46 protein-coding genes (1 of these 46 cut by a window edge) are annotated in these 57,671 nt (G+C 32.0%); 40 read left to right on the top strand and 6 right to left on the bottom strand.

Going from position 1 to position 57,671, the window contains the following annotated elements; genetic code table 11:
- The first annotated feature begins 1,004 nt into the window (after nt 1-1,004).
- From prfB to murG, 21 genes are all read left to right on the top strand, one after another.
- Nucleotides 1,005-2,130 (top strand): peptide chain release factor 2 gene (gene prfB / locus C4Q29_RS04385; RefSeq protein ID WP_234994044.1). Its coding sequence is split into 2 segments (ribosomal slippage): nt 1,005-1,091 and nt 1,093-2,130, totalling 1,125 coding nucleotides; the frame shifts between segments, so codons are not numbered across the junction.
- A complete protein-coding gene (locus tag C4Q29_RS04380) occupies nt 2,130-4,259 on the top strand; it encodes a Tex family protein (protein ID WP_103981598.1) in 2,130 nt (709 codons plus the stop codon). Before prfB ends, C4Q29_RS04380 begins: the two co-directional genes overlap by 1 nt.
- A complete protein-coding gene (locus tag C4Q29_RS04375) occupies nt 4,259-5,944 on the top strand; it encodes a proline--tRNA ligase (protein ID WP_103981597.1) in 1,686 nt (561 codons plus the stop codon). The genes C4Q29_RS04380 and C4Q29_RS04375 overlap by 1 nt, the downstream gene beginning before the upstream one ends.
- 372 nt (nt 5,945-6,316) lie before the next feature.
- The gene (locus C4Q29_RS04370; protein ID WP_103981596.1) at nt 6,317-8,296 is read left to right on the top strand and encodes a peptide ABC transporter substrate-binding protein; all 1,980 of its coding nucleotides are present in this window, start codon (nt 6,317-6,319) and stop codon (nt 8,294-8,296) included.
- A 193-nt stretch (nt 8,297-8,489) separates the two neighbouring features.
- Nucleotides 8,490-9,983 carry an ABC transporter permease gene (locus C4Q29_RS04365; RefSeq protein ID WP_103981595.1) on the top strand — a complete coding sequence of 498 codons (1,494 nt, stop codon included), beginning with the start codon at nt 8,490-8,492 and terminating at the stop codon, nt 9,981-9,983.
- Nucleotides 9,983-10,933, top strand: a complete 951-nt coding sequence (gene oppC, locus C4Q29_RS04360) for an oligopeptide ABC transporter permease OppC (RefSeq protein WP_103981594.1) — start codon at nt 9,983-9,985, stop codon at nt 10,931-10,933. The genes C4Q29_RS04365 and oppC overlap by 1 nt, the downstream gene beginning before the upstream one ends.
- A 9-nt stretch (nt 10,934-10,942) precedes the next feature.
- Nucleotides 10,943-12,016 (top strand): ABC transporter ATP-binding protein, encoded by a 1,074-nt coding sequence (locus C4Q29_RS04355; RefSeq protein ID WP_200813120.1) that lies wholly within the window; start codon nt 10,943-10,945, stop codon nt 12,014-12,016.
- Nucleotides 12,000-12,941 carry an ATP-binding cassette domain-containing protein gene (locus C4Q29_RS04350; protein WP_103981592.1) on the top strand — a complete coding sequence of 314 codons (942 nt, stop codon included), beginning with the start codon at nt 12,000-12,002 and terminating at the stop codon, nt 12,939-12,941. The genes C4Q29_RS04355 and C4Q29_RS04350 overlap by 17 nt, the downstream gene beginning before the upstream one ends.
- A 229-nt stretch (nt 12,942-13,170) precedes the next feature.
- A complete protein-coding gene (gene ald / locus C4Q29_RS04345; RefSeq protein WP_103981591.1) occupies nt 13,171-14,277 on the top strand; it encodes an alanine dehydrogenase in 1,107 nt (368 codons plus the stop codon).
- A 525-nt stretch (nt 14,278-14,802) separates the two neighbouring features.
- Nucleotides 14,803-16,083, top strand: coding sequence for a C40 family peptidase (locus tag C4Q29_RS04340; RefSeq protein WP_103981590.1), 1,281 nt, complete (start codon nt 14,803-14,805; stop codon nt 16,081-16,083).
- 102 nt (nt 16,084-16,185) lie between these two features.
- Nucleotides 16,186-17,010, top strand: a complete 825-nt coding sequence (locus C4Q29_RS04335) for a purine-nucleoside phosphorylase (RefSeq protein WP_103981589.1) — start codon at nt 16,186-16,188, stop codon at nt 17,008-17,010.
- Nucleotides 17,011-17,066: 56 nt separating this feature from the next.
- The gene (locus tag C4Q29_RS04330) at nt 17,067-19,856 is read left to right on the top strand and encodes an ATP-dependent helicase (protein ID WP_103981588.1); all 2,790 of its coding nucleotides are present in this window, start codon (nt 17,067-17,069) and stop codon (nt 19,854-19,856) included.
- Between the two features lie 44 nt (nt 19,857-19,900).
- A complete protein-coding gene (locus C4Q29_RS04325; RefSeq protein ID WP_103981587.1) occupies nt 19,901-21,874 on the top strand; it encodes a DHH family phosphoesterase in 1,974 nt (657 codons plus the stop codon).
- Complete coding sequence (gene rplI, locus C4Q29_RS04320) at nt 21,874-22,317, top strand: 50S ribosomal protein L9 (protein ID WP_103981586.1); 444 nt, start codon at nt 21,874-21,876, stop codon at nt 22,315-22,317. Before C4Q29_RS04325 ends, rplI begins: the two co-directional genes overlap by 1 nt.
- A gap of 17 nt (nt 22,318-22,334) precedes the next feature.
- Nucleotides 22,335-23,669 (top strand): replicative DNA helicase, encoded by a 1,335-nt coding sequence (gene dnaB / locus C4Q29_RS04315; RefSeq protein WP_103981585.1) that lies wholly within the window; start codon nt 22,335-22,337, stop codon nt 23,667-23,669.
- Nucleotides 23,653-24,237 carry a GNAT family N-acetyltransferase gene (locus C4Q29_RS04310; RefSeq protein ID WP_159459209.1) on the top strand — a complete coding sequence of 195 codons (585 nt, stop codon included), beginning with the start codon at nt 23,653-23,655 and terminating at the stop codon, nt 24,235-24,237. The genes dnaB and C4Q29_RS04310 overlap by 17 nt, the downstream gene beginning before the upstream one ends.
- Nucleotides 24,227-25,054, top strand: coding sequence for a DnaD domain protein (locus tag C4Q29_RS04305; protein WP_103981583.1), 828 nt, complete (start codon nt 24,227-24,229; stop codon nt 25,052-25,054). The genes C4Q29_RS04310 and C4Q29_RS04305 overlap by 11 nt, the downstream gene beginning before the upstream one ends.
- Before the next feature lie 9 nt (nt 25,055-25,063).
- A complete protein-coding gene (locus tag C4Q29_RS04300) occupies nt 25,064-26,014 on the top strand; it encodes an ATP-binding protein (protein WP_103981582.1) in 951 nt (316 codons plus the stop codon).
- Nucleotides 26,011-26,655 carry an NAD(P)H-hydrate epimerase gene (locus tag C4Q29_RS04295; RefSeq protein WP_103981581.1) on the top strand — a complete coding sequence of 215 codons (645 nt, stop codon included), beginning with the start codon at nt 26,011-26,013 and terminating at the stop codon, nt 26,653-26,655. The genes C4Q29_RS04300 and C4Q29_RS04295 overlap by 4 nt, the downstream gene beginning before the upstream one ends.
- A gap of 1 nt (nt 26,656) precedes the next feature.
- Entirely contained in the window at nt 26,657-27,925 is a 1,269-nt protein-coding gene (gene serS, locus C4Q29_RS04290) for a serine--tRNA ligase (protein WP_103981580.1), read from the top strand.
- An 8-nt stretch (nt 27,926-27,933) separates the two neighbouring features.
- The gene (murG, locus tag C4Q29_RS04285) at nt 27,934-29,016 is read left to right on the top strand and encodes an undecaprenyldiphospho-muramoylpentapeptide beta-N-acetylglucosaminyltransferase (protein ID WP_103981579.1); all 1,083 of its coding nucleotides are present in this window, start codon (nt 27,934-27,936) and stop codon (nt 29,014-29,016) included.
- A gap of 67 nt (nt 29,017-29,083) precedes the next feature.
- Here murG and C4Q29_RS04280 read toward each other — a convergent pair whose 3' ends face one another.
- Together C4Q29_RS04280 and C4Q29_RS04275 are read right to left on the bottom strand one after the other, a co-directional pair.
- Entirely contained in the window at nt 29,084-30,457 is a 1,374-nt protein-coding gene (locus C4Q29_RS04280) for a UDP-N-acetylmuramoyl-tripeptide--D-alanyl-D-alanine ligase (protein WP_103981578.1), read from the bottom strand.
- Between the two features lie 2 nt (nt 30,458-30,459).
- On the bottom strand, nt 30,460-31,497 hold the full coding sequence (locus C4Q29_RS04275) for a D-alanine--D-alanine ligase family protein (RefSeq protein WP_103981577.1): 1,038 nt from the start codon (nt 31,495-31,497) through the stop codon (nt 30,460-30,462).
- Nucleotides 31,498-31,685: 188 nt separating this feature from the next.
- Between C4Q29_RS04275 and C4Q29_RS04270 the strand changes: the two genes are divergently transcribed.
- Together C4Q29_RS04270 and C4Q29_RS04265 are read left to right on the top strand one after the other, a co-directional pair.
- Nucleotides 31,686-32,045 (top strand): hypothetical protein, encoded by a 360-nt coding sequence (locus C4Q29_RS04270; RefSeq protein ID WP_103981576.1) that lies wholly within the window; start codon nt 31,686-31,688, stop codon nt 32,043-32,045.
- 21 nt (nt 32,046-32,066) lie between these two features.
- Nucleotides 32,067-32,825 (top strand): PDDEXK family nuclease, encoded by a 759-nt coding sequence (locus C4Q29_RS04265; protein WP_103981575.1) that lies wholly within the window; start codon nt 32,067-32,069, stop codon nt 32,823-32,825.
- A 204-nt stretch (nt 32,826-33,029) separates the two neighbouring features.
- On the opposite strand, the gene C4Q29_RS04260 is transcribed toward C4Q29_RS04265, so the two are convergent.
- Together C4Q29_RS04260 and C4Q29_RS04255 are read right to left on the bottom strand one after the other, a co-directional pair.
- The gene (locus tag C4Q29_RS04260; RefSeq protein WP_103981574.1) at nt 33,030-34,256 is read right to left on the bottom strand and encodes an aminopeptidase; all 1,227 of its coding nucleotides are present in this window, start codon (nt 34,254-34,256) and stop codon (nt 33,030-33,032) included.
- Nucleotides 34,257-34,264: 8 nt separating this feature from the next.
- Nucleotides 34,265-35,488, bottom strand: coding sequence for an aminopeptidase (locus tag C4Q29_RS04255; RefSeq protein ID WP_103981573.1), 1,224 nt, complete (start codon nt 35,486-35,488; stop codon nt 34,265-34,267).
- 144 nt (nt 35,489-35,632) lie between these two features.
- On the opposite strand from C4Q29_RS04255, the gene C4Q29_RS04250 reads away from it, so the two are divergent.
- From C4Q29_RS04250 to C4Q29_RS04195, 12 genes are all read left to right on the top strand, one after another.
- A complete protein-coding gene (locus C4Q29_RS04250) occupies nt 35,633-37,075 on the top strand; it encodes an LCP family protein (RefSeq protein ID WP_103981572.1) in 1,443 nt (480 codons plus the stop codon).
- Between the two features lie 70 nt (nt 37,076-37,145).
- Complete coding sequence (locus C4Q29_RS04245; protein ID WP_103981571.1) at nt 37,146-39,131, top strand: polysaccharide biosynthesis protein; 1,986 nt, start codon at nt 37,146-37,148, stop codon at nt 39,129-39,131.
- Between the two features lie 33 nt (nt 39,132-39,164).
- Complete coding sequence (locus C4Q29_RS04240; RefSeq protein WP_103981570.1) at nt 39,165-40,310, top strand: DegT/DnrJ/EryC1/StrS family aminotransferase; 1,146 nt, start codon at nt 39,165-39,167, stop codon at nt 40,308-40,310.
- A 1-nt stretch (nt 40,311) separates the two neighbouring features.
- Nucleotides 40,312-41,304, top strand: a complete 993-nt coding sequence (locus tag C4Q29_RS04235) for a GNAT family N-acetyltransferase (protein ID WP_103981569.1) — start codon at nt 40,312-40,314, stop codon at nt 41,302-41,304.
- 11 nt (nt 41,305-41,315) lie between these two features.
- A complete protein-coding gene (locus C4Q29_RS04230) occupies nt 41,316-43,547 on the top strand; it encodes an O-antigen ligase family protein (protein ID WP_103981568.1) in 2,232 nt (743 codons plus the stop codon).
- A gap of 8 nt (nt 43,548-43,555) precedes the next feature.
- Entirely contained in the window at nt 43,556-44,185 is a 630-nt protein-coding gene (locus C4Q29_RS04225; RefSeq protein ID WP_103981567.1) for a sugar transferase, read from the top strand.
- Nucleotides 44,182-45,060, top strand: a complete 879-nt coding sequence (locus tag C4Q29_RS04220; protein WP_103981566.1) for an NAD-dependent epimerase/dehydratase family protein — start codon at nt 44,182-44,184, stop codon at nt 45,058-45,060. Before C4Q29_RS04225 ends, C4Q29_RS04220 begins: the two co-directional genes overlap by 4 nt.
- Nucleotides 45,050-46,177, top strand: a complete 1,128-nt coding sequence (locus C4Q29_RS04215) for an ATP-grasp domain-containing protein (protein ID WP_103981565.1) — start codon at nt 45,050-45,052, stop codon at nt 46,175-46,177. Before C4Q29_RS04220 ends, C4Q29_RS04215 begins: the two co-directional genes overlap by 11 nt.
- 2 nt (nt 46,178-46,179) lie before the next feature.
- Nucleotides 46,180-47,715, top strand: a complete 1,536-nt coding sequence (gene murJ, locus C4Q29_RS04210; protein ID WP_103981564.1) for a murein biosynthesis integral membrane protein MurJ — start codon at nt 46,180-46,182, stop codon at nt 47,713-47,715.
- Nucleotides 47,716-47,780: 65 nt separating this feature from the next.
- The gene (locus tag C4Q29_RS04205) at nt 47,781-48,872 is read left to right on the top strand and encodes a sugar-transfer associated ATP-grasp domain-containing protein (RefSeq protein ID WP_103981563.1); all 1,092 of its coding nucleotides are present in this window, start codon (nt 47,781-47,783) and stop codon (nt 48,870-48,872) included.
- Between the two features lie 32 nt (nt 48,873-48,904).
- A complete protein-coding gene (locus C4Q29_RS04200) occupies nt 48,905-50,278 on the top strand; it encodes an MBOAT family O-acyltransferase (RefSeq protein WP_103981562.1) in 1,374 nt (457 codons plus the stop codon).
- An 8-nt stretch (nt 50,279-50,286) separates the two neighbouring features.
- Nucleotides 50,287-51,432, top strand: a complete 1,146-nt coding sequence (locus C4Q29_RS04195) for an alginate O-acetyltransferase AlgX-related protein (protein WP_103981561.1) — start codon at nt 50,287-50,289, stop codon at nt 51,430-51,432.
- 40 nt (nt 51,433-51,472) lie between these two features.
- Here the strand turns inward: C4Q29_RS04195 and C4Q29_RS04190 are convergent, their stop codons facing one another.
- Entirely contained in the window at nt 51,473-52,291 is an 819-nt protein-coding gene (locus tag C4Q29_RS04190) for a hypothetical protein (protein WP_103981560.1), read from the bottom strand.
- A 100-nt stretch (nt 52,292-52,391) separates the two neighbouring features.
- On the opposite strand from C4Q29_RS04190, the gene galE reads away from it, so the two are divergent.
- The 4 genes from galE to ahpF all read left to right on the top strand — a co-directional run bounded on the left by galE (nt 52,392) and on the right by ahpF (nt 55,921).
- Nucleotides 52,392-53,402: a UDP-glucose 4-epimerase GalE gene (galE, locus tag C4Q29_RS04185; RefSeq protein WP_442345818.1), complete on the top strand. Its 1,011-nt coding sequence runs from the start codon at nt 52,392-52,394 to the stop codon at nt 53,400-53,402.
- Between the two features lie 77 nt (nt 53,403-53,479).
- Nucleotides 53,480-53,683 carry a 50S ribosomal protein L31 gene (gene rpmE / locus C4Q29_RS04180; RefSeq protein ID WP_103981558.1) on the top strand — a complete coding sequence of 68 codons (204 nt, stop codon included), beginning with the start codon at nt 53,480-53,482 and terminating at the stop codon, nt 53,681-53,683.
- A gap of 130 nt (nt 53,684-53,813) precedes the next feature.
- Nucleotides 53,814-54,383 carry an alkyl hydroperoxide reductase subunit C gene (ahpC, locus tag C4Q29_RS04175; RefSeq protein WP_103981557.1) on the top strand — a complete coding sequence of 190 codons (570 nt, stop codon included), beginning with the start codon at nt 53,814-53,816 and terminating at the stop codon, nt 54,381-54,383.
- On the top strand, nt 54,383-55,921 hold the full coding sequence (gene ahpF / locus C4Q29_RS04170; RefSeq protein WP_103981556.1) for an alkyl hydroperoxide reductase subunit F: 1,539 nt from the start codon (nt 54,383-54,385) through the stop codon (nt 55,919-55,921). Before ahpC ends, ahpF begins: the two co-directional genes overlap by 1 nt.
- A 58-nt stretch (nt 55,922-55,979) precedes the next feature.
- Here ahpF and C4Q29_RS04165 read toward each other — a convergent pair whose 3' ends face one another.
- Complete coding sequence (locus tag C4Q29_RS04165; RefSeq protein ID WP_103981555.1) at nt 55,980-57,446, bottom strand: FAD/NAD(P)-binding protein; 1,467 nt, start codon at nt 57,444-57,446, stop codon at nt 55,980-55,982.
- Nucleotides 57,447-57,551: 105 nt separating this feature from the next.
- Between C4Q29_RS04165 and C4Q29_RS04160 the strand changes: the two genes are divergently transcribed.
- Nucleotides 57,552-57,671, top strand: partial view of a DUF1385 domain-containing protein gene (locus C4Q29_RS04160; protein WP_200813118.1) — the start only. The gene runs 780 nt beyond the window's last position; only the first 120 of its 900 coding nucleotides appear in the window; its start codon is at nt 57,552-57,554; its stop codon lies off the right edge, out of view.

The raw sequence follows: 57,671 nt of genomic DNA, 5'->3' as shown, positions 1-57,671 counted from the left end.
GTGCAAGATAGTGTGAAAATTTTTATTTAGAGTACTTGTTGGAAGATGAAGTCATGACAGGCTTGGAGAGTTGTGAGATAAAATGAAAAGCTGATGATTGGAATCATGACAGGAAGAGGAAGTTGTGGAATAGTCATGAAAAGCTGAGGGTTGGAATCATGACAGGAAGAGGAAGTTGTGGAATAGTCATGAAAAGCTGAGGGTTGGAATCATGACAGGAAGAGGAAGTTGTGGAATAGTCATGAAAAGCTGAGGGTTGGAATCATGACAGGAAGAGGAAGTTGTGGAATAGTCATGAAAAGCTGAGGGTTGGAATCATGACAGGAAGAGGAAATGGTGGAATAGTCATGAAAAGCTGGTGCTTGGAATCATGACAGGAAGAGGAAATGGTGGAATAGTCATGAAAAGCTGGTGCTTGGAATCATGACAGGAAGAGGAAGTTGTGGGGTAAACATGAAAAGCTGGTGCTTGGAATCATGACAGGTTTGGAGAATTGTGAGATAAACATGAAAAGTTGTGGGTTGGAATCATGACAGGAAGAGGAAATGGTGGAATAGTCATGAAAAGCTGAGGGTTGGAATCATGACAGGAAGAGGAAATGGTGGAATAGTCATGAAAAGCTGAGGGTTGGAATCATGTCAGGGAGAGGAAATGTTGGAATAGTCATGACATCATGCTGGTTTCCACAAAAACGCCAAAACCTACATGACCGCCTAGAGCCAAATGTCATGATGGTTTCCACGAAAACCCCAAAACCCACATGACATTCATCCCAACCAAGTCACGCAGGTTTCCGCAAAAACATCAAAACCCTCATCACATTCAGGCCAAAGTAAAAATGTATAAATCAAAAACCCCAAAACCTACATGGCCAAGCATTCTTAAAACGTAATTTATGGACTCAAACTAACTTTATAGATAAACTAACTTTACAAACAAAACATTTTATTGGATAATAAGTCGCTAAATTGCTATAATTAAGGATGGATTATAATATATTAAAGATGGGAGTGATTGCTATAGAAAGTTTTGAAATATTAAAAGAAATAGAAGAGCTTCAAGATACACTAGAAAAATTAGGGAGGTCTCTTTGACATTCCCCAATTGGAAAAAGACCTAGTAAGGCTTGAAAAAGAAAGTATGCAAGAAGGTTTCTGGGATGATAGTGAGAAGGCTCAAAAAACAATGATTGAGATAAATGATACAAGAGACACTATAGAAGATTATAGGCGAATGGAGGGATCTTTATCATCAATAGCTGAAATAATGGACCTTTTGAGTGTTGAAGAATTCATTGATATGAAAGATGACATCACTAGTGACCTAAATGAAGTTAAAAGCAAAATAAGTAAGTTAAATACAAAAACTTTATTATCAGGACCTTATGATAAAAATAATGTAATATTTTCTATCAATGCTGGATCTGGAGGTCTCGAGGCTACAGACTGGGCTCAAATGCTGATGAGAATGTATACAAGATATTTTGAATCGAAATCATACAAGTATACTGTTACCGAGCTACATAATGAAGATGCAGGAGGAATAAAATCTGTAACCATGATGGTCTCAGGGTCTTATGTGTATGGTCATTTAAAATCAGAAAAAGGAGTCCACAGACTGGTTAGAATATCTCCTTTCGATTCTAATGCTAGAAGGCATACATCATTCGCATCGGTTGATGTTTATCCTGAGCTTGATGATGATACAGATATTGAAATAGAAGAAAAAGATTTGAAGATAGACACCTACAGAGCATCTGGGGCTGGTGGTCAACACGTAAATACTACTGACTCAGCAGTTAGGATTACCCACTTGCCTACAGGAGTTACAGTATCAAGTCAAAATGAGAGGTCTCAAATCCAAAATAGGGCCCAAGCTATGAATATGCTGAAGGCTAAACTTGTTCAAATCAAAGAAGAAGAGCACAAAGAGAAGATAGAGGATATTCAAGGGAAGTATTCTCAAATCACTTGGGGATCTCAAATCAGGTCTTATGTATTCCAACCCTACACCTTAGTCAAGGACCACCGTACAAACTATGAAGTTGGAACAGTGGATAAGGTAATGGATGGCGATTTAGACCAGTTTATAAATAGTTATTTAAATATGAAAGAAGTAGAGAAGGACTAATGGATATAATAAAAAAAATAGCTGAAGAATTAAATATTAGGGAAAGTCAGGTTGAAAAAACCATAGATTTAATAGACGAAGGCAACACCATACCTTTTATTGCTAGGTATAGGAAAGAAGTTACTGGCAATCTGACTGACGAGGTTTTAAGAGACTTGGAAGATAAATTATCCTACTTAAGAAATCTTGAAAGCAGGAAAGAAGAGGTTATTTCTTCTATTGAAAACCAAGATAAGATGACAGATGCTTTAATGAAAGAAATACAAGCAGCAGAAACTCTTAAAGATGTAGAGGATATTTATAGACCTTACAAGCAAAAGAGACAAACCAGGGCAACAAAGGCTAAGGAAAAAGGTTTGGAACCTTTATCAAACTTTATTCTAACCTGGAAAGAAGGAAGTCCAAGTATAACAGAAGAGGCAGAAAAGTACCTAACAGATGAAGTTGAAACTGTAGAGGATGCCGTTAATGGTGCCAAGGATATTTTGGCTGAATTAGTGTCAGATGCTACTGTATTTAGAAATATACTTAGGTCAGACGCTGAAAGAAGAGGAACTATAACTTCTAAGTTGGCTAAAATAGATGAAGATAATCAAGAAGAAATGGAAGTGGCTAATACTTTTGCTCAATATTTTGACTTTGAAGAAAAAATTTCCAAAATTCCTTCTCACAGAGTTTTAGCTATAAATAGGGGTGAAAAACTAGGATATCTAAAGGTGAATGTAAACTTGACAGATGAAGCTAACATTGCCTTTATTACTAGAAGTATCCAAAAGGACAAGGCTGCAGAAAATTACCAATATATATTTGAAGCTGTTGAAGATGGCTACAAACGTTTGTTATTCCCTTCTGTAGAAAATGAAATCAGAGCTGAACTTACAGAAAAAGCAGACCAACAGGCTATAGAAGTTTTTGCTAAAAACTTAAAGCCTTATCTAATGCAAGCTCCTATAAAGGAGACTGTAGTAATGGGTATAGACCCGGCATATAGGACTGGTTGTAAGCTAGTAATTGTTTCAGAATTAGGTGATCTATTATTCGACACAATTATTTATCCAGTTCCTCCAAAAGAAGATGTTGAAGGTTCAATTAAGATAATGCTAGAGCTTATAGATAAATATAAGGTTTCGCTTGTTGCTATAGGTAATGGTACAGCTTCAAGAGAAACAGAAGCGGTAGTAGCAAAGATGTTAAATGAAAATAGCTTTGATAGAGAAGTGTTTTACACAATTGTAAATGAATCAGGTGCCTCAGTTTATTCAGCATCAAAAATTGCTAAGGAAGAATTCCCAGATAAGGATGTTACGGTTAGAGGGGCTGTTTCCATAGCTAGACGTATCCAAGATCCTTTAGCTGAATTGGTAAAGATAGATCCTAAACATATCGGTGTTGGCCAATACCAACATGATGTTAACCAAAAAGCCTTGGAAGAAACTTTAGGAAATGTAGTTGAAGACTCTGTAAATCTAGTTGGTGTAAACTTAAATACGGCATCAGTTTCCTTATTGTCTTATGTATCAGGCTTATCTTCAAAGGTGTCTAAAAATATCTTAGACTACAGGACTGAAAATGGAAGATTTGCAAACAGACAAGAATTAAAGAAGGTAAAAGGTCTAGGACCTAAAACATTTGAACAGGCAGCCGGTTTCTTAAGAATAGCTGATGGTGATAATCCGCTAGATAACACAGGTGTTCACCCAGAATCATATGAAATTGCAAGCAAGGTGAAAGATTTAGACCTTGACAAGATTAATGTGAAAGAATTAGCTGAAGAATTAGAAGTTGGAGAACCTACCTTAAAGGATATCATCCAAGAGTTGAAAAAACCGGGTAGAGACCCAAGAGAAGATATGCCAAAAGCTATATTAAGGTCAGACGTCTTATCCATCGACGACTTACAAGTAGGTATGAAGTTAAAAGGAACTGTTAGAAACGTAGTAGACTTTGGTGCCTTTGTTGATATAGGTATTAAAAATGATGGCTTGGTGCATATTTCTGAGATTTCTGACAAATATATCAAACATCCTTCAGAAGTATTACAAGTATCAGATATAGTAGATGTTGAAATTATAAAAATTGATAAAAATAGAGGGCAGGTTGGCCTAAGTATGAAAGGAATTAAGCAATAATGAGAATGAATAAATTTTATATGCCAACTTTAAAAGAAGATCCACAAGATGCAGAAATTGCATCACATAGACTTCTTTTAAGGGCTGGTATGATAAGAAAATCAGCTTCAGGTATTTATTCCTACCTACCATTAGGATATAGGGTTATAAGAAAGATTGAAAACCTAGTTAGGGAAGGAATGGACAAATTTGATGGACAAGAAGTTTTGATGTCTGCTCTTCAACCACAAGAAATCTGGGTTGAATCCGGTAGATGGGATAAGTTTGGCGAAGAAATGTTTAGGTTAAAAGACAGAAACAACAGAGATTTTTGCCTTGGACCTACAGCAGAAGAATATTTCACAACCCTTGTGAGGGATGAATTAAAATCATACAAGCAATTACCATTAAATATTTACCAAATACAAACCAAATATAGGGATGAAAAAAGACCAAGATTTGGTATAAATAGGGCCAGAGAATTTACCATGAAAGATGCCTATAGTTTTGATAAGGACCAAGCAGGTTTGGAAGCGTCCTACCAAAACATGTGGAAGGCATACGAATATATCTTTGATAGAATGGGCATAGACTACAGGGTTGTAGAAGGTGATTCAGGTCTTATGGGGACAGGAGTTTCCCATGAATTTATAGCCATGGCAGAAACTGGTGAAGGTATCATTGTTTATTCTGACCAATCAGACTATGCAGCAACTGATGAAAAAGCTGCAGTTACTTACCAAATAACTGATAAAGAAGAAGCGAAAGAAATGGAAGAAATCTCTACACCAAATGTAAAGACCATGGAAGAGTTAGAAAACTTCACATCCATTCCTAGAGAAAAAATGGCAAAAGCTATAGCTCTAAAGGCTGAAGACCAATACTTTATTGTTTTAGTTCCTGGAAATAGAGAACTTAATATGAATAAGTTTTTAAACTATGTAGGAATTTCAGAAAACGAAATAGAAATGATGAGCGATCAAGATATAGAAGAAATAACTGGTGGACCAGCTGGTTTTACAGGACCTATCGGTCTTAGCGATAAGGTAAAACTGCTAATAGATTCAAGAATAAGTCAAATGACAAACTTTGTAGTAGGAGCAAACAAGGCTGATGCTCACTATATAAATGTAAATTATGGTAGAGACTTTGAAGCGGAAGTTGTAGAAGACTTATTGATGATAGAAGAAACTGACCTAGGACCAAATGGAGAAAAATTAGAATTTGCCAGAGGTATAGAAGTTGGTAATATCTTCCAATTAGGTGAAAAGTATTCTAAGCCATTACATGCAACATTCTTAGATGAAAATGGTAAGGAAAATTACTTTGTAATGGGTTCATATGGTATAGGTATCACAAGGTCAGTGACTGCTATTGTGGAACAAAACCATGACGAAGATGGTATTATATGGCCAGAAAACCTAGCTCCTTATAGGGTAATTATTACAATCGTAAAGCATAATGATCAAGATCAAGTTGACTTGGCTGAAAAAATCTATCAAGAATTGACTGATAGAGGAGTAGAAGTTCTACTTGATGATAGGAATGAAAGACCTGGGGTTAAATTTAAGGATAGAGATTTAATCGGTATTCCTCATAGGATTACAGTAGGAAGGGATGCTAGCCAAGGCATAGTTGAATACTCAACAAGAAAAGAAAAAGAAAATAAAAATATGGACTATAAAGAAGTTTTAGAACTTCTATAGATCTTGCTTAAAACACTTCATCTATATAGAATAGATGGGGTGTTTTGCGTTTATTGACTTGAAATAGTTAGAAAGGTTAATGTTACAAAAATGACTTATATACATTATTTGTATTTTTATACATATATTGCGAAAATGTAAGTAATATATATTTATAAGACTAATTTATTTAAAATGCTAAAACACTTGAGTTTAGAAGATTACTTTATGCAATCATCTAAATACAATTATGAATATTTAAAATAGTGATGAAAAAAATCAAAAATATTTTCATAAAATAATATATTTTTTTTGACAGACAAATAAAATTTTACTATACTAATTAACAATATAGAAAATTTAGGATTTCTATAAAATACTTAGGAGGATATTATGAGTAGAACAAAAAGAACTCTTTCATTATTATTAGCTCTAGTAATGGTATTTCTAGTAGCTTGTTCCCCAAGTGGTGGCGGAAGCTCAACAGGGAAAAATGTAGAGTATCAAGACGAGCTAACAATGGCTGGTAATAACGCGTTAGCATCAATGGACTACGTTGTTACAAACAAAAACCCAGACCACGCATACAATGCTAACTTTGTAGATGGTTTAATGGAAAATGATAGAGTAGGTAAATTAGTACCAGCTCTAGCAGAATCTGTAGAAGAAAGTGCAGATAAAACAGAATATACTTTCAAACTAAAATCAGGTATTAAATGGGTAACATCTAACCAAGAAGAATATGAAGATGTTAAAGCTCAAGACTTTGTTACAGGTTTAAGACACGCTGCAGAATTTAAATCAGGTGTAAATGAACTTGTTCAAGGTGTTATAAAAGGTTATACAGAATATTTAAACTCAGACTTTTCTGATGAAGCATGGGAAAAAGTTGGTATAAAAGCTGTAGATGATCAAACCTTAGTTTATACATTAGAAAAACCAACACCATTCTTCTTAGACTTTACAACTTACAACATATTAATGCCTATTAACCAAAAATTCTTAGAAGGTCAAGGTACAGGATGTAAATTAGGTGCACCAAACCCAGAAAATTGTAGCTTTGGTTCAACATCACCAGATTCAATCTTATATAATGGTGCATATGTATTAGAATCATTTGACTCAAAATCATCAATCGTTATTATTAAAAACGAACAATATTGGGATGTAGACAATGTATTTATCAAGAAAATTACAGAAATCTACGACAATGGTGAAGATCCATACTCAATCAAGACAGGTTTCGAAAATGGAACATACCCATCAATGGGCCTAAGAGCTAACTGGAAAGACTATAGTCAAGTTAAAGAACAATATAAAGAATATGTAAGAGAATCACAACCAAACGCTTCAGTATTTGGTGTATTGATGAACTATAACAGACAATCATTCAATCTAACAGGATATGCTCAAGACGAAGCTAAGAGAGAAAACACAAGAAATGCTATTCAAAACTTAAACTTTAGAAAAGCATTCCAAGCTGCATTTGATAGAACAGCTTACTTAGCTGTAAATACAGCTGAAGAAGTAGCTAAGGGAACATTAAGAAACGTGAACAACTTCCCAGAAGCTGCTACAACAAAAGATGGTAAACCATACTACGACTTAGTAGAAAAAGAATACAAAGAATTAACAGGTGAAGAAGTAGTACTAGATGACGCACAAGATCCATGGTTAAACAAGGATAAAGCACTAGAATTTTTAGCAGCAGCTGAAAAAGAAGGTATCGAATTCCCAGTACACTTAGACTACCTAGTTTTAGAAACAAGTGACGCTTTAGTAAAACAAGCTAACTCATTAAAACAATCAGTAGAAGCAAATACAGATGGAAAAATCATTGTAGAATTAGTAATGGCTCCAGAAGCAACTGTTTACAACGTTGCCTTCCGTAACGAAGATCCTGCAGCAGTTGATTATGATATCTCAACATTCTCAGGATGGGGCCCAGACTATAACGACCCACAAACATTTGCACAAACATTTTCTACAACAGAAGGTTCATACATGGTAAATATCGGATTGGGTACCGATCCTGACAATGCAGATATTAAAGAAAAAGTAGGATTTACACAATACGAAAAATTATATCAAGAAGCTAAAAATGAAGTAGAAGACTTAGACAAGAGATATGAATTATTTGCTAAGGCAGATGCTTGGTTAATAGCTAATAAATTATACTTACCAGGTCAAATGGCTTCAAGAGGTGAAATTGTATCTAAATTAGAACCACTAGAAGGACCATACTCACAAGTTGGTTTAGCTTCACACAAATACAAGGGAAGAAAATTAAGAACTGAACTTGTAACAACTGAAGAATATCAACAAATCAGAGATGCTTGGGAAAAAGAAAGAGAAAAAGAATTCTCAGAATAAAATAGTTAGATTTTAAGGGGTTGAATACCTATTCAACCTCTTAACTATTTTTATTTTAGATATTGTCTTAATAAAAAATCTAACAATTATTTTGCTGGATTTTTTATTTGGACAATATTTTAATTTGAATAAGAGCTGTATTTATTATATAATTGTTCTTATAATTTATATTATTTAAAGATAGGAGAAAGAGATGAACAGGTATTTATTACTAAGATTCCTAAAAGCTATATTATCGATATTTATAGTAGTAGCTATTGTTATCGTTATGGTATTTACTTTGATGCCGGAAGATAACTTATTTAAAGACGATAAAACTTTCGCTAAATTAAGAGGAAATGAGAAGATAACTTATAGGTTATCTACCCTTGAAAGTTTAGGTTACTTAGAATATGTAAATATAGGACAAATGTGTGCTAGAGCTGAAGATAAGTCCGGTCAATGTACAGTAAATGATTCACCAGAACAAAATGCTGTATTAAAAGAATTTGAAGATAAAGGTTTCGTAATTGGACGTTTCCTAGATGAAGGAAACTTAAAAAATACACCTTATGGATACAGGAAATTTGGCTCACTTGAATTATTGAAAAAATATTTCACAAGACTATTTCATTTTGACACACCAAACCGTATACAAAATGCAAATGATCCAAAATTAGAAACTGATAGAGGCTACCATTTTGGAACTGACCACAATGGTGTACCAGCTTTGACTTGTTATGGTTGTGAAAATAAATATCAAATATACTTTAATGGTAAATTCCCATTTATTCACCAAAACTTCTTAAGTTTTGAATTTGGTAGATCATTCCCAACAAATCCAGGATCATCAACAACAGAGGTTATATCTGAACCACAAGGCTCACAAAAAAGAAGAGAAATAACCTTCCCAACAGGCCATAAGTCTACATCTGCAGAAGACTTACATTCTTTACAATATAAGCATTCAATAGACCACTTAGATGAGCAAAAATATGAAGACCATTATGCATCTGCAAAAATATTGAAAGATGCGCCTTCCATGATAGGGATGTCTTATATTTTCGGTATAATCGCACTAGTATTATCTTATATGTTAGCCTTACCTTGGGGTATTGCAATGGCAAGAAATAAAGGTAAAATGGTTGATAAGTTAGGTATAGCATATATTAACTTATTAATAGCTGTGCCATCATTAGCTTTAATATTCGTATTAAAATATATAGGTTCAATGTTTGGGTTCCCAGATAAGTTCCCACAATTAGGACCACACAATATTAGATCTTATATAATGCCTATAGTAGTTATGGTTATTATAGGTATGCCAGGAATCATGACCTGGATAAGGAGATATATGATAGACCAACAATCAGCAGACTATGTAAAATTTGCTAGAGCAAAAGGTTTATCAAGAAATGAAATTTCAAAGAACCATATATTGAAAAATGCGGTTATTCCTATAGTTAACGGTATTCCATCATCAATAGTTTTACAAATTGTTGGTGCTATTTATACCGAAACTATATTTGCTATACCGGGTATGGGTAAAATGTTGCCAGATGCTATGAAAGCAGGTAATAACAACATGATTATTACTTTAACATTTATCTTTACATCCTTAGCTATATTTGCTCAGTTTGCTGGAGATATATTGATGACTTGGGTAGACCCAAGAATTTCATTAGATAATGGGAAAGGAGAAGTCTAATGTCACAAGAAAAAAACAAAGAACTGGTGTTGACAGATGACATGTTTGAATTTGTTGACATAGATGATAGAGTTTCCGAAAGGATTGCTGCACCAGAATATTCATATTGGGGTTCAGTATTTAAGAAATTCTTTTCCTCAAAGTTTGCTGTATTTATGTTAATCATACTTATAACAGTATTAGCATTCTCATTTATACAACCATTAATATCAGGTTATGACCATTCACAGCAGCAGAACATTAATAACCCTAGTGCTAAATTTTTAAAACCTAGTTTAGAACACCCATTTGGTACTGATGACGTAGGTAGAGATGTGTTTAATATGGTATGGGCAGGTGCTCGTACTTCATTGACTATATCATTTACAGTTACAATCATTACCATGACAATTGGTATCATCGTAGGTATGATATGGGGATTCAATAAGAACTTAGACTTTTATTTACTAGATATATACAATGTTGTATCAAACATTCCTTATACTTTGATAGTTATGATTCTTTCATATGTTTTAGGGGCAGGTATTCCACAGTTGATATTCTCATTATCAGCAACATCATGGATTGGTATGGCTTACTTTATAAGAGTTCAAGTTATGATAATCCGTGATAGGGAATACAACATGGCTTCAAGAGTACTTGGTTCAAGTACATGGAAGATTATTACACACAATATCTTACCTTACCTAATATCAGTTGTTGTTACATCAGCTGCATCAAGATTGCCTGGTTATGTTTCAACAGAGGTATTCTTAGGATTTATAGGTTTAGGTTTAACTGTGAACCAAGCTTCATTAGGTAGGACTATACAACTACACTCACAATACATGCAATCAGCTCCATACCTATTCTTTATACCGGTAGCAGTTTTAGCTGTAATCACAGTTTCCTTCTATCTAGTAGGACAAACACTAGCTGATGCATCAGACCCAAGAAATCACGGAATATAGGAGGTAATTATGGAAAATAACAATACAATATTATCTGTAAAAGACCTTCAAGTTGAATTTACAGTTCGTGACAGAAAATTAAAAGCTATAAGAAATATTTCTATGGACTTAAGAGAAGGAAGGGTTTTAGCCTTAGTAGGTGAATCTGGTTCTGGTAAGTCTGTATTTACAAAAACCTTTACAGGTATGTTAGATGATAATGGTGAAATCACAAATGGTGAAATAATTTTTGAAGGCCAAGATTTAACTAAGTTTAAGACTGACAAAGATTGGTTAGGTGTAAGAGGAAAGAAAATTGCTACAGTTTTCCAAGACCCTATGACATCACTAAACCCTGTAAGAACAATTGGTTACCAAATTTCAGAAGTTATAATTAAACACCAAGAAAAATCAAAAGCAGAAGCTAAAAAGATAGCTATAGAATTGATGAAGAGAGTTGGTATACCTAATCCAGAAAAAAGATATGATGAATATCCTCACATGTACTCTGGTGGTATGAGACAAAGAATAGTTATAGCTATAGCCTTAGCATGTAGACCAAGGATTTTAATTTGTGATGAGCCTACAACAGCTCTAGACGTTACAATCCAAGCTCAAATTATCCAATTGATCAAAGACTTATCAGTTGAGTATGGTTTTACAACTATATACATTACTCACGACTTAGGTGTTGTAGCCAAGGTTGCTGATGATGTTGCGGTTATGTATGCTGGTCAAATAGTAGAATATGGTACATCAGAAGAAATATTCTACGATCCAAGACACCCATACACATGGGGATTACTATCATCCTTACCTCAATTAGAAGAAGAAGATGGTGAATTACATGCTATAAAGGGTACACCACCTTCATTATTTGAAGAAATCAAGGGTGATGCCTTTGCTTTAAGATCAGACTATGCTATGAAAATAGACTTTGAATTAGAACCACCAATGTTTAAGGTATCAGATACACATTATGCAAAAACTTGGTTGTTACATGAAAATGCGCCAAAAGTAGAAAAACCTGCAATTTTAAATAATTTACATGAAAAAATGCAAAGAATAACATCAAAAGGAGGTACTTATGGATCAACAAAATAATAGAGAAGTACTGGTTGATGTTAAAGACTTAGAGATTACATTTAAGAACGGAAAGAAAAAGTTTGTAGCTGTACAAGGTGTAAATTTTCAAATTTTCAAAGGTGAGACTTTTTCTTTAGTAGGTGAATCTGGTTCTGGTAAAACAACTATTGCCAGAGCAATAGTAAGATTAAACCAAACAAGTAAGGGTGACATCTTCTTTAAGGGTAAAAAAATCAATGGTAAATTGCCTAAAAAGGAAGCTCGTGAATTAAAGAAAGATATTCAAATGATCTTCCAAGATCCAGCTGCTTCATTAAACGAAAGAGCAACAATTGATTATATTATCGGAGAAGGAATTGACAACTTTAAGATGTACAATTCTCAAGAAGAAAGAAATCAAATAATTGATAATGCTATTGATGCTGTAGGTTTATTACCAGAACACAAGTCAAGATACCCACATGAGTTCTCAGGTGGACAAAGACAAAGGGTTGGTATAGCAAGATCGATAGTTATGCACCCAGACTTGATCATTGCCGATGAGCCAACATCAGCACTTGACGTGTCTATCCGTGCTCAAGTTCTTAACTTGTTAAATAAATTCAAAAAAGAAGATAATATTACTTATTTATTTATAGCTCACGACTTATCAGTAGTTAGATATTTTTCTGATAGAATTGGAGTTATTACAGAGGGTAGGATTGTAGAAATTGCTGAAACTGAAGAATTATTCAGAAATCCACTACACCCATATACAAAATCATTATTAAATTCTGTACCAATTCCAGACCCTATTATTGAGAAAAACAAGGTGGTTGATCCAACAAATTCAACCTACCATGCAGAATACACAGACCAACACATACTTAGAGAAGTTACTCCAGGCCACTTGGTAATGTGTACTGAAGAAGAGCTAGAATCATACAGAAATGAAATTAAATAAGCCTTATAAGAACTTTTAAGATTAATTCTTAAAGGTTCTTTTTTTATGGGCTACAACAATATAATCCCCAGCTATACCGTAGAACCAGTTATAATATTTTTTTAATAAAAGATATGTTTAAAGTGGTATAATTTGGGTAAATATAAGAATGTACGAAAAGCTAGAATAGATTTATTAATTAACTATAGATTGTCTATTCTTAGATTATAATAATAGAAAAGGAGAATACATGAGAATTGGTATACCAAAAGAAATAAAAAACAGAGAAAACAGAGTTGCGATTACACCAGCTGGTGTTCATGCTTTAGTTAGCGATGGGCATGAAGTTCTTATAGAAAAAAATGCTGGATTAGGTTCTGCAATTACAGATGAAGCTTATATTGAAGAAGGTGCCAAAATTGTAGATACAGCTGAGGAAGCATGGGATGTTGATATGATTATTAAGGTTAAGGAACCTGTAGAATCAGAATACAAATATTTCAAAGAAGGACTTATCATATTTGCTTACTTCCATATGGCAGCAGTTCCAGAATTAGCTCAAGCTCTATTAGATAAAAAAGTTACCGCTATAGCTTATGAAACTGTAGGTACAGGAAATGATAGACCATTATTAAAACCAATGTCACAAGTAGCTGGTAAAATGGCTACCATCATAGGTGCAGAATTCCTACAAAGTCAAAATGGCGGTTCAGGAGTCTTAGTTGGTGGTGTACCAGGTGTTGAAAAAGGTAAAGTTACTATCCTAGGTGGTGGTAATGTTGGTATCAACGCTATAAAAATGGCTGTTGGTTTAGGTGCAAGAGTTACTGTCCTAGACCTATCATTAGAAAAAATGGCTGAATTAGAAAATATTTTTGGAAACACCATAGATACAAAAGCATCAAATCCTAAAAATATCCATGACGCTGTAATAGATTCTGACCTAGTTGTAGGTGCTGTTTTAGTAGGGGGTGGTAGAAAAGCTCCAACCCTAGTTAGAGAAGAGACCGTAAAACAAATGAGACCTGGATCTGTAATAGTTGACGTGGCAGTAGACCAAGGTGGTATCTTTGAAACAATAGACCATAGTACAAGTCATGATGATCCAATCTATGTTAAACATGGGGTAATCCACTATGCTGTAGATAACATACCAGGTGCAGTAGCACAAACATCAACTTATGCACTTACAAATGCAACCCTACCTTATGCCAGAAAGATTGCAAGTGGGGATTTAGGAGATATCTTAAAGACAGATGAGGCTTTAAAAGCTGGAGTAAATACTTACAAGGGTAAATTTACTTCTAAAGATATAGCTGAAGACTTAGGAATTGAGTATTCAGATATTTTAGAATAGAATAAGTTTGAATAATTTAATAGAAGTTTAAAGAACTGATTTCTCGATATGGGGAATCAGTTCTTTTATATTGTATTGGTGGAATGATGTCAGGGTTAATTAATATGAGAATTTTTATATTTTAGTAGGAAAAAAATAATCTGGTAAGGGCGATCCGTCATGACAGGCTCGAGAAATGGTGGGATAGACATGAAAAGTTATGGTCTGGAATCATGCCAGGGAGAAGAAATGTTGGGATAGACATGACATCATGATGGTTTCTACAAAAACGCCAAAACCTGCATGACATTCACACTAATCAAGTCATGATGGTTTCTACGGAATAATCAAAACCATCATGAAATTCACTAAAACAATCGAATCATAAATTGTTCTTAGACCTCATATAAACTAGCCTGTACGAAATATTAATTTTATGTAACAATTACTTAAGAAATTTACAAAAAAGTTACAAAATATTGAAAAATAGTTACAATCTATATATAATATGAATCAGTTACAAAAATATTACAGAAAGAGGATAATATGTTCGAAAATTCTAAAAAGAGATTAGCTGCAAGTGCTCTTACAGTATCACTAGCATCAATCTCATTATTAACACCTGTAGTTCAAGCTGCTAAGGTACAATTAAACGAAGACTCAAAGATATATATGACAGCTGGACAAGCAGAAAAAGATAAAAATTCTGTTGGAGTTTATAAAGCAGGTGAATATTTTGTATATAAAAGATTTGGAAATGCAGTAAATATATCAAAATCAGAAAAATCATCAGGTGCTTGGGTAGATGCAAGTAAATTAGAGAGCACAAGCAACTCATTAGTTGCCAAGCAAGATGAAGATCAAATTTCTAAAGTAGAAGATGTTGTATTCAAGTTTGAAGTTGAAGGCGACAAGGTTATCTTAAATGAAGACGTTGAAGTTTATATAAATTCTGACGATGCTAAAAACAAAGTAAATCCAAAAGGTGTATACCATAAGGGTGAATACTATATATATAAAACAAGTGGAAACACTTACAATATAGCTAGATTCCAAGGTGCACCAGGTGGATGGATAGCTCAAGAAGAAATCCTTAAAAAAGTTGAAGTAGAAGAAGCTGAAGCAGAAAAATATACTCTAAAAAATAAAGTAAGTGGATTCCGTTCAGCAAGTGATGCAAAAAATTCTACAAATCCAGTTACACAAGTAGCTGCTGGTGAGTATTATATTTTCAAAGAATATAATGGAATGATAAATGTATCAAAAAATCCTGATACAGCAGGTGGATGGATAAATCCAGACCACACAAGCCCAGTGAAGGTTGAAAGAAGACAAGAACAAACAAGTTCTGCACCAGCAAGCCAAAACACACAAACAAATACAAGAACTAAGACACAAAATACAAATGTAACAAAAGAAGTTAAACAAGAAACTCCTGCTCCATCAAAGAGCTCAGCATCCGCAAGCTCAATTGTAAATGCTGCAAGTAGTTTTATTGGTTACAGATATGTGTATGGTGGTACAACTCCTGCAGGATTTGATTGTTCAGGTTTTACTTCATACGTATTTAGAAACTATGGAGGAGTATCACTTCCAAGAGTAGCAAGTGCACAAGCTACAGTAGGGGTACCAGTATCACTTAATAATTTACAAGCCGGAGATTTGTTATTCTACAATACTTCAGGTAGAGGTATTTCACACGTAGCAATATATGATGGTAATGGTGGTATAATACATGCTGCAAACCCTAGAAGAGGTGTTGTAAGACAAAGTATGAATTTACAATACTGGACATCAAGATTTGTTACAGCTAGAAGAGTAAAATAATTATCAATATAGACTTGAGTTTTACACTCAGGTCTATTTTTATTTTATCTTTTATTATATAATGAAAAGGTAATACATAATAATTATATAAAGGAGATGAATATGACAGATTTCAAAAAAAGATTAGAAGAAGCTTATGAAGATTTAGCAAGTAAGATTAAATTTAGACCTAAGTTAGCTATTACATTGGGCTCAGGTCTAGGTAGACTAGCTGACCAAGTTGAAATAGAACAAGAGATATCATACAAGGATATCAAATCATTTCCAGTTTCTACAGCTCCAGGTCACAAGGGTAGGTTTGTGTTGACTCATATCCACGGTGTACCAACCATTATCATGCAAGGAAGAGTTCACTTATATGAAGGATATAGTGCTCAAGATACAGTTATGCCTACAAGATTGATGGGATTATTAGGTGCAGAAACTCTTATAGTAACTAATGCTGCTGGTGGAGCAAATAAAGACTTTTCTGTTGGTGATTTAATGATTATCAGAGACCATATTACAGCCTTAGTACCTTCACCATTAAATGGACCAAACTTAGATGATTTAGGACCAAGATTCCCAGATATGACAGAAGTTTATAACAAGGAATTAGGTGATAAATTAGAAAAATTAGCAAAAGAAAAAGGTATTTCAGTACAAAATGGTGTTTATTGCCAATGGCAAGGACCAAACTACGAAACACCTGCAGAAGTAAAAATGGCTACAATTTTAGGTGCTGATGTAGTAGGTATGTCAACAGCTATAGAAGCTATGGCTGCAAGACATATGGGTATGAAGACAGTGGGTATTACCCTAGTTACAAATATGGCAGCAGGTATTTCAGAAGTAGAACTAGACGAGCAAGAAGTTATTGATGCTGGTGAAGCAGCTTCAGGATACTTCATAGATCTAGTAATGGACTTCATTAAAGAGTTAGCATAAGAAATAATACATATCCGAAAGATTTTCTTTCGGATATTATTTTATAAAGGAAAGAAATGACTTATAATTTACAGCAAAAAGAAGCAATACAGACAATTGATGGACCTGTTTTGATAATAGCAGGACCAGGAACAGGTAAAACATTTACCCTTGTAGAAAGAGTGAAGTATATGATAAGGGACAAAAACATTGATCCTTCATCTATACTAATATCAACCTTTACAAACAAGGCTGCCTTTGAATTGAAAGATAGGCTATCATTAAATTTCAAAATAGAAAATATAGACAAGGACATTAACGATATGGTGGTGGGAAACTTCCACTCTATTTGTCGTGATATAAATGAGAAGTACCTTGAATACACTTATTTAAAATCGGGTTATTCTCAAATTGATGATACAGGACAAGCTTATTTAATCCATAGATATTTAAGAAGTTTTCAAAAAATATCTGGTTATTCACAAGTGATTAATGGAGCAGACCATGTAAAAAATATTATGAATTTAGTCAATTCAATAAGGGAAGAAGGGATTCTTGAAAGGATTTCAAAAGATCCAGTTGCAAATGTTGGTCTACAGATTCTTGACCTGTACGAAAAATTACTAGAAAAATACAATCTAATAGACTTCTCAGGTATATTATTCACTACATATAAATTGCTTGTTGAACATGACCATATAGTTAAAGAAATCCATGAAAAAATTAATTACATAATGATTGATGAATACCAAGACACCAATTATGTGCAGGAACAAATTATTTTTAAGATGCTAAATGAAAATAAAAACTTATGCGTAGTGGGTGATGATGACCAGAGTTTATACAGGTTTAGGGGTGCTTCAGTTAGGAATATCTTGGAATTTGATAAAAGAATAGACCAGGTAAAGCTTATAAAGCTGATGCAAAATTATAGGTCGGAAGATTCTATTATTAAATTTTATTCTTCATTTTTAGAAAATCTAAGTATAGAAAATGATGAATATAAAAAATACAGGTATCCAAAATTACTATTTTCAGACAAGTTAAGTGGGGAAAATAGGGTTGTTAAGCTATATTCTCAAAATGAAGAAGAATGGATAGAAAAGACCTGTGCCTACATGAAAGACCTGTATCTCCAAGGAGCCATAAATTCTTACAATGAGATAGCTGTATTATTTTCATCAGTAAATAATGCTTCTGCTCGTAAGTTTATTTCTCATGCAAAAAAACAAGGTATAGGAGTATATATTCCAAAAAGATCAACCCTTTTATCAAGAAAAGAAGTTAAAGAGATGATAGGTGGATTATATACTATTTTTAGAAGGTATATAGATAGGTCAAAGGTGTCGAATCCAATGACTTATGCTTTTTTAGAAAGAGAATATAATTTATTTGATAAATATATACAAAGACATGCTGACCTAAAAAACTTTATTGAAAAAATGTCTGAATATTTAAATGAAGAGGGAAGTCGAATAAGTCTCCATGACATATATTATAGATTATTTGCCTATGAACCCTTCTACAAGTACATGAAAAATGAAGAAAAAGCCAAGGGCCTATCAAGGTATTTAGAGCTGCTGGATATTTTTTCTTTGATCAATCAAATTTATTATGTGGGTAAAGATAATTTAGATAAATTTATATCTACATTTTTCTTTAATTTTATATCTTTTATCAGTAACAGAAATGGTATAGCTGAGTTTGATGAAGATACTAAGATTCCAGATGAAAACTCAATATCAGTTTTAACCATTCATGCTTCAAAAGGAATGGAATATCCAGTAGTTTTCATGGGGTCTCTTTGGGATAAGCCTTTTACAAATAGAAAGTATAAAAATAATATTGAAAGACTTGTGGATATATTGAAGGAAGAATATACACAAATAAATGATTTTGAGCCTATAGAGTTGATGGAAAATCTAGACTTTTATAGAAAGTATTACACAGGTTTTTCCAGGGCCAAAGACCTACTTGTATTAACTGGTTTTGGAAATAGTATTTCTCCATATCTAATCAACTATTTTAATAACTTAAATGAAGTTCCTGTAAAGGACCTAGACTTGGAAAAGGGACCTGTTAAAAACAATAAAGTAAGAAAGAGCTATTCCTACACTGCTGATATAGTGCCTTATAGGGACTCAAGTATTAAGTATTATTATGAAAGAATACTGAAATTTAGACAGCCTAAAACACAGGCTTTATTCTACGGTTCTATAGTCCATGAGTCTATTGAAACTATAAATAAAACTCTTATAAATAATGGAGATATTAAGGGTATTGAGACCTATAAATTAGTCAGGGATATAGGTGCCCAGAAATATAGGCAAGGCGCTATAGACATAAGAAAAGAAGATATAGAAAAGGCCCATGAAGAAGTTAGTCGATATTTAGATAATTTGAAAAATATTGGAAGGCCGTTAAATTCTGAACTAAATATATTTTATTCTACAGATGATTATGCCCTTATAGGTAATGTGGATATGATTTTTGAGAATGATGGAGGGCTTCATATAATGGACTTCAAGACTGGTAGACCGGTTGAAAGTCACGAAGACGACTCTATACTTAAATCATATATAAATCAGATTAACCTATATGCCTACCTCTATGAGCAAACAAAAAATAAAGGGATATCTAGTGTAGCTTTGTATTTTACAGATTTAGCTAATAGTAAAAATATATACACCTATCCTGTAGATAAAGACCTTAATAAAAAAATACTCAAAGGTATAGAAAAAACTATAAAAGATATAGAAAATGAAAAATTTAATTTTAAAAACTATGACCCTAATAAGGCGGGATTATTAAAATTCTTTTTAAATAGATACTATAAAGAAGTCGCAGATATTCAAATTCTAACCTAAATTTGATATAATTATCTTTATAGATTTAATGTAAAGGAAGATGAATGATTAATAAATATTTGACCAAAGAAAATATAAGCATATGGCTAAGTCCTATTGCAAATGTTTCACTTACAATCATACTATTAATTTTGAATGTTTACCTGGGTATAATAGGGATTGTTTTATCAGCCCTATCTCTTTATAACGCCTATGAACTATACACAATAAAGGACAGAGCTTTTAAAGAGTATGCTGACAATCTGGAAGTATACTTTGAAGGTTTCTCGAAAAAGGCCATATTTTCGATGCCTTTTTCCGTTATAGTTTTGGATAAGGACAACCAACTAAATTGGTATAATTCAAGATTTAAAAATATGATTTCAAGAAAAGATTCCTTGGTAGAAGAGGATATCGATGATATTTTACCAGGTATCACAGACTTGTTTGAAAAAGATAATGACAACCAAGTTTTTGATTATGAATATGAACAAAGAAATTATAGCGTGCATTACAGTCTTTTAGAAAGAGAAAATGTAAAACTTCTATACTTTGTTGACCAAACCGAAGCAGTAGACATTGCTATGACTTATGAAAATGAAAAGCTCGTTATTCTAAATATAAAATTAGATAATTTAGATGAGTTGAATCAAAACCTATCTTCAGAAAAGAGACCTATTCTTTATGCTGAAATAGATACCTTGATTACTTCATACTTCCACAAGTATGGATCTTTTATAAAGAAAAGTGAAAATGGTAGATACCACGCGGTTAGTTACAAGGAAAGTCTTGAAGCTATGCTTGAAGAAAAATTTAGCTTTGTTGAAGAAGTAAGAAGAGTTGAAGCTGGAAATACTTTAGCACCTACCTTATCCATAGGTGTAGCCTATGATGACGAAAGTCCTAGACTAATTGAAAAGTCTGCAAATGCAGCCTTAGATATAGCCCTAGGTAGGGGTGGTGACCAAATAGTAATCAAGAGACAAGATGACTTAGAATATATTGGTGGTAATAGCCAGGCAACTACAAAGAGGACCAAGGTAAGAGCAAGAGTCTTGGCCCATGCCTTATCACAGTTGATAGGAAGGTCTACAGAAGTTTTTATTTCTGGCCATGTAAATCCGGATATGGATTCTATCGGATCTTCTATAGGTTTGTGGCATGCAGCAAGAGAAAAAGGCAAAGATGCCTACATTGTTCTATCTAAGGTGACACCAGCCATAGAAAATATTTACAGGTATACAACAGAAAATATTGAAGATTTGGAAGATTATATAATTAGTCCTGATGAAGCTTATAGCAAAATCAAGTCATCATCACTATTTATAATTACAGATAATCACAGAAAAAATTCGACTGAAGAACCTAGATTGTTTGAAAAGACTGACTCAGTTGTTATAATCGACCACCATAGAAGGGGAAGCGATTATATAGAAAATGCGGAATTGACTTATTTAGAGCCATCTTCATCATCAGCATCAGAGCTTGTTACAGAGATGTTGTTATATATGGATGATGGAATTGCTATAAATAAAATTGTGGCAGAGGCCTTACTTGCTGGTATAAGTATGGATACAAAACACTTTACCCAACAAACTTCATCAAGGACCTTTGAAGCAGCATCAGTTCTAAAACAAAATGGGGCAGACTCTGACACTGTAAATGAACTATTTGTTGAAGATTTTGATACCTTAAAGGCTAAATCTCAAATTATTTCAACAGCTGAAATTTATAAAGATATATTTATCATCGGAATATTTGACAAGGAAACTGATGAATCATCCTTGATAGCTTCACAAGCAGCAAATGACCTAGTGCAGATTACAGGTATAGAAGCATCCTTTGTACTTACAAAGCAAAATTCAAAGGTTCATATATCAGCAAGGTCCAACAAAAAAGTGTCAGTACAATTGATTATGGAAAAACTAAATGGTGGTGGACATAGAAATATGGCGGCTACCCAATTAGAAGTAGATATGGAAGAAGCTAAATCCCTTCTTAAGAAGGCTATTAAAGAATACATGGAGGAGAATGAATAATGAAAGTTATATTATTAGAAGATGTTAAAAAATTAGGTAAAAAAGATGAACTAGTTAATGCGAAAACAGGTTATGCAAGAAACTTCCTTATTCCAAATGGTTTAGCTATAGAAGCAACACCTGCAAACAAGAAAAAATGGATGGAAGAACAAGCTAGATTAAAAGAAGAATTCAAACAAAACAAGGCGGAAGCTGAAGATTTGAAAGCAAAACTAGAAGAATTAGAATTAGTTGTTGCAAAAAAATCCGGTGAAGATGGAAAGCTATTCGGCTCAGTAACTTCTCAAGATATAGCAGATGAATTAAAAGAAAAAGGTTTTGAAATAGACAAAAAGAAAGTTGAATTAAGCGAAAACATAAAAACATCAGGAAGATATACAGTTAAGGTAAGAGTATTCCCTGAAATGACCGCAGACCTTAAAGTAGAAGTTAAGGGGCAATAAAAGTAAAAGGAGAAGATATGGAACAATTTAATCCACCTAGTGATTTAAAAACTGAAAAGGCGGTTTTGGGACTAACCATTATACACCCAGATTTGGTGAATCTTCTTCTTGAAAAAATTAATAGTAAAGACTTTTATGATTTAAGAAATGAGATAGTTTTTAGGGCCATAGTCTCATTAAACCAAGACAATATTCCTATTGATTTTACAACCCTGATAAATAAGATAGATTCAATGGGGCAACTAGACAATATTGGTGGAAGTAGCTATCTAACTAGTTTAGTTGATGAGCAGTATTATAGTGCCAACTATGAAGCCTATCTTGACATCATCAAAGAGAAGTCAGTTTTAAGGCAATTACTTTCTTATGGTGATAATATAATCAACGAAGTAAGGACCGGCAAGCATTCTTCAGAAGAATTGATAGGAAACTTTTCTGAAAAGCTATTTAAAATGTCGGAATTTGACAACAAAGATGGTCTTGTAAAGGTTGAAGATATAGTTTCTGAAACCTTTGCCTATATAGCTGAGATTGCCTTAAATGATGGTAGTCTAACAGGAGTTACAACAGGCTTTAGAGACTTGGATACTCAATTATCAGGTTTACAAAATTCTGACTTTATACTTTTGGCGGCTAGACCATCTGTTGGTAAAACTGCCTTAGGTATCCACATGGGATTAAATGCGGCCCTAGCGGGTAAAAAAGTGGCAGTATTCTCTCTGGAAATGTCAAAAAGACAAATTCTTCAAAGGATTATTTCAATCTTATCCAAGGTTGAATTGCAGGATATTATAGCTGGTAATATAGAGGAACAGGACTGGGCCTTGTTGTATAACACAACAGAAACCCTAAACAATCTTGACTTATATATAGATGATACAGCTTCTATTTCACTTACAGAACTTAGAGCCAAGTCCAAGAGATTGAAACTTGAATCAGGCTTAGACTTGATAGTTATAGACTACTTACAGCTTATGACTAGTGAAGTAGGAAGGAATGAAAATAGGCAACAAGAAATTTCAAATATTTCAAGAGGGCTTAAGGCTTTAGCCAAAGAGTTAAACATTCCAGTTCTGGCCTTATCTCAATTATCAAGAAAGTCAGAAGAAAGGACAAATAAGAGACCTATGCTTTCTGACCTGAGAGAATCAGGGGCTATTGAGCAGGACGCTGACGTTGTAATGATGCTTTATAGGGATGACTATTACGACGAAGATGCTGAAGAACAAAATATAATAGAAATAAATGTAGCCAAGCATAGAAATGGTCCAACAGGTACCAGAAAATTATTCTTCAAAAAGGAAAATACAGCCTTCTATGACTTAGGATATGACTATGACCAGCCAGAATAAACTATACTTAGAAAAACTTAATTATGAAGATACTAAGAGGTTTTCTTCATGGAGAGGTTTTGATGAACCTCTTTTTTACGGTTATTCTTATAATGATATGACCCGAGACCAGGCGGATTATTGGTATCTTATAAAGCAAAGAAATAATTTTGCTTCATATTTTTCAATAAATCTGGATGATGAAATGATTGGTTTTATCGGCGTAAAAGAAATAAAACCGTTAATAAAGTCTGGAAAATTAGGTATAGTTATAGATTCAAAATGGACTTCAAAAGGTTATGGTAAAGAAGCCATGAAACTATTTTTAGATCTTTATTTCAAAGAAATGAAAATGCGCACCTTGATTTTAGAAGTCAATGCTTGGAATGATAGGGCCATTAGACTATACAAAGCTTTTAACTTTAAGGTATATAAAGAAAAATATGAAGTTTTTGAAAACCAAGCCTTAGATTTAGAAGATGAAAAATACAAGGATATAAAAAAATATTTTAGAGTAAACAAAGGCAAAATTGAAAGTGAAATTTATTTTATGAGACTTAGCAGAGAGGAGTATATCAATGAAACTTGAGTTACAAAAAGATCAATTAGATTTAGGCGTCACTCCGATAGAAAATATGTTTATTAATACTCTCATGGCTAACGCTAACGAAAGTCAAATAAAAGTTTATCTATATGCCTTATCATTAGCCCATATGGGTGTTGACAATGCTAGCAACGAAAATATTGCAGCGGAGATGAATTTAACGGAGGGGCAAGTCGTAGACGCCTGGTCCTATTGGATAGACAAGGGTGTAGTTGAGAAAAATGGCGATTCATATATTTTCAAATCTATGAGATTACAAATATTGGCACCACAGTTAGCTGATATGCAGATATCTACTGAAAATCCAGTTGCCACTAGTGAAAATGTAAGCTCGGACATTCCTACAGAAGAAGAAAGCCTGGCAGTAAGAGATATGATAAAATCCATTGAAGCCTTTATTTCTCAAAGCTCTGATGTTCAAATAATCCTAAATCCTAGAGAAATAAGAAAAATTGTAGAGCTTATGAATGACTTCAATGCAAGTCCGGACTTTATGTCCTATGCCTACATGATTGCTTCTGGCATCAGGGGAACAAAGTCTGTAGATCCTTTGGTTGCAACTATGAGAAATTGGATGATAGATGGGGCAACAGATATGGAAAAATTAGATACTTATATCGAAGCTAGAAACAAGAGCAAGGAAGAGGCTAAAGCTTCAAAAACAAAAAATACTACAAAAAACAAGCAAAGAAAACAGCAACTTATTGATAATGATGATAGGTTGACAAAAGAAGAGAGAAGAGCTTTTGTAGAAGCGAAATTACAAAAGAAAATTCCTATAAATAAGAAAAATAGAAAATAGAGGAAAGATATGAGACAAGTAGAAGAAATTTTAGAGGCTAGAAGAAGGAATAATGAACTTAGTCTAGAAGCTAGAAAAAATGAAATATTTACTAAATTTCCTCAAATGAAAGATTTAAATAAGGCTATAAAAGAAAATAGTGTAAAAAAATTTAACTACCTAGTTTCCGGCAAAGACACAAGTGAACTCACTAGAAAACTTGACCAATTAAATAAGGAATTTAATCAAATATTGACTTCAAACAACTATCCTGTAGACTACTTGCAAATGCATTATCACTGTGATAAGTGCAAAGATACAGGATCTGTAGGAACAAAGATATGTACATGTAAAAGACAATTGATGACCAACAAGCTTTACCAAGATACAGGAGTCAGCGAGATAATCAAAGAAGAAAACTTCGAAAACTTTGATCTCTCCTTATTTAGAAAAGATAGGCAAGCTAACGAAGTGATAAGTCCATATGAAAATATAAAGGCTATTAAAGATGAACTTTACCAATATGCCAACCACTTTGACGAAGATTCTGTAAACCTATATATATTTGGTAGGGTTGGGACAGGTAAGACTTATTTGTTAAACTCAATTACCAAAGAGGTCTTAGACCAGGGATACTCTGTTCTTTACTTGTCAGAATCAGACCTAGTAAATAAAATTTTATTACACAGATTTTCATATAGTGAAGAAAAGGCTAAATTGCAGTCTGAAATAGATACTATATTTAATTCTGACCTTTTGATTATAGATGACCTAGGGACAAATAATACAAATGATGCAAGCAAGTCAGCTATCTTTGAAGTTATAAATTCAAGGTTAGTAAAAAAGAAACCAGTAGTTATATCTTCAAACCTTAACCCTGAAGAGCTCAGAGAAATCTATGATGCAAGGATTTATTCAAGGATTGTAGGAAAATACTATCAAAAGCGATTATTTGGCAATGATGTAAGGATGCAGCTATGAAAGTGATTGATAGGAAAAGCTTCCAAGACTTAGAGACTTACAATATTGAAAAATTAGGCATAGATCCAAATATATTAGTAGAGCAGGCAGCCCTGAAAACTATCAAACATATAGACCTTGACCTAAGGCATAGCTTTGCTATTATTTGTGGGGTAAATAAAAATGGTAGCTACGGCCTAGCTATTGCAAGAAACCTATTTGCTGAAGGAAAAAAGGTATACATATATATAGTTGATAGCCTAAACTTGGCTAGTGAAGAATTCAAATACCAATATGACATTATAAAAAACTTAGACATAGAAGTCTCATTTTTAGAAACCCTTGGTGACTTGGATGAGTTTCCATCTGAGTTAAACAAGGTAAATACCTTGATAGATGCCATATCGGGTATAGAATTCGAAAGGTCCTTCCAGGGCCCTACCGAATTTGTGATTGACTGTATAAACAAGTCCAGGATATATACTATATCAGTAGATATCCCATCAGGAATGGATTATGATACAGGAGAATGCAATATTGTTTGCGTCCAAGCAGACTTGGTTGTCACATTTTTAGGTCTAAAAAAAGGGCTAACAAAAACAAGTGGAATATATAAACAAGATATAAAAATTGAAAACATAGGAATGATAAAAAGAGGATAAAATGTTAGATATAAAATATATTAGACAAAATAAAGAAGAAGTAATTAATTTATTAAAGAAAAGACATGACGATTTCCCTATAGACGAGATCCTAGCTTTAGATGAAAAAAGAAGAGCTTTGATTACCGAATCAGAAACTAAAAAAGCTGAGCAAAACAAGGTATCAAAGTCTATACCTCAATTGAAAAAAGAAGGCAAGGATGTTACAGAAATCTTTGCTCAAATGAAAGAATTATCAAGCTATGTAAAAAATATAGAAGAAGAAGTAAATGAACTAAATGACAATATTAGAACTAAGCTTTTATATATTCCAAACATGCCAAATCCAGATGTTCCTGAAGGAAAAGATGATTCTGACAATATTGAAATAAGAAAAAATGGTGAGCCTAGAAAATTCGACTTTGAAGCAAAGGCCCACTGGGATTTAGGTGTTGACCTAGATATCTTAGACTTTGAAAGAGCTGCTAAAGTATCCGGTGCTAGATTTTCTATTTTTAAAGGCTTAGGATCAAGACTAGAAAGAGCTATCTATAGCTTTATGCTAGATGTTCATACAAGAGACCATGGCTATACAGAACTAAGTGTACCTTTAATGGTGAACAGATCAGCCATGCTAGGTACAGGACAACTACCTAAGTTTGAAGAAGATGCCTTCCACATTCCTTCAAAAGATTTCTTCTTGGTTCCTACTGCTGAAGTTCCAGTTACAAACTACAGAAAAGATGAAATCTTATCCTATGAAGAGCTACCAGTTAAGTATGTTGCCTACACTCCATGCTTTAGACAAGAAGCGGGTTCTGCAGGTAGGGATACAAGAGGACTTATAAGAAACCACCAATTTGACAAGGTTGAATTAGTTAAACTAACAAGAGCGGAAGATTCTTTTGATGAATTAGAAACATTAACTCAAAATGCAGAAAGAATCCTACAATTATTAGAAATCCCTTATAGGGTAGTAGTATTGTCAACTGGTGACCTAGGTTTTTCATCAGCAAAAACCTATGATATAGAAGTTTGGATGCCATCCTACAACAGATATGTAGAAATATCATCATGCTCAAACTTTGTTGACTACCAAGCAAGAAGAGCAAACCTAAGATATAGGGATGAATACGGAAAAGTTCAATTCTTACACACTCTAAACGGATCTGGCCTTGCTGTTGGTAGGACCTTTGCTGCCATTTTAGAAAACTACCAAAATGAAGATGGATCAATAAGTATTCCAGAAGTATTAAAACCATATATGCTGGTTGATAAAATTGAAAAATAGAGAAGAGTATGAATAAAAAAATTGTACTAACAGGTGGGGGGACTACGGGTCATGTTTCGGTAAACCTAGCCCTCATACCTAGATTAAAAAAAGATGGCTGGGAAATCCATTATTTTGGTTCCAAGGATGGAATTGAAAGAGAATTAATCAGCGGTATAAGTGGAGTCAGCTACCATGCCATTAGTACTGGTAGGTTTAGGAGACGTAAAACTGCAAAGACCATACTAGAAAATGTTAAAGATATATTTAAGGTTATTGCAGGAAGTGTTCAATCCATATATAAAATATTCAAAATAAAACCTAGTATTTGTTTTTCCAAGGGTGGATTTGTTTCGGTACCGGTTATTTTCGGTGCCTGGGTCAACCGTATTCCAACTCTGGCCCACGAATCGGATTTTACACCAGGATTAGCCAATAAATTAGTTCAGCCATTTGTAAAGACTATTTTTACAACTTTTAGAGAAACTAATGACTACATCAAAGATGGAAAATCTACCTATGTAGGGCCTGTCATTAGAGAAGATTTGAAAAATGGTGATAAAGACAAGGCTAAAAAAGACTTAGGATTAAAAGATGATAAACCAGTCCTATTAGTAATGGGTGGATCTCAAGGATCAGCCTATATAAATCAAACTATTCGTGAAAATCTTTCGCATATTTTAGAAAAATACACAGTGATTCATTCTGCAGGAAAGGGCAACCTTGATCCTGATGTAAACTTAGCAGGGTATTATCAGTATGAATACATGACAAGTAATTTAAAGGACGTATTAGCCTTATCCGACCTTGTAATTTCAAGATCAGGAGCAAATGCTATCTTTGAATTTTTATATTACAAGATACCTATGATTCTTATTCCATTGGTAAAAGGATCTAGGGGAGACCAAGTTGTAAATGCTAAGTCTTTTGAGAAAGATGGCTTTGCCATGATTATTAATGAGGAAGAAGCTAAAAAAGCTGATTTATTAGCGGCTATAGATGATATGTATCAAAACTTGGATCAGTATAAATCAAAAATGGAAGCCTTTGACTTTAAGGATGGTTTGGATTTTATTTATAAGAAAATAAATGAATATGCTAAAAAGAGTTGATATATAGCTAAAATGCTATTATCAACTCTTTTTTTTGTGATAAGTTTATTATATTAGAAAATATTTTCTATAGGGTTAGATTTCCTAGAGATTCTATTATTTCTTCTAAATGCATAGACCTAGAAGCCTTTACCAATACGATATCACCTCTTTTGATAATGTATTTGGCCTTATCTACAAGTTTGTCCTTGTTATCAAAGTAAAATACTCTATTTTTGCTCATAACTTTTACTGCTTCCTCATAGATGTATTTGGATAGGGGTCCAAATAAGAGTAGATAATCAAGATTATTAGGATCTATTTGTCTACCAATATTCCTATGAAGTTCTTCTTCATTTTCTCCAAGTTCTAACATGTCTCCTAAGATTGCTATCTTATTTCTATAACCATCTAATATACTTAGGGTATCTAGGGCTGTTAGCAAAGATTGAGGGTTAGATTTGTATGAGTCGTTTAAGATGTCAAAACCATTCATATTCATCAACTCAGTTCTCATAGAACTTGCTTCATTTTCTAATAGGGCATGCTTGATTTTGTCTTCTTCGATTCCCATTTCTTCGGCCACAGCTATTGCAACACTGGCATTATATACTTGGTGTTTTCCGATTAGAGTTAGATTGTAAAAATCATCATTTAGAGTAAATAGTGATCCTTTATTGTTGGATTCGATTATATTTAACCTATAGTCAGCTTTTGGATCTTTACCAAAGCTTATATCTCTAATATTTTTATTTAATTTTTTATACTCACTAGTTAATATTGGATCATCTAAATTATAGTAAAATACACCATCTTCAGCTAAATAGTCAATAATATGTAATTTTTCTTTAGCTATATTTTCTTTGGTTTTTAATTCTTCTAGATGAGAGTCTCCAATATTAGTAATGATTGCTATGTCTGGTCTAGCGATTTTTGATAAAACTTCTATTTGACCAAAGCCGTCTGTACCCATTTCAACTACACCGATATTTGTGTCTTTGTTGAACTTGAGAAGGGTGAGTGGCAGACCAATGTGGTTATTAAGATTTCCAATTGTTTTAGAAACTACGTATTTTTCTTCTAAGATTTTGCTTATCAAATCTTTTGTTGAAGTCTTACCATTTGAACCGGTTATAGCTATGATTTTTATATCTAGACTTTGTCTGTACTTGCTAGAAAAATCTTGTAGGGCTTCAGTTGTATCATTTACATAGATGATAGGAAAATCATCCTTTACAAATTTTCCTTGTTCAGAGAAAATTGCCTTGGCGCCCTTCATGATAGCTGAATCGATAAACTTATGGCCGTCAAAATTTTCACCTATAATTGGGATGTACAAGTCATCCTGGTTCAGAGTTCTAGTGTCTATTGAAACGTCGTTGATCACTAAATCTTCAAATTTTTCATTATTAAGTTCTCCGCCTGCTAATTGAGTGATTTCTTTAAGTGTTAGATTAAGCATTCTTATGACCTTTCATTAGCTAAATCGATCAATATATCTAAAAATTCGCTATAACTTGTGCCGTCAGTAGCCCTCCATAAATCTGTAGACAGTGATGTTGGAGTCATTCCAGGGAAGGTGTTAATTTCATTTACAAAGAAGTTATTATCTTTGTCCATAAATATATCAACCCTAGCAAAACCACGGCAACCTGTTGCAATATAGCTGTCTATAGCTAGTTGTCTAACTTGGTCACTTAGGTCCTTACTCAATTCATGAGGAACATTTCTGATAGTTTTTGTATCATGATATTTTGCTGTATAGTCAAAAACTTCTCTTTCAGTAGAGTATGAACCTGGTAAAGAAGCTTTTGGATTGTCGTTACCAACTACAGAAATTTCAAGCTCTTCACCAATGATTTCTTCTTCTATCAAGACTTTATCATCATATTTGAAAGCTTCTTCTATAGCTTCCTTTAGGTTGTTTCTGCCAGCCTTTGAAACACCAACAGAAGATCCGTTGTTTGAAGGTTTTACAAAAACATTTTCTCCAAGTTTTTCAATTATTTCATCAAATAATTCTTCCTTGTCTTCGCAAGTATCATAAGTGAATTTATTTATAGAATAATACTTTGCTTGAGGAATACCATTCAATTCAAAAATGTCGTTAGTTAGAGCTTTGTCAAAACAAAGAGCTGATGATAATAAATCATTTCCAACATACCTTAATTGTAGGGTCTTTAGGAATCCTTGAATCTGCCCATCTTCACCTGTAGAACCGTGTATTGCAGGTATTATTAAAGGGTTATCTAATTTATTGATAAAAGCTACAAAATTTTCCAAAGATTCTAAAACTGTTAAATCGCATTCTTCCTCTAAATTTTCAGGATTTTCAATGTCGGCCTCATAAAAACCTACCGGCATAAACTTGCCATCTCTTGTAATATATGTATATGAAACTCTGTACTTATCTTTATTTAATTTATTAATGATGGACCTAGCAGATCTCAAAGAGATTTCATGTTCAGTACTTTGTCCACCACATAAAATATGAATATCCATTTTTCCTCCAAAAAGTAAAACTTACATTAGTATCTATTTTACCACATTTTACCTAGCTTGAATAAAAAACTGTCATTATTGTTAAGTTAATTTCACATATGATAAATCTGGGGGTTTTGATGGTATGATTGGAGGTGTGGGGGTATAGTTTGGACTTGTTTATGTAGTGTACTATAAATGAGTCAGTATTGAAGAAAAATGAGGAAAGGTACTCAGGGAGTGAGTCAGTATTGAAGAAAAATGAGGAAAGGTACTCAGGGAATGAGTCCGTATTGAAGAAAAATGAGGAAAGGTACTCAGGGAGTGAGTCAGTATTGAAGAAAAATGAGGAAAGGTACTCAGGGAGTGAGTCAGTATTGAAGAAAAATGAGGAAAGGTACTCAGGGAATGAGTCCGTATTGAAGAAAAATGTAGAAAGGTACTCAATAAATGAGTCCGTATTGAAGAAAAATGAGGAAAGGTACTCAGGGAGTGAGTCCGTATTATCAAAAATTACAGAAAGGTACTCAAAAATCGAGTCTGCCATTCCAACATCATCCAAAGAATAAAATATTAAAAAGGAGAGTTTTATGATTTCAATAAAACAGGAACTTATAAAATATGAAAAAGATTTAGAATCTATAATTAGAAAATTAAAAGACAGACCAAAGTTTAACCTTGATGGTCATATAAAAATAGACAAGTCTAGAAAGAAGGTCGCCTATAAACATGTTAAAAACAACAAATACATAAAAACCTTATCTTCAGACGATCAATCCACCATCAAATCTTACTTCCAATCAAATTATGAAAACAAAGTCTACAAAAAAGCCAAAAAACTTCTCCCTCTCATCAAAAGACTAAACAAGATTTACCAAGACGACTCAATCGATTCGATCTATGACAACCTTGATCCTATCAAAAAAAGCATTGTCAAACCTATCCGAAAAACTAAAAAGCAAATAGCTGAAGAATGGATGACCGAAGGCTTCAAAACGCTAGCAATGCCAAAAGAAGAATTCAGGTCCAAGTCAGAATACATAATTGCCAGCAAACTAAAAAACAAGAGTATCCCATTCAAATATGAAAAAGAGCTATTTTTACACAATTACGGCAGGGTATATCCAGACTTTACTATTTTTGATCCAAATACAAATAAAGAAATTTATTGGGAACATTTTGGAATGATGGATGACATAGAATACAGAGACAAAACCTATAGAAAAATCCAGGCTTATTTGGATAATGGCTATTTACCTGGAATAAACTTTATAATGACTTTTGAAAGCAACAGCAAACCGTTGAATTATAAACTAGTTGACAAGATGATATCCGAATATTTTGGTTAATAATTTAAGACTATAAAACTTATCAAACATCGTGCATCCAGATCTTTACACATAACCCAAACAATTTAAAGTAACTAAAAACTACCTAAACAATACAAAAATCAAAACAAAAAAGCCACGAAACACGTTCGTGACTTTCTCTAATATATTTGTTTATCTGTGTGCTCTTTGCGTGCTGGGAGATAATCCCAAAACTACAAAATCCTAAGCCCAGTTTCCGTCCTTAAATACTTGAACCTTGCTTCCATCTTTCTTAATACCAACAATATCTAAATCCTTGGTACCAACCATAAAGTCAGCATGTACCTTAGATTGGTTTACGTGGTGTTCTTCTAATTCTTCCTCTGACATGTTTTCTCCACCTTCAATTGTAGTTGGATATGCAGCACCTACAGCCAAGTGGCATGATGCATTTTCATCGAATAAAGTGTTGAAGAATAGAATGTTTGAGTTTGAAATTGGACTATCATGTGGCACTAAAGCAACTTCACCAAGTCTCTTTGAATTATCTCCATCTCTATCTAATAAAGATTTCAAGGCTTCTTTTCCAACTTTTGCATCAAAATCAACTACCTTACCATCTTTGAATTCTAACCAGAAATCATCTATTACATTACCAGCGTTCGCTAATGGCTTAGCTGAGTAAACTCTACCATTTACATCATATTTGTCTGCTAATGTGTAAACTTCTTCAGTTGGCATATTTGGTACGAATGCTTCACCCTTGATATTTTGTGTGGATGCAGCCCTCCAAATGTGGCCTTCTTGTAAACCGATTGTTAAGTCAGTGCCTTTTGAATTTGTGTAGTGTAAGTGGCTGAAGTTTTGCTCATTCATCCATTTTGCTTTTTCAACCAATAAGTTGATATTGTCATTCCATGATTTAACTGGATCTTCTTTATTTACTCTTGTAGTTTCAAAAATTGCTTCCCATAAGTCAGCAACTGGATCTTCACTATCAGGGAATACTTTTTTAGCCCATCCTTCCGATGGAGCTGAGATGATTGTCCATGAAGTTATATCGTTCATCCTATATTTCATTAATGAATGTAATTTTTCTGACCTAGCTTGAGTAACAGCTTGGATTTTTTCTGGATCGATTGATTTTAATAATTCTGGATCAGTACTTTTTACAAAGATTTGCTTAACCCCAGATTTTAGTAAAGTTTCATTTTTATCATATTCAAATTGGTGAACTTCTGACATAACTTCGGTTGGTGAATAGGTATAATCTAACAAGTTTTTGAAATCATCATACCAAGTAATTATTACCTTGTGGGCACCAGCCTTGTAAGCTTCAGCTGTAAGTTCTCTTGCTAAGTCAGCTCTTTCAACAGGTACATTAACTTCTACAGTGTCACCTGGTGATACATTTACACCAATTTTTACAGCTAATTCTGCTAATTGCTTAATCTTATCTTGTAATTTCATTTTTCCTCCTAAGCCCAGTTACCATTTTTAAATACTTGAACTTCGCTTCCATCATGTTTAACACCGATTATGTCAAGGTCTTCAGTACCAACCATGAAATCTTCGTGTGCGTAAGAATCATTTACACCATGTTCTGCAAGTTCTTCATCTGTCATATTTTCTCCGTTTTTAATAGTTGTTGGATATGCCTTACCTAGGGCTAGGTGACAAGATGCGTTTTCATCAAATAAGGTATTGAAGAATAAGATATTTGAATTTGAAATTGGACTGTTAAAAGGAACTAGGGCAACTTCACCAAGTCTTCTTGCTCTTTCATCTTTATCAAATAGAGATTGTAAAGTCTCTTTTCCTTTTTTTGCATCAAAGTCTACAACAGCACCATCTTCAAATTTTAGCCAAAATTCATCAATTACATTACCAGCATAAACTAAAGGTTTTGCAGAATGCACAACACCATTTACACCATCCTTGTGAGGTAGGGTAAATACTTCTTCAGTTGGCATATTTGGTACGAATGATTCACCCTTTGAGTTTAGTGATGAAGCAGCAGTCCAAATGTGTCCTTCTGGTAATCTTATTTCTAAATCTGTACCATTTGATGACTTATATCTTAAAAATTCAAAATTCATTTCATTTAACCAATCAGATTTCTTGGTTAAGGTATTTAAGTGGTCTTCCCATTCTTTAATTGGGTTTTCTTTGTCAACCCTTACAGTCTTAAAGATTGCTTCCCACAAATCTTCAACTGGGTTTTCACTGTTAGGGAATACTTTCTCTGCCCATTTTTGAGTAGGAACAGAAATTACAGTCCATGAATTTATATCATTCATAGTATATTTTCTTAATGGTTGGAATTTTTCTGACATAGCTTTTGAAGCTCTTTGTATTTTTTGAGAATCTATTCCTTTCAATAGCTCTGGATCAGCTGCAGAAATTGATATAGATTTTTGGCCCTTTTTAGCATAGTATTCAGCTCTATCATAGGCGTATTGAGCTATATCTTCTAGAACTTCAACAGGTTGGTTTTCATAGGCTAATCTGGTGATTACATCATCTCTCCAATTTATGATTACCTCATGAGCACCTGCCTTGTATGAATTTTCGGCTAACATTCTAGCAAATTCAGCACTTTCTACAGGAGCAGCGATACTTACTGTATCTCCTTCTTGTACATTTGACCCAACTTCAACAACAAGTTGAGCATACTTATTTAATTTATCTTTAAAACTCATAATTCCTCCTAAATTTTAGTATATTATATCACTATCATAAAATAATAGGCAAATTTTGAGCGATAGGCTAGTAAAAATTTTGTAAAGTAGTAGGCAAAGTGATAAAATAGGATTACATGAAATTAAAATCAGTAAGGAAAATATATGACTAGAAAAAAGAGTTTATTTATAAATTTACTATATTTAATAGCAACGATAGTAGCAGGACTATTTATAGCTGTTCTATCATTAAATAATTTATTACCAGATAAATACAGATATGGATTGATAGCTATTATTATACTATTTTACTTAATTTTTGGGATACTCGTTATTAAAAAGCCAGAAAGTACAAAAGTTTTTTACATATCCTCATTCCTATTATCTGTAGCAACTATAGTATTTGCCTTTGGTGCATATTACATACAAAACACATATTCAAAATATAATTCTAGGTTAAATGATTCTAAAAAAGAAATTTTAGAATATGCAGTTATTACCAGAAAAGATAATCCAGTTAATTCTGTAGAGGAATTAAAGGGTGATACAATTTATTATGACAAGACAGATAAAGAAAGTGAAATTCAGATAATAGAAGAAGAAGTTCTTAAAAATAACAAAAGTGTAAAATTCCAAGAAGGTGAAAATACTATAGACCTAGCTTTAGAACTTTTAGATAAAAAAATTGACTATATGATTTTAAATAAATCAAAACTTGCTATGATTGTTGAACATAGTAGAGACTTTGAGAGCAAGCACAAGGTGTTGGCTGTAAATAAAAAAGATAACTCATTTAAGTTAAAGAGAAATATAGAAGATATATCTAAGGGTGTTGATTCTGGTGATAGTTTCAATATCTTTGTAACTGGATCCGATACAAGATCAAGTTTATATGAAAATACAAGATCTGATGTAAACCTACTTGTTACAATAAATCCTAAAACTCATAAGATATTGATTACTTCTTTACCAAGAGATTCCTATGTGCAAATGACTGGACTTGGAAAAGATAAGTTAACCCATGCAGGTACCTATGGTATAAAAACGTTAGTTTCTACAGTTGAAAATTTATTGGAAACAGATATCAACTATTATGCTAAAGTGAACTTTTCATCATTTGAAGAAATTATAGATATACTTGGTGGAGTATCAGTAAACAATGAACACGCCTTTAGATCAATAGATGGAGATTTTTACCAAAAGGGTGAAATAGAATTGACAGGTAGGAGAGCCTTAAATTTTGTAAGAGAACGAAAAGCCTTTGCTGATGGAGACTTTGCAAGAGGTAGACACCAAATGCTAGTTTTAGAAGCTATGATGAAAAAGGCAATGTCACCATCAATACTATTGAATTACAATTCTCTTTTAGATGTAGTTTTATCAAATGTTAATACAAATTTACCTACAAATAAAATTACAGAAATGATTAACACCCAAATAGATAAGATGCCTACTTGGGATATAAAACAATACCAATTGCAAGGAGAACCTGTAATAGGTCTTCCTTCATATGCTATGCCTGGATTTAATTTATCTATGGTTCAACTTTCTTTTGATTATGTAGAAGAATCCAAGGAATTAATTAAAGCTACTTTGCGTGGTAATTAGAAAATAATAAAGAATGATTGATGAAGCTGGAGTTTACTCCAGCTCTTTGTCAGAATAAGAAGGAGAAGAGATGAAAAAGAGATTAGAACATTGGCATAAAGTTAATATTGCCCTTGTTATTTTTGATATTATAGGGATCAATTTAGCCTATCTATTTGCCTTGTTTTTAAGATTTGATTTTACTTATAGTTATATACCTCAACTATATTTTCAAACTTTTATAAAAATGATACCTATTTATACAATAGTTTCACTAATTGTATTTAACATGATGAAAATGTATCAATCTTTATGGAGGTTTGCAGGAGTAACGGAGTTACTAAGAGGCTTAATAGCAAGTATAATAACAAGTATTTTTTATATTATATTTTCAGCTTTTGTTTTTGTAAGAATGCCAATTTCATATTATATAATGGGTGGAATCATACAATTCTTATTAGTAACAGGTGTAAGATTTACCTATAGGCTATTTAATATGATTACAGACAATCTAAAGGCCAGACCTAATATGGAAAGAGTCCTTATATATGGGGCAGGTGAAGCTGGTAGACTTATCTACAATGATATAAAGAACTATAAAAATATAAAATATGATGTTGTTGGATTTATTGATGACAATGCAAATAAACATGGTAGATATATTTCTTCTACTCCTATATTGGGAGGAAGGGAAATAGTAGCTCAGACTGTAGAAGACTTAGATGTGGATTCTATAATTTTAGCTTTGCCATCTGCAAGCAGGAATCACATAAAAGATATTATAGATGTATGTAAAGAATCAGGTGCTAAACTTAAAACATTACCTTCTATCGAAGGTTTGCTAGACAATAAAAATGTAAATGTTAATAATATTAGAGATGTACAAATAGAAGACTTACTTGAAAGAAAGCAAATTAAAGTAAATAGTCAACACACACTAGATAATATCAAGGGTAAAACTATACTGGTAACTGGTGGTGGTGGATCAATTGGTAGTGAGCTTTCTAGACAAATTGCTAGAAATAAGCCAAAGAGACTTATCCTATTTGATATATATGAAAATAGCTTATATGCTATTGAGCAAGAACTTAGAAGGACTTATCCAGAATTAGATCTTGTAGCCTTGATAGGATCTGTAAGGGACCCTAAAAAGTTAGATGATTTATTCTTTGAATACAGGCCACAAATAGTCTACCATGCTGCGGCTCACAAGCATGTACCACTTATGGAAGTAAGCCCAATAGAAGCTATAAAGAACAACGTATTTGGTACTTACAATACAGCCTTTGCAGCCTTAAGATATAAGGTAGAAAAGTTTATACTAATATCAACAGACAAGGCGGTAAACCCAACCAATATCATGGGTGCTACAAAAAGAATGTGTGAAATGATCATACAATCTATGGACCATATTTCAAAAACTAAGGATGATTCAATACTACCAAAATTCAAATCGGAAAAATACAGCATAATTAGACCTTACGATAAGGATTTTACAAGTAATTTTGTTGCTGTAAGATTTGGTAATGTTCTAGGATCAAATGGATCGGTAATTCCACTATTTAAAAAACAAATAGCTGAAGGTGGACCGGTTACAGTAACCCACAAAGATATTATCAGATATTTCATGACTATTCCAGAAGCTGTAGGGCTTGTTATTGAAGCAGGATTCAATGCTAAGGGTGGAGAAATATTTGTTTTAGACATGGGTGAACCGGTTAAGATAGATACACTAGCTAGAAACTTAATTAAACTATCAGGTCTAAAACCGGATGTTGATATAGACATAGTTTATACAGGCTTGAGACCTGGTGAAAAACTATACGAAGAAAAGCTAATGGCTGAGGAAGGACTACAAAAGACTGACAATCAAATCATCCATATAGCAAAACCTATGGATATAGATTTTAGTGAATTCTTTAAGAATATGTCAATTTTAGGTGATTTAGTAGAGGATAATGTATATAAAGAATCTTTAGATATATTAGCAAAAGTAGTAGTTACCTACCATAGTCCTGATTCAGACTTGGAAATGAATAAAGACAAGTTTGAAGAATTATATAAAGAATCAAAATAGTTATAGGAGCTCAATTATAGAGAGGTTATAATAATGAAATTTCAAAGATTAGAAAAGAGAATACCACTTTCAATACCTACAATGCATGGTGAAGAAAGAAAATTTGTGGAAGAAGCATTTGATACAAACTGGATAGCACCAGTAGGTCCTAATGTAGATGCTTTTGAAAAAGAAATGGCAGAATATTTGGATATAGAAGGCACATCAGCTGTTTCATCAGGTACAGCAGCCTTGCACTTAGCTTATAAATTAGCTGATATAGGAAAGGATGACATTGTTTTAGTTCAAGACCTTACCTTCTCAGCAACAGTAAATCCAATCATTTATCAAAATGCTATACCGGTATTTATTGATTCAGATAGGGAAACATGGAATATGGACCCTGAAGCACTACGCATAGCATTAGATAAATATAAGGATAGGGTGAAGGCTGTAGTGGTTGTACACTTATATGGTATCCCTTCAAAACTTGATGAAATACTTGAATTGTGTGAAGAATATAATGTTCAATTAATTGAAGATGCTGCAGAATCTCTATCTGCAACTTACAAAGGAAAACAAACTGGTACCTTTGGTAAATATGCTGGAATTTCATTTAATGGAAATAAATTGATTACAACATCAAGTGGTGGAATGGTCTTATCAAGTGATAAAAAAGCAACAGATAAGGCTAAGTTTTGGGCTACCCAAGCTAAAGACCCAGCACCATGGTACCAACATACAGAAATAGGATATAACTATAGACTATCCAATGTATTAGCAGGTATTGGTAGGGGACAATTATTGCATTTAGAAGAACATAAAGACTTGAAAACTAAGATTTATAAAACATATGAAAAAGACTTTGATGGATTACCAATCAGTATGAATCCATACTTAGAAGATTCAGTTCCTTCATTCTGGTTATCTGCAATGATTATAAATGAAGAAGCCTACAAGAATGGTTTAGATCCAGAAGAATTAAGACGATTTTTAGATGCATGCAATATTGAAGCAAGAAGAATATGGAAGCCTATGCACTTGCAACCAGTATTCCAAGAATACGACTATGTAATTGCAGAGGAATCAAGCGTAACAGAAGATATTTTTGCAAGAGGCCTATGCCTTCCAAGTGATATAAAGATGACAGAAGATGAACAAAAGCTTGTTATAAAAGCTATTAAGGAGTTTGTAGGATAATATGAATGAATTGTTACCAGATATATATTATACTGATGAATACGCTAAATCTACAGAATACCTATTAGAAGGCAAATCAGATTCTTTTTTATATGAAGACGAAAATGGAAAAGTATTAAATGTATTTTTGAAAAGAAAAATAGACTTAGAAGGTATAGATTTAGATAAAGATTACTATGATATACAGACACCCTATGGTTATGGTGGACCTATAATCCTAAGTTTAGAAAAGGATAAGGACCAATTATTAAAATCTTATATGGATAGCTTCACTAAATATTGTGAAGACAATAATATAGTTTCAGAATTTGTTAGGTACCATCCCTTATTAGATAATCAAAAGGATTTTTCTAAATTATATGACAATGTTTATATGAGAAAGACAGTATCGACTGTCTTAAAAGATAAGGAAGATGCTTTTACTCAAGAATTTAGTAAAAGTACTAGAAAACTGATTAGGAAAATTCTTAAAGAAGATATTAAGTATGAGATTATAGAAAACCCATCAGATTTAGATAAATTCATGGAAATTTACTATGACACCATGGATAGGAATGACGCAACAGATTATTACTATTTTGATAGGGAATACTTTGAGTTTTTAATAAAAAACATGAAAAACCATCTAATAAATATAAATATTTATATGGATGAAAAGTGCATTGCAAGTGGCCTATACTTCAGGTATAAGGATATGTTACATGCACACTTATCTGGAACAGACCACAATTATTTACACCTATCACCAGCTTATATACTAAAATATCTAACCCTAAAGTGGGGTGAAGAAAATGATATAAAATATATTCATTATGGTGGTGGCACTACAAATGATGAAAATGACAGTTTATTAAAATTTAAATCTAAATTTACCAAAGAAGGATTTTTTGATTTTTATATTGGTAAAAAAATATATAATGAAGAAGTATATGACTATTTAGTAGAGAAAACAAATACAGAAAAGGAAGAATTTTTCCCTCAATATAGGGGATAAAGAGAAAATTTATGAGAGAATTACATTTAAGAGAAGAAACTAGAAAATTTAATATAATCGACCTGGTCTTCGTGCTATTTTTTGCTAATAGATTAGTGAGTAAACTTTTCACTTTAGCATTAGGAGGAAAGGGGCAATTAGTTGCCTTAGCTTTCTATTGCGTATTATATGTAGGAGCAATTGCATACAATATTAAAAAGAAAAATCATGGTTATATTCTATTCTTTATTTTCTTTTTATTGATGTTAACTATGGTCAATATAAGCCATATATTAAAACCAGAATTAGCTTTTTGGTTTAATGATAGGGCCTTTGGATTTTTTATAAATGTATTTGATGTTAGGACATCAATATCAGGATTCTTGATAATATTACTTATATCAAATAAGGATAAGATTCTTAGAAACTTAAAAATAGTAGCTTACATAAATTTAGTCTATTACTTAATACAAATATTCCTATTCATTTATGTGGGAAGTTGGATTAATTACTTTATCGGATCAATTCCATCAGAGCAAGCCTTGGTAAGGCTTTATAATATGGACTTAGGATTTGAACTTGCATTTGTTGCAGTTATATTCTTCTCATTATTTATATATGAAAAGAAAAAGTTGTATCTTGTAATATCAACCTTATTAATGTCTCTGACCATGATGATGGGATCAAGAGGAGTTATAGTTTTATTTATAGCATATTTCTTTATAATATCAATATTTTTATTTAATAAGTTAGAAAGAAAAGATTACAAGAAACTTTTGCTAACTTTCTTAATCAGTTTCTCCTTATCAATAGGAGTTTTATTTAGTGGTATACCAACTTATATAACAAAGATTAGTAATGAAAATTATAAATTAGAGTATGAAAAACATAGGAACGAATTACCTGAGGAAGAAAAAGAAAAGGATCTTTCAGAAATTTTAGGTGAAGAAGGTTCAAGAAATAAAGATTTGATTAAAGACGGTCAATTTCTTGAATCAAATGGTAGGTTTACCATATGGCAATTAGGGCTTGAAGCATTCAAAGATAGTCCAATTTTAGGACAAGGAATTTTTGGTGATAGAAACTATGTAGGTAAATATTATGAATGGGGATATAGTCATAATATTATTATCGAAGCTTTGGCAAGTTTCGGTCTTGTTGGATTTATTGGATTTGCATATCTATTATACCTGCTTATAAAGCTGCTAATTAAAATAGAATTAAAAGATTCATTGAATTTAATAATATTCTTAACTATGAGTACAAAGTTGCTTATATCAGATTCTTTCTGGTTTTTATCATATTTTTGGTCCTTATTAGGATTAATTATAATCTATACCTTTGATTATAAAAAAATAAGTAAAAACAAAATAGTAGCTTTAATACTTTCAGGATTTTTATTTGTTGGAACTAGCTTATATTATTTTTCAACCAGCTATAAAAATCAAGATACCAAAACTTATAAGTTAGATAAAGCAACAGTTTTAATTATGTTAAATGGTGAAAATGAAGAAGCAAAAATAAAAGCATATAGATATTTAGAAGAAAAAGGGATAGTTTCCAATGTTTTTGTTGATGCAAATAAGATAGATAATAATATTTATATAGATAACAAGGACATAGAAGTTAATGATAATCCTAAATCTTCTACTAGCTACAGAAGAACAAGATATGAGGGAATAGTTCAGGATATAAATAAGCAGGATTTATTTAGGGAAAAATATTCAATAAAAAATCCTATTCCTGCCTTTATAGCACCTTTCTCTGCATATGATGCACATATAACTTACAGCTTAATGGAATATAGAAAATTTATATTAGAAGAAGATGGTGTAAATTTCTATAAATCAATCAATAAACAAGACCTATATGATCTTAAATTTACAAAAATTTATGATAATAGAGAGCTGATAAATCAAGAAGATAATGAATTAAATAAAGAAAAAGAAATCGACAAAAATAAAAAATCAAGTATTAGTAAAGAAGATTTAATTAAGATAAATAAGGAAGTATTAAATAATACTGATGAATTAATAAATAAATCTTTAGAAAACAAATCTTTGATTCTTTTAGAATTTAATCTAGATAATGAAGATTTAATAAACAGATTTTATAAGGTTGTTAATGATTTAGAAAAATCTAACTTTGATTTTATTAGCTTTAAGGATGTAGATGAGAATACTAAAATTAAATCAAATGAAGAAAAAACACTTAAGAACTATTTAGAAAATTCTGCATTTATAAATTTATTTAGACAGTATTAAGGATAACTATGTATAAAATATTTTTTAAAAGACTATTAGATTTTATTATGTCCGTAGTGCTATTAGTTTTAGGCCTACCATTTATTATAATAGGAGCTATATTTATAAAAATAGATTCCCCAGGCCCTGTAGTATTTACCCAAGAGAGGATAGGCTACAAAAATAAAAAATTTAAAATATATAAATTAAGAACTATGGACCTGGTACCCTTTGATAGTGAGGGAAATAGAAGAAAAGATAAGGACAGGATAACCAAAGCGGGTAAAATCATAAGAAAATTAAGTATAGATGAGCTTCCTCAATTGCTTAATATAATCAAGGGCGAGATGAGTTTTATCGGACCAAGACCTCTTGTGCTTAGATATTACCACTATTATACTGATGAGGAACTAAGAAGACATGATGTAAGACCTGGTATCACGGGTCTTGCTCAAGTTAATGGTAGGTCTAATTTAAACTGGGAAGATAGGTTTAGATATGATGTATACTATGTTGATAATCTTAGTTTTCTATTAGATTTAAAGATTTTATTTAAAACTATAAGAAAAATAGTATCTGGAGCAGATACAAGTGTAACTACTAGACCTAAAAACTTAAAAGATTTTGATGCTGAAAGGAATTTTGAGAAAGTTAGATGAAAAAAACAGTAATTATTTCTGGAGCAAGTGGATATATAGGACAAAACTTTATTAGACTTTATAATAAAGACTTTAATATCATTGCTATAGTCAGAAACAAAGACAAGTTAATAGAATTTGAAAGTAAAATAAAAATATTAACTTTTGATGAGTTTTTAAAGAATCAAGATATCAAAGCTGATTATCTATTGAATCTAGCCTTCCCTAGAAAATCAGATATAGATTTAATTTTAGATTCATATGATTTTACCTATGCTTTATTGGACAAATCATACGAGTGCGGCGTAAAAACTATTATAAATATATCTAGCCAATCGGTATATGATAAAGATAGGATAAAAGAAGCTCAGGAAACTGATTTATTAAAACCTTTTAGCTTATATGGTGTAGCAAAAATCTACATGGAAAAATACTTTGAAGATTTTGCAAAAAAATATAATATAGATTATTTGAACTTAAGAATTGCAAGCATAATAGGTGAAAATTTCGACCAAAGATTTATAAATAAATTTATTTACAAGTATTTAAATGATGAAAATATGGACTTAACAGATAGTGGTAAAAGATTTTCATTTTTACATGTAGATGATGCAGGTGAAGCCTTTGCAGAAATAATAAAAGCAGATGATTTAAAGGCTAATCAAGTGTATAATATAGGCGCTGAAGATGAATATACTATCGAGGATATTATAAATTCAATTAGAAAAGTTATAGATTACAAATCTAAGAGTAAAATAACTATAGAAAAAGCAACAAATATTGATGACAGCACTAACAAGGTAAATATAGAAAAAATAAAGGAAGAATTAGGATGGTGTCCAAAAATAAATTTGGATACTAGTATTGAAAAGATATGGAGAAGCTATGAAGCGTAAAATACTGATACTAGGTGGTGGACAATCACAAGTAGATTTAGCCATAGAAGCCAAGAAAAAAGATTTAGAAGTTTATGTAATAGGTGGAAACTTAGTTGATGATATAAAACAACATACTGATCATTTTGAAAAAATTGATATCAGAGATAAAGATAAGGTAAAAAGCTATGTGATCAATAATAATATTGATTTTATTTTCACTATGGGCCTTGAAACTGCTTTACCAATTATAACTGAAATTTCAGAAGAGCTAAACTTACCAAACTTCTTTTCCAGCCAGTCATTAGAAAAGTTTAATGATAAATATAAATGGAGAAGAGAATTAGGTGATATAGAAGGAAATTTGAAATCCCAATCTGCTAAGAAATTGGAAGACCTTGAGACATGGGATATTTACCCAGCATTTTTAAAACCTGTTGACGGATCAGGTCAAAGGGGTGTATATAGGGTTGAAAATTTTGATGATGTAAAGAAAGTATTTGATAAAAGTATTAAGTTTTCTAAATCAGGCACTTTAATAATAGAAGAATATGCTGGTGGATATGAAATTTCTGTAAATTCATTTATGGTAGATAATGAATTAGTTAATTACATAATTTCAGATAGAATTTCTTATACAGAATACCCTGGAGGTATAATCAAGGAACATATCATAAAACCTCATATTGTAAGTGATGAACTTGATGAAAAAATCAGAAAATTAGTTTTAGCAGTTAACAAAAAAATGGGATTTGAAAATGGTCACATTTATTTCCAAATGAAAATCGATGGAGATAAAGTGAATTTAATTGAATTTACACCTAGGTATGATGGATGTCATATGTGGAAATTGATTAACTATGCTACAGATATAAATTTTGTACAAATGTCCTTAGACTTTTTACTAGGTAATAAACCTGAAATAAAAGAAAATATCATAAAAGATGGAGTATTTATAACTAAATTCATATCTGACAAACCACATATAATAGTAGATAGGAGTAAATATGAATTACCATCGGATTACTTGGCCCTACATTGGTATTATAAAGATGGCGATGAAGTGAAATCAGTTACAGGTTATATGGAAAAAATTGGATATTATATGATAAGAGAAGATATCCCAAGCAAGGAATAGATATGAAAAAGACAATGAAATCTTTTGTTCTAGTTACCTTATTAGGATTCTTAGGGAAAGGTATTGGCCTTTATAGGTCAATCCTATTAGCCAAGCAATTCGGTAGTAGTAAGGAAACTGATGCTTTCATCATAGCTTTAACTGGTGTGCTTATATTATCTTCACTACTTACATCATCTATGAACAACATAGTAGTCATGACGATATCTAAGGAAGATGACAAGAATAAAAGAATTGAAATTGTAAATAACATATTAAATATTACATTATTAGTATCATTCTTATTAATAGTAAGTATGTACTTTCTAAGTCCTGTATTTATTAGTATTTTATCATCTGGTTTTGAAGGTGAACAATTTGAGTTAACTAATACTATGTTTAGGATGGGGATTCCAGCCCTTATGTTTTACTCTGCACAAGGAATTTTTAGAGGATACTTAAATCATGAGGGGGTATTTGTAGACTTTGGACTTTTACCTTTTGCTCAAAATATACCAGTAATCATTTATTTGTTTTTCTTTTCTACAAAATTTGGTATTACTGGGTTAATGATATCACAAGTCATCGGGATATCTATGCAGATGATAATTCAGCTGCCTTTTTTAAGAAAGACGGGTTACAAGTATTATTGGTTCTTAGATAAAAAAGCAAAATATTTAAGATCAGTGGCTGTTTTGCTAGTACCAATATTGGTAGGAGTTATAATAAATGATCTAAATTCTATAGTAGATAAATCAGTAGCTTCATTTTTAGATTATGGAAGTATAACAGTGTTAGATTATGCCTATAGGTTGAATGCCATATTTTTAGATGGATTGATCAGTCCTATAGGATTAATATTACTTCCTTTATTAGCTGCTTCTTACAACAAAAAACAATATGAAAAATTTATAGATACCTATGAAAAAACTTTCGAGCTAATGTGTTTAGTAGTAATACCTATCTCCTTTGTGCTAGTTTTCTATAGTCATGAAATAGTAACTATATTTTATGGAAGAGGAGCTTTTGATATGGATTCAATAAATAGAACTTCAAATGCACTTAAGCTGTATTCTATAGGTTTATTACCAATGGCTGGAAAGTTAGTATATAGTAAAATTTTTTATTCGACTAATGATACAAAGACCAGCATGATTGATGGTTTAATTACTTTAATAATGAATCTTATATTAAATATAATTTTTGTTAAAAACTACCATTACAAGGGCTTAGCTTTAGCAACAACTATTACCAACTGGGTTACCTTTTTCAGGTTATCTATTTTAATTAATAAAAAAGTTAAGATAAAACTTCCTGAGTATATGAAAAAAATAGGGTCACATTTGCAGATTTTTACAGTCTCAGCTATAGTTCTCTTAATATCTAAATTCATATTTAATAAATTTATAGATTTTTATAATATTAGTTTATTAGCTAAATTATTTAACTTTATTTTTGTAATGTTAATATCAGCTTTTATATTTTTTGTATTGGTCTATATTGTTCAAAGAGATAAAATAAAGTCTCTATTCAAAATGATAATAAAGAATAAAACTTAATTCATATAAATTTCATATAATTATTATATTATATAATTTGTTAATAACTTTTAAGGAGAAGTGTTATGAATTTAAGGAATCTACGATTATCATCGATTAACTATATAACTAAGGTTAGATGCATGGCTAATGCCTATAAATATAAAAAATTTGTAAAAAATGAAATAAAAAAAGGTAATTGTTACCAAGGATCAGAAGAAGAGTTTAAAGATAAGGTTTTACCTTATTGGGACAAAGTATCTAACAATACCTATAGACCTCAAAAATACTGGTATCAATATTATGGGAACAGACTACAAAAGTTTGATCCCAAAATTATACCCATGGATCTATTTCAAAATGAAATTATGCCTTATTTAAATAATTTTTTATTACAAGATGCTATAGAAAATAAGTGTTATTTTAATTGTATTATGGGTGATATAAATAAAGCAAAGGAAGTAGTTAAGCATATAAATGGTTTATTATTAGATGCTAATAATAAACTTATTAGCTTTTCTGATTTAGAGTCCATTCTTAAAAATTATAAGCAGTTGATTATTAAACCTATTGATGGTGAAAAAGGTCATGGTATAAAGAAGTTATACTTAGATAAGGATTATTTGTCAGTAATTAAAGAAATAAAAGAACGTATGAAGAATGAAGAGTTTATCATACAAGAAATTATTGACCAAAGTCCGCAGCTAAATAGTTTTAACGAATCTAGTGTAAATACAATAAGGGTTTTATCTTTATTGATGAAGGATAGGGTTGAAATCTTATCAGCAATAGTCAGAGTAGGTAGTAAAGGTTCAGAAGTAGATAATTATTCTCAAGGTGGTGATTGTAGACCTATTGACATAAAGACTAATAAGTTAAAGGGCTACATGATGAAAGGTGACAGATTTTTCAATCAAGATTCTCAGGGGAAAGAAATTGGTGAACCTAAAATCTTAGGATTTGACAAGGTTATTGAGACTGTAAAAAAAATACACCCAAGAGTACCACATTTAAGATGGGTAGGCTGGGACATTGCTATTGATAAAAATCTAGAACCGGTTTTTATTGAATTAAATGGACTAGCTGGAGAAAACCAGTCAGAAGACGGCCCTATATTTGGGGATATCACAGATGAATTCTTAACTGAATTTTTTAATTATAGGAATAAAAAATCTTAATTAGCAAATTATAAATTTGCCATGGAGAAAAAATGGTATTTAGTAGTTTAGTATTTTTATTTATATTTTTACCGGCTGTTTTAATAGCATATTATTCAGTAGGAGAGAAAAAAACTAATATAAGAAATTATATTTTACTAATTTTTAGTTTGATTTTCTATTTTTATGGAGAACCTAAATTAATAGTTTTATTACTAATTTCATTAGGGATAAATTATTTATTAGGTTTACTGATGGATAATAAATATAAAAAAATATTTTTAGTTTTAGCTATATTTTTAAATATAGCTAATTTACTTTATTTTAAATATATGAATTTCTTTATAGATAATATAAATGTATTATTTAATGCATCTATAAACTATAAGAAAACAATCATGCCAATAGGTATTTCTTTTTATACCTTCCAGGCTTTAAGTTATGTAATTGATTGTTATAGAAATCCAAAATTGATTCAAAAAAATCCAATGTTTGTATTTCTATATGTAATCATGTTCCCCCAATTAATTGCAGGCCCTATAGTAAGATATGAGGATGTTGCTAATCAAATTGTAAGCAGAGACCATAGTATTGAAAAGTTTTCATATGGAATAAATAGATTTATCCAAGGGCTTGCTAAAAAAGTTCTTTTAGCAAATGTATTTGCCCTAATGGCCGACGAAATATTTGCAAAATCTGCTGGCTCTACTAACTCATCTTTACTTTGGTTTGGAGCTATAGCTTATACCCTACAAATATATTATGACTTTTCAGGATATTCTGATATGGCTATAGGCTTGGGTAAATTTTTTGGTTTTGACTTTTTAGAAAACTTCAATTATCCATATATTTCAAAATCTATTACAGAATTTTGGAGAAGATGGCACATATCCTTATCTACTTGGTTTAGAGATTATGTTTACATACCTTTGGGGGGGAATAGAAAAGGATATGGAAGACAAATTTTAAATATATTCATAGTCTGGCTTCTAACAGGATTTTGGCATGGAGCCGCATGGAATTTTATCATGTGGGGCCTTTATTTTGCAGTAATACTTATATTTGAAAAAATATTTTTATTAGACTATCTAAATAGGACTAAAATTTTAGGACATATTTATGCTCTAATATTGATAATAATTGGATGGGTAATATTTAGGTCTGAAAGCTTGGATCAAATATTTAACTATATTAAAGTTATGTTTTCTTTTAATGGAGGAATAGATAATCAATTAATTTATTATTTCTACCAATATAAGTTTAATATAGTTTTAGGTTTAATCTTTATATTTCCAGTTTTCAAAAGAGTTAAAAATAATACAGCTACAGAATTTTTACACATATTAATATTAGCGATTTTATTTGGATTAGTAGTAATGTCTTTAGCTCAAAATTCATACAACCCATTTATCTATTTTAGGTTTTAGGAGGGGAAATGAAGAGAATTAATTACTTAAAAGTATATGGATTTGTATTTTTCTTGATCCTTATTTCAGCCTTAACTATCTATAAGATGACCGGTGAGGCATCTTTTTTAGAAAATGAAAATAGGTATAAAACCAAACTTATTAAACCTGATAAAGAAAATTTACTAAATGGTGAATTCATTACAAATTTAGAAGAATCTATCAATGATAATTTAATTTTAAGAAGTAAGATTTTATCTGCACAAAATTATTTAGATATTAATGTATTAAATAAATATAAGGTATCGGATGTGATTTTTAGCCAGGATAAGACAAAACTCTTTAGATTTAGAGAAGATAAAGGTCAGGTAGATGAAGAACAACTTAATGAAGATTTAGAAAACTGGGAAAAGATTAATAATAATTTTAAAAAATCAGATGTTAAGCTTATAGTTGTGGGATTTCCAGATCAATCGCATATATTTACTGACCAATATCCTTATTTCGCCTTTAATAATGAGGAAAAATATCAAGAATCAAAAAAGTTATTCTTTAATGGTTTAGACAAAATTGGTATAGAAAATATAGATATGGATGCTTATCTTAGAAAAGATAGGGAACAATTCTATACTAAAACCGACCACCATCCTAATTTTTATGCAGCAATGGAGGCTTATAAGCTTGTATTGGATAAATTATCCAATGATGGATTAAAACTAGATGATGTAATAAATAAGTCAGATCTTTTATATGGTGATTACAACTTTGTAGGTGCCCATACTAGAAAAGTTTTTAATTATATAAAAGAAGATTTTAAAATGCCTTATCTACAAGCTAAGACTCCTATTTCATATACCAGACAAGATAAAGAAGATTTTGGTAAAGAAATATTTAAAAATACTCAGTATTATGCTTCTTATATGGGAGGTGACTCAGAATTTACCCTTATTGATACAGATAGAGAAGACCTGCCAAATATTATGGTTATAGGTGACTCCACTTCAAATATGTTAGAAAGTATTTTTTGGATGAATGCTAATAAATTTATATCCCTTGATTTTAGAAAAATTAAAGATAGGACTATAGCAGATTATGTAGAAGAATATAAGCCAGATATAGTTATAGTTTCAATTATTAGTGGTTATTATGATGATTTAAACAAAATAATGAAATAAAAAACTAATCTCACATTTTTTATGTGAGATTAGTTTTTTTCTATTTATATTTGTTTTTGAAGTATTTAATTAGACTTCCTTTTGAAAGCAAACTAAATCCTTTTTTGATTTTGTGCTTTAATAGGTGATATCTCCAGTGTTTATGCCTCTTTTTACCAGCCTCAGTCAGTCTCCAAGTGCCAAGTTCTTCAACTGTATTTCTACATACTAGGCAGTATCCACAAGCTTCATCTCCTACAGGGTTTTGACAAAACCAGGTACTTTTGGCCATATCCATAGCATCTAATTCCTTAAATTCTTCAATTTCTTCTTCTTTAGTTTTTTCTATAATCCTTTTTGGAAACTTATAATTTCCAAAAACTGTGGCGGCGTCTATGCCTGTTTCTTCAGTAATGAAATAATATATTTCGCCCGTTTCATCAACTTGCTCCCTTAAGCCCTTTTGAGTGATTACGCTGTCAACAATGAGACTTTCATCAGCATCTTTAGTTCTTTCAAAACTAATCTCTAGTCCAGGAATAGTCCTTGTTACTTGCGACAATAATATATTTTGAAAAGATATATGCTGTGTTTTTATTAATCTTTTATAAGCATCAATTATATCTTGGTCTATAGGTCTAAAATCATCTTCATCTAAGATAATTAGTGGTAGTATATTAGCCTTTGTGCTAGGTCTATCCTTAATCATTTCTGCAAGTTTATTTACAGTTTTTATTTCTTTATCTCTTGTCTTTCTTTTTCTTATATAAATATAATATGGCTGTATGTCGATATCATAATAAGATAATTGTAAAACTCTTAAAGTTGAGTCAAGTCCACCAGTCCACATTACCTTGGCGGTATATTTTTCGTTTTCCATTAAACACTCCTTTATAACAAAACAATATTATCACAATGCATCCTTGTTTTCAATTTTAAAAATATGTTATAATTAGCTAGAATAAGAGAAAAGGAGCACAATCATGTCTATACTATTAACAGGTGGAGCAGGCTATATAGGTTCACATATAGCAGTTGAACTTTTAACCCTAGGAAAAGAAGTTGTAATATTTGACAACCTATCTAATTCATCGGAAAAAGTACTTGATAGGATCAAAGAAATTACAGGTAAAAGTCCTAAGTTTTATAAGGGTGACTTAAGAGATAGGGAAGACCTAGACCATGTATTTAAAAATGAAAATATTGAATCAGTTATTCATCTAGCTGGACTAAAAGCTGTTGGTGAATCTGTAAGGAAGCCTATAGAATATTATGATAACAACATAGGTGGGACAACAATTCTTTTAGAAGTTATGAGAGATAATGGCGTTAAGAAGATTATTTTCTCATCATCTGCTACAGTCTATGGAGACAATACAAATGTTCCTCTAAAAGAGTCTTATGAAGTGGGTAAACCAAGCAATCCTTATGGATGGTCTAAGTGGTTTATCGAGCAAATTTTACAAGACTTATATGTATCAGATCCAAGCTGGCATATAGTTATATTTAGATATTTCAATCCTGTGGGAGCTCATCCTTCAGGCCTTATAGGAGAAGATCCAAAGGGGATACCAAACAACCTAACTCCTTATATAACCCAAGTTGCTATTGGAAAACTTGAAAAACTTGGCATATTTGGAGATGATTATGATACCAAGGATGGTACAGGGGTCAGAGACTATATTCATATAGTGGACCTAGCCAAGGGTCATATAGCTGGACTTTCTAAATTAGAAGAGGAAGGAATAAATGTTTATAACCTAGGTACAGGTAAGGGATCTTCAGTTTTAGAAGTAAAAGATGCCTATGAAAAAGCTGTAGGCAATAAAATTCCTTATGAAATCAAGGAAAGAAGACCTGGTGACTTAGCCGAAGCATATTGTGATGCGTCTAAGGCGAAAGAAGAACTTGGCTGGGAAGCAAAATTTGACATAGACCAAGCAGCAGTAGATGCTTGGAATTGGCAAAGTATAAATCCAGATGGATATTAATGTTATCCTTGAAAAGATGAAATATATGTGCTATAATTCAGTAGTTAAATGAGAAATTAAGTGAAAGAGGTGAAAAGATGAAACAAGATTTACATCCAAAGACATATGAAGCGCAAGTTACTTGCCAAACATGTGGTACATCTTTTACTACTACATCTACAATGGAAGATATCAAAGTAGAAGTATGTTCAAATTGCCATCCATTCTATACAGGAAAGCAAAGAACAGCTGAGCGTGGTGGTAGAGTTGAAAAATTCAAGAAAAAATACAAGATGGACTAATTATAGAAATCCGGAGACCAGATTTTATCTGGTCTCTTTTTTATTGAATATAAAATGCCTATCCTATATAATTTAAATAAGATATCTTTTTTAAAATATGGGTATCAATGATTTTAAAGGGGGAAAAATTATGTCATTAATAGGAAAAAAAATACAAGAATTTAGTGTAGATGGATATGATCCAAAAAAAGAAGAATTTGTTAAGGTAACAAATGAAGATTTCATGGGTAAATGGACAATCTTATGCTTTTATCCAGCAGACTTCTCATTTGTATGTCCAACAGAATTAGAAGATTTACAAGGTCAATACAAGACCTTACAAGATTTAGGAGTAGAGGTATATTCTGCATCAACAGATACACACTTTACTCACAAGGCATGGCATGACCATTCAGATGCTATAAGCTCAATTGAGTACACAATGCTTGCTGACCCAAGTCAAAAATTATCATTAGCATTTGATGTTTTAGATGAAGAATTAGGTTTATCACAAAGAGGTACATTCTTAATCGATCCAGATGGAGTTGTACAAACAGCAGAAATCAATGCTGACGGTATTGGTAGAGATGCTTCTGTTTTAGTAGACAAGGTAAAAGCTGCTCAATTCGTTAGAAAAAACCCAGGTGAAGCTTGCCCTGCAAAATGGAAAGAAACAGGTAAGGCATTGACACCAGGTTTAGACTTAGTAGGTAAAATATAATGTTATCTAGTGATTTAAAAAATCAACTAGCCCAATACTTAGAGCTATTAGAAAATAAGTTAACTTTGAGAGTTTCCTTGGATGATAGTGACAATTCAAAAGAAATGAAAGAATTTCTTGAAGAGGTTGTTTCTTTATCAGACAAACTAACTTTAGAAGAAGGAAGCTTAGAACTTAGTCCATCATTTTCATTAGATAGGGAAGATGGACCTTCAGGAGTAGTTTTTGCTGGTGTACCAATGGGACACGAGTTTGAATCATTCGTACTTGCTCTTTTACAAGTTGGAGGAAGACAACCAAAGATTGACCAAAAACTAATTGACAAGATTAAAAAGATTGACCAAGACCTACATTTTGAAACATTTGTGAGCTTGACCTGTCACAACTGTCCTGAAGTCGTACAAGCCTTAAATATAATGGCTGTGTTAAATCCAAAAATTTCCAATACTATGATTGAGGGTGGAACCTTCCAAATTCTAGTTGAAGAAAAATCAATCATGGCTGTTCCAACAGTTTACCTAAATGGCCAAGAGATATTTGGTGGTAAACGTAGTATAGAAGAAATCCTAGATATGATTTTAGGAGAAGATTCTAGAGAATCCCTAGCAGACAAAGGTGTTTATGATACCCTAGTTATAGGTGGTGGACCTGCAGCTATGTCAGCAGCTATCTATTCAGTTAGAAAGGGTATACGTACCGGACTTTTAGCTGATAAATTTGGTGGACAGGTGAATGATACACTTGAAATAAACAATATTTTAGGAATCCAAGAAACAGAAGGTCCTAAATTTATGACTGAAGCTAAGGCTCATGTTGAATCTTATCCAGTAGAAGTTTTAGAAGGATATAAGGCTACAGGCATATATAAGAAAGACGACTTGATCGAAGTAAGTCTTGACAATGGAGATGTGCTAAAGGCTAAAACAATTGTTATAGCTACAGGTGCTGGATGGAGACTAATAGGTATACCTGGAGAAATAGAATTCAAAAACAAGGGTGTAGCTTATTGTGTTCACTGTGATGGTCCTTTATTTAAGGATAAACCTGTAGCTGTTATAGGTGGAGGAAACTCTGGAGTTGAATCTGCCCTAGACCTAGCAGGTATTGCTAAGGAAGTTCACTTGATTCAATTTGATGATAGATTAACAGCTGACCAAGTATTGCAGGATAGGTTGAAAGAATTAGATAATGTAAAAGTATATTTAAATGCAAATACCCAAGCTTTATTAGGTGATGGTAAGGTAGAACAAGTAGTATTTAAAGATAGGCAAAGTGGAGAAGAAACTAGCATAGATATAGCAGGATGCTTTATCCAAGTAGGTTTAGTTCCACATACAGAATGGTTAGGATCCAGCTTAGAATTAAACAAGCGTGGAGAAATAATCATTGATAACCAAGGCTTGACTTCAGTAGAAGGAGTTTACGCCGCTGGTGACTGTACAGATGTAGTTTACAAACAAATCATAATAGCAGCAGGATCTGGTGCTACAGCATCTTTAGGTGCTTATAACTACTTACTAAGACAGGGTAGAGTATAAATAAAAAAAAATAAACTGACTTTAAGTTGTGTTGAATAACTTGAAGTCAGTTTTTAATTTACAATCCTAAATACACTTCTTCCATATACTTATCTATAGCAATCTTGCTTATCTCTCTCATGGTCAAGGCGCCATTTGGCATATAGTGTAAGCCGCTTTGGTAGAAGCCTATAGAAATAAGGTTTCTAATTTCTCCATACTTGTTAGATAAGATACTTGAATCTGGCCATTTTACATTTATTCCTTTAGCGGAATCTTGGCTTGAAATAATCTTTTTATTAAGTAGATTTTTAATTAAAATATTCTCTTTAGCATTTTCCATTAGGTCTAGGTTAAATCCTGTAGTATTAATCAGGTAATCAACTTCCTTCACCTCTTCACCAGTAACTACAAATTTACCATCTTTATGTTCAATTTCTTTCAATCCCTTGTTAAAGATAACTTTTCCTTCATTTATGCTATCTATAATCCACTGGCTAGTTTTCATAGGTACCAGGGTGAAGAATATATCAAATACCTTATGGTATTCATTCAGATATTTTTCTTGGTCAAGTTTTGATAAGAGTCCAAATATTTGTGCATGGTACTTAGAAATGAGACCGAAGTAATAATGCAAGACTTGTAAGTCATAAGGTTTTTCATAAATCAATTTTTGATAGCCTTCATATGTATCAATATCCTTATATTTTTCATAAGATTTTAGGATATCAACTCCCGCAGCTTTCAAATCACCATCAACTTTATTTAATGCGTCTTCTAGTGCTATAAATCCAGTATCTGTATTTATACTTTCTCTTATCCAATCATAGGATATAGAAAATTTGAATTTGCTCTTATCTTTAAGAGGAATGGATGGAAACTTGGTTATTTCACTATTTATCACAAAAAATTCAAAGGCCTTTTCTGGTTTAAGTACTAGAGAAAGATACCTAAAAACATCTACTGAAGAGGCACCGGCGCCTATGATTCCAATTTTTGCATCCTTGTCTAAATCTGATAATTTTTCTTCCATTAAGTATGGATTATGGATATAATTATCTATTCCTTTTAAATCATAAAAATCATTGTAGTCTGGATGGCCTAGGGCTAGAAAAACTGTATCAAATTCTATATCTAAATATTCTTTAGTTTTAAGCTTAAACTTTTCACCGACAAGGTCTAAATCAGTAACTGCTTCTTTTATGATTTCTACATTTTCTGATTCATAATATTTCTTAAAATAGTCTCTTAAATAAAGTCCGTAGTCTTCTCTGGAGATTAAGCCTTCAAAATTTATAGGCTCTTCAACATTTTTATCAAGCCATTCTTGCAAATCATCATCAGTTTCTCTGTCCATTGACATGAGTCTAGGACCTACATTCAGCATCTTAACTGGGGTATCTTTTTCATATGGGATACCGGGTCCTAAAATATCTCTTTTTTCAAATATGTAAATTTTATCTTCAGACCTAAAATTTTTATGGTCTAAAATATGTCTTAAAATATTGGATCCGGTCACTCCACCACCGATAATAGCTATTTTCATAATCACTCCTTTTACTTTATATCTAATTATAACATAACAAGTCTTTTCTTTGATATTAGCTTATTAAAGTGATAAAATTAATTATTGATAATTAAGGAGTTTATGATGAGTAGAGACATTAAAAAAACTTCCATAGGGGGTCAGGCTCTTTTTGAAGGCATACTTATGAAGGGACCTTTTGTTAGTTCAATAGCTGTGAGAAAACCCGATGGAGAAATTGAAGCA

This window comes from Helcococcus massiliensis, assembly GCF_900258485.1.
Taxonomy (GTDB): Bacteria; Bacillota; Clostridia; order Tissierellales; family Peptoniphilaceae; genus Helcococcus; species Helcococcus massiliensis.
The sequence above is the reverse complement of the archived record's forward strand: the minus strand, read 5'-3'. Positions and strand labels throughout refer to the sequence as shown.

Bases quoted from the DNA above. Each gene is read 5' to 3' on its own strand.
- rplI (WP_103981586.1), top strand. From the start codon at position 21,874: ATGAAAGTTATATTATTAGAAGATGTTAAAAAATTAGGTAAAAAAGAT.
- C4Q29_RS04165 (WP_103981555.1), bottom strand. From the start codon at position 57,446: ATGAAAATAGCTATTATCGGTGGTGGAGTGACCGGATCCAATATTTTA.
- C4Q29_RS04300 (WP_103981582.1), top strand. From the start codon at position 25,064: ATGAGACAAGTAGAAGAAATTTTAGAGGCTAGAAGAAGGAATAATGAA.
- murJ (WP_103981564.1), top strand. From the start codon at position 46,180: ATGAAAAAGACAATGAAATCTTTTGTTCTAGTTACCTTATTAGGATTC.
- C4Q29_RS04240 (WP_103981570.1), top strand. From the start codon at position 39,165: ATGAAATTTCAAAGATTAGAAAAGAGAATACCACTTTCAATACCTACA.
- ahpF (WP_103981556.1), top strand. From the start codon at position 54,383: ATGTTATCTAGTGATTTAAAAAATCAACTAGCCCAATACTTAGAGCTA.
- C4Q29_RS04350 (WP_103981592.1), top strand. From the start codon at position 12,000: ATGGATCAACAAAATAATAGAGAAGTACTGGTTGATGTTAAAGACTTA.
- C4Q29_RS04380 (WP_103981598.1), top strand. From the start codon at position 2,130: ATGGATATAATAAAAAAAATAGCTGAAGAATTAAATATTAGGGAAAGT.
- C4Q29_RS04230 (WP_103981568.1), top strand. From the start codon at position 41,316: ATGAGAGAATTACATTTAAGAGAAGAAACTAGAAAATTTAATATAATC.
- C4Q29_RS04375 (WP_103981597.1), top strand. From the start codon at position 4,259: ATGAGAATGAATAAATTTTATATGCCAACTTTAAAAGAAGATCCACAA.
- ald (WP_103981591.1), top strand. From the start codon at position 13,171: ATGAGAATTGGTATACCAAAAGAAATAAAAAACAGAGAAAACAGAGTT.
- C4Q29_RS04330 (WP_103981588.1), top strand. From the start codon at position 17,067: ATGACTTATAATTTACAGCAAAAAGAAGCAATACAGACAATTGATGGA.
- serS (WP_103981580.1), top strand. From the start codon at position 26,657: ATGTTAGATATAAAATATATTAGACAAAATAAAGAAGAAGTAATTAAT.
- C4Q29_RS04260 (WP_103981574.1), bottom strand. From the start codon at position 34,256: ATGAAATTACAAGATAAGATTAAGCAATTAGCAGAATTAGCTGTAAAA.
- C4Q29_RS04340 (WP_103981590.1), top strand. From the start codon at position 14,803: ATGTTCGAAAATTCTAAAAAGAGATTAGCTGCAAGTGCTCTTACAGTA.
- C4Q29_RS04310 (WP_159459209.1), top strand. From the start codon at position 23,653: ATGACCAGCCAGAATAAACTATACTTAGAAAAACTTAATTATGAAGAT.
- C4Q29_RS04370 (WP_103981596.1), top strand. From the start codon at position 6,317: ATGAGTAGAACAAAAAGAACTCTTTCATTATTATTAGCTCTAGTAATG.
- dnaB (WP_103981585.1), top strand. From the start codon at position 22,335: ATGGAACAATTTAATCCACCTAGTGATTTAAAAACTGAAAAGGCGGTT.
- rpmE (WP_103981558.1), top strand. From the start codon at position 53,480: ATGAAACAAGATTTACATCCAAAGACATATGAAGCGCAAGTTACTTGC.
- C4Q29_RS04255 (WP_103981573.1), bottom strand. From the start codon at position 35,488: ATGAGTTTTAAAGATAAATTAAATAAGTATGCTCAACTTGTTGTTGAA.
- C4Q29_RS04220 (WP_103981566.1), top strand. From the start codon at position 44,182: ATGAAAAAAACAGTAATTATTTCTGGAGCAAGTGGATATATAGGACAA.
- oppC (WP_103981594.1), top strand. From the start codon at position 9,983: ATGTCACAAGAAAAAAACAAAGAACTGGTGTTGACAGATGACATGTTT.
- C4Q29_RS04335 (WP_103981589.1), top strand. From the start codon at position 16,186: ATGACAGATTTCAAAAAAAGATTAGAAGAAGCTTATGAAGATTTAGCA.
- C4Q29_RS04215 (WP_103981565.1), top strand. From the start codon at position 45,050: ATGAAGCGTAAAATACTGATACTAGGTGGTGGACAATCACAAGTAGAT.
- C4Q29_RS04325 (WP_103981587.1), top strand. From the start codon at position 19,901: ATGATTAATAAATATTTGACCAAAGAAAATATAAGCATATGGCTAAGT.
- C4Q29_RS04205 (WP_103981563.1), top strand. From the start codon at position 47,781: ATGAATTTAAGGAATCTACGATTATCATCGATTAACTATATAACTAAG.
- C4Q29_RS04355 (WP_200813120.1), top strand. From the start codon at position 10,943: ATGGAAAATAACAATACAATATTATCTGTAAAAGACCTTCAAGTTGAA.
- C4Q29_RS04225 (WP_103981567.1), top strand. From the start codon at position 43,556: ATGTATAAAATATTTTTTAAAAGACTATTAGATTTTATTATGTCCGTA.
- C4Q29_RS04190 (WP_103981560.1), bottom strand. From the start codon at position 52,291: ATGGAAAACGAAAAATATACCGCCAAGGTAATGTGGACTGGTGGACTT.
- murG (WP_103981579.1), top strand. From the start codon at position 27,934: ATGAATAAAAAAATTGTACTAACAGGTGGGGGGACTACGGGTCATGTT.
- C4Q29_RS04275 (WP_103981577.1), bottom strand. From the start codon at position 31,497: ATGGATATTCATATTTTATGTGGTGGACAAAGTACTGAACATGAAATC.
- C4Q29_RS04305 (WP_103981583.1), top strand. From the start codon at position 24,227: ATGAAACTTGAGTTACAAAAAGATCAATTAGATTTAGGCGTCACTCCG.
- ahpC (WP_103981557.1), top strand. From the start codon at position 53,814: ATGTCATTAATAGGAAAAAAAATACAAGAATTTAGTGTAGATGGATAT.
- C4Q29_RS04295 (WP_103981581.1), top strand. From the start codon at position 26,011: ATGAAAGTGATTGATAGGAAAAGCTTCCAAGACTTAGAGACTTACAAT.
- C4Q29_RS04250 (WP_103981572.1), top strand. From the start codon at position 35,633: ATGACTAGAAAAAAGAGTTTATTTATAAATTTACTATATTTAATAGCA.
- C4Q29_RS04245 (WP_103981571.1), top strand. From the start codon at position 37,146: ATGAAAAAGAGATTAGAACATTGGCATAAAGTTAATATTGCCCTTGTT.
- C4Q29_RS04235 (WP_103981569.1), top strand. From the start codon at position 40,312: ATGAATGAATTGTTACCAGATATATATTATACTGATGAATACGCTAAA.
- C4Q29_RS04365 (WP_103981595.1), top strand. From the start codon at position 8,490: ATGAACAGGTATTTATTACTAAGATTCCTAAAAGCTATATTATCGATA.
- C4Q29_RS04200 (WP_103981562.1), top strand. From the start codon at position 48,905: ATGGTATTTAGTAGTTTAGTATTTTTATTTATATTTTTACCGGCTGTT.
- C4Q29_RS04195 (WP_103981561.1), top strand. From the start codon at position 50,287: ATGAAGAGAATTAATTACTTAAAAGTATATGGATTTGTATTTTTCTTG.
- C4Q29_RS04265 (WP_103981575.1), top strand. From the start codon at position 32,067: ATGATTTCAATAAAACAGGAACTTATAAAATATGAAAAAGATTTAGAA.
- C4Q29_RS04280 (WP_103981578.1), bottom strand. From the start codon at position 30,457: ATGCTTAATCTAACACTTAAAGAAATCACTCAATTAGCAGGCGGAGAA.